This is a genomic window from Paenibacillus sp. UASWS1643 (assembly GCF_008693195.1).
In the GTDB taxonomy this organism is placed as follows: Bacteria; Bacillota; Bacilli; order Paenibacillales; family Paenibacillaceae; genus Paenibacillus; species Paenibacillus amylolyticus_B.
Genome location: NZ_VXKZ01000114.1, coordinates 54,537 through 112,207, shown reverse-complemented (window position 1 = coordinate 112,207; position 57,671 = coordinate 54,537). Strand labels below are relative to the sequence as shown.

Annotated in this window: 65 protein-coding genes (1 of these 65 only partly in view); 57 read left to right on the top strand and 8 right to left on the bottom strand. The window is 39.7% G+C overall.

Going from position 1 to position 57,671, the window contains the following annotated elements:
• Positions 1–75 precede the first annotated feature (75 nt).
• From FE296_RS22700 to FE296_RS22645, 12 genes are all read left to right on the top strand, one after another.
• Entirely contained in the window at positions 76–621 is a 546-nt protein-coding gene (locus tag FE296_RS22700) for a tyrosine-type recombinase/integrase (RefSeq protein ID WP_223869003.1), read from the top strand.
• 202 nt (positions 622–823) lie between these two features.
• A complete protein-coding gene (gene yqeK, locus FE296_RS22695) occupies positions 824–1,441 on the top strand; it encodes a bis(5'-nucleosyl)-tetraphosphatase (symmetrical) YqeK (RefSeq protein WP_150366432.1) in 618 nt (205 codons plus the stop codon).
• A 216-nt stretch (positions 1,442–1,657) separates the two neighbouring features.
• Positions 1,658–2,236 carry a histidine phosphatase family protein gene (locus FE296_RS22690; protein WP_150366658.1) on the top strand — a complete coding sequence of 193 codons (579 nt, stop codon included), beginning with the start codon at positions 1,658–1,660 and terminating at the stop codon, positions 2,234–2,236.
• Positions 2,237–2,491: 255 nt separating this feature from the next.
• Positions 2,492–2,734, top strand: a complete 243-nt coding sequence (locus tag FE296_RS22685; protein WP_150366657.1) for a hypothetical protein — start codon at positions 2,492–2,494, stop codon at positions 2,732–2,734.
• Positions 2,735–3,112, top strand: a complete 378-nt coding sequence (locus FE296_RS22680) for a retropepsin-like aspartic protease (RefSeq protein ID WP_124113507.1) — start codon at positions 2,735–2,737, stop codon at positions 3,110–3,112.
• Between the two features lie 190 nt (positions 3,113–3,302).
• Positions 3,303–4,427, top strand: coding sequence for a GntR family transcriptional regulator (locus FE296_RS22675; protein ID WP_150366431.1), 1,125 nt, complete (start codon positions 3,303–3,305; stop codon positions 4,425–4,427).
• A 372-nt stretch (positions 4,428–4,799) separates the two neighbouring features.
• A complete protein-coding gene (locus FE296_RS22670; protein WP_150366430.1) occupies positions 4,800–6,101 on the top strand; it encodes an ABC transporter substrate-binding protein in 1,302 nt (433 codons plus the stop codon).
• 70 nt (positions 6,102–6,171) lie between these two features.
• Positions 6,172–7,107, top strand: coding sequence for a carbohydrate ABC transporter permease (locus FE296_RS22665; protein ID WP_150366429.1), 936 nt, complete (start codon positions 6,172–6,174; stop codon positions 7,105–7,107).
• A gap of 14 nt (positions 7,108–7,121) precedes the next feature.
• Entirely contained in the window at positions 7,122–7,958 is an 837-nt protein-coding gene (locus FE296_RS22660) for a carbohydrate ABC transporter permease (protein WP_091015157.1), read from the top strand.
• A 704-nt stretch (positions 7,959–8,662) separates the two neighbouring features.
• Positions 8,663–8,908: a DUF3024 domain-containing protein gene (locus tag FE296_RS22655; RefSeq protein WP_486187798.1), complete on the top strand. Its 246-nt coding sequence runs from the start codon at positions 8,663–8,665 to the stop codon at positions 8,906–8,908.
• 48 nt (positions 8,909–8,956) lie between these two features.
• On the top strand, positions 8,957–9,601 hold the full coding sequence (locus tag FE296_RS22650; protein ID WP_150366427.1) for a DUF3885 domain-containing protein: 645 nt from the start codon (positions 8,957–8,959) through the stop codon (positions 9,599–9,601).
• Between the two features lie 161 nt (positions 9,602–9,762).
• Complete coding sequence (locus FE296_RS22645; protein WP_150366426.1) at positions 9,763–10,242, top strand: hypothetical protein; 480 nt, start codon at positions 9,763–9,765, stop codon at positions 10,240–10,242.
• A gap of 53 nt (positions 10,243–10,295) precedes the next feature.
• Here the strand turns inward: FE296_RS22645 and FE296_RS22640 are convergent, their stop codons facing one another.
• Positions 10,296–10,898 (bottom strand): hypothetical protein, encoded by a 603-nt coding sequence (locus FE296_RS22640; RefSeq protein ID WP_150366425.1) that lies wholly within the window; start codon positions 10,896–10,898, stop codon positions 10,296–10,298.
• A 141-nt stretch (positions 10,899–11,039) separates the two neighbouring features.
• Between FE296_RS22640 and FE296_RS33530 the strand changes: the two genes are divergently transcribed.
• The 21 genes from FE296_RS33530 (at position 11,040) to FE296_RS22540 (ending at position 26,582) form a co-directional block, all read left to right on the top strand.
• Positions 11,040–11,765 carry a hypothetical protein gene (locus FE296_RS33530; RefSeq protein ID WP_223869002.1) on the top strand — a complete coding sequence of 242 codons (726 nt, stop codon included), beginning with the start codon at positions 11,040–11,042 and terminating at the stop codon, positions 11,763–11,765.
• Positions 11,766–11,820: 55 nt separating this feature from the next.
• The gene (locus tag FE296_RS22630; protein WP_150366424.1) at positions 11,821–12,543 is read left to right on the top strand and encodes a HEAT repeat domain-containing protein; all 723 of its coding nucleotides are present in this window, start codon (positions 11,821–11,823) and stop codon (positions 12,541–12,543) included.
• A 23-nt stretch (positions 12,544–12,566) separates the two neighbouring features.
• Entirely contained in the window at positions 12,567–13,163 is a 597-nt protein-coding gene (locus FE296_RS22625; protein WP_150366423.1) for a chloramphenicol phosphotransferase CPT family protein, read from the top strand.
• 94 nt (positions 13,164–13,257) lie between these two features.
• Complete coding sequence (locus FE296_RS22620; protein WP_150366422.1) at positions 13,258–13,473, top strand: hypothetical protein; 216 nt, start codon at positions 13,258–13,260, stop codon at positions 13,471–13,473.
• A 120-nt stretch (positions 13,474–13,593) separates the two neighbouring features.
• Positions 13,594–13,872 (top strand): hypothetical protein, encoded by a 279-nt coding sequence (locus FE296_RS22615; RefSeq protein ID WP_150366421.1) that lies wholly within the window; start codon positions 13,594–13,596, stop codon positions 13,870–13,872.
• 137 nt (positions 13,873–14,009) lie between these two features.
• Positions 14,010–15,050, top strand: a complete 1,041-nt coding sequence (locus FE296_RS22610; protein WP_150366420.1) for an ABC transporter substrate-binding protein — start codon at positions 14,010–14,012, stop codon at positions 15,048–15,050.
• A gap of 1 nt (position 15,051) precedes the next feature.
• The gene (locus FE296_RS22605; protein WP_150366419.1) at positions 15,052–15,828 is read left to right on the top strand and encodes a (2Fe-2S)-binding protein; all 777 of its coding nucleotides are present in this window, start codon (positions 15,052–15,054) and stop codon (positions 15,826–15,828) included.
• Positions 15,829–15,872: 44 nt separating this feature from the next.
• On the top strand, positions 15,873–17,594 hold the full coding sequence (locus FE296_RS22600) for an AraC family transcriptional regulator (RefSeq protein ID WP_150366418.1): 1,722 nt from the start codon (positions 15,873–15,875) through the stop codon (positions 17,592–17,594).
• 327 nt (positions 17,595–17,921) lie between these two features.
• Complete coding sequence (locus tag FE296_RS22595; protein ID WP_150366417.1) at positions 17,922–18,527, top strand: oxidoreductase; 606 nt, start codon at positions 17,922–17,924, stop codon at positions 18,525–18,527.
• Positions 18,528–18,748: 221 nt separating this feature from the next.
• Complete coding sequence (locus FE296_RS22590; RefSeq protein ID WP_150366416.1) at positions 18,749–19,165, top strand: hypothetical protein; 417 nt, start codon at positions 18,749–18,751, stop codon at positions 19,163–19,165.
• Positions 19,166–19,202: 37 nt separating this feature from the next.
• Positions 19,203–19,889: a hypothetical protein gene (locus FE296_RS22585; protein WP_150366415.1), complete on the top strand. Its 687-nt coding sequence runs from the start codon at positions 19,203–19,205 to the stop codon at positions 19,887–19,889.
• Positions 19,890–20,001: 112 nt separating this feature from the next.
• Positions 20,002–20,310 (top strand): hypothetical protein, encoded by a 309-nt coding sequence (locus tag FE296_RS22580; protein WP_150366414.1) that lies wholly within the window; start codon positions 20,002–20,004, stop codon positions 20,308–20,310.
• A 26-nt stretch (positions 20,311–20,336) separates the two neighbouring features.
• Positions 20,337–20,726: a hypothetical protein gene (locus FE296_RS22575; protein ID WP_150366413.1), complete on the top strand. Its 390-nt coding sequence runs from the start codon at positions 20,337–20,339 to the stop codon at positions 20,724–20,726.
• Positions 20,727–20,816: 90 nt separating this feature from the next.
• Complete coding sequence (locus FE296_RS34090) at positions 20,817–21,026, top strand: DUF6557 family protein (RefSeq protein ID WP_411860601.1); 210 nt, start codon at positions 20,817–20,819, stop codon at positions 21,024–21,026.
• Positions 21,027–21,096: 70 nt separating this feature from the next.
• Complete coding sequence (locus FE296_RS33525) at positions 21,097–21,336, top strand: hypothetical protein (protein WP_223869001.1); 240 nt, start codon at positions 21,097–21,099, stop codon at positions 21,334–21,336.
• 138 nt (positions 21,337–21,474) lie between these two features.
• Positions 21,475–21,597 carry a hypothetical protein gene (locus FE296_RS33835; protein WP_263364259.1) on the top strand — a complete coding sequence of 41 codons (123 nt, stop codon included), beginning with the start codon at positions 21,475–21,477 and terminating at the stop codon, positions 21,595–21,597.
• A 423-nt stretch (positions 21,598–22,020) separates the two neighbouring features.
• The gene (locus FE296_RS22565) at positions 22,021–22,413 is read left to right on the top strand and encodes a hypothetical protein (RefSeq protein WP_150366412.1); all 393 of its coding nucleotides are present in this window, start codon (positions 22,021–22,023) and stop codon (positions 22,411–22,413) included.
• Positions 22,414–22,624: 211 nt separating this feature from the next.
• Positions 22,625–23,056, top strand: a complete 432-nt coding sequence (locus FE296_RS22560; protein ID WP_223869000.1) for a DUF4279 domain-containing protein — start codon at positions 22,625–22,627, stop codon at positions 23,054–23,056.
• A gap of 169 nt (positions 23,057–23,225) precedes the next feature.
• Positions 23,226–23,456: a hypothetical protein gene (locus tag FE296_RS22555; protein WP_105597799.1), complete on the top strand. Its 231-nt coding sequence runs from the start codon at positions 23,226–23,228 to the stop codon at positions 23,454–23,456.
• Between the two features lie 88 nt (positions 23,457–23,544).
• Complete coding sequence (locus FE296_RS22550) at positions 23,545–23,988, top strand: DEAD/DEAH box helicase family protein (RefSeq protein ID WP_150366410.1); 444 nt, start codon at positions 23,545–23,547, stop codon at positions 23,986–23,988.
• Between the two features lie 791 nt (positions 23,989–24,779).
• On the top strand, positions 24,780–26,582 hold the full coding sequence (locus FE296_RS22540) for a serine hydrolase domain-containing protein (protein ID WP_150366409.1): 1,803 nt from the start codon (positions 24,780–24,782) through the stop codon (positions 26,580–26,582).
• A 193-nt stretch (positions 26,583–26,775) separates the two neighbouring features.
• Here FE296_RS22540 and FE296_RS22535 read toward each other — a convergent pair whose 3' ends face one another.
• Positions 26,776–27,156: a hypothetical protein gene (locus tag FE296_RS22535; RefSeq protein WP_150366408.1), complete on the bottom strand. Its 381-nt coding sequence runs from the start codon at positions 27,154–27,156 to the stop codon at positions 26,776–26,778.
• Between the two features lie 408 nt (positions 27,157–27,564).
• Here FE296_RS22535 and FE296_RS22530 point away from each other — a divergent pair, with 408 nt between their 5' ends.
• The 16 genes from FE296_RS22530 to FE296_RS22465 all read left to right on the top strand — a co-directional run bounded on the left by FE296_RS22530 (position 27,565) and on the right by FE296_RS22465 (position 41,631).
• Complete coding sequence (locus FE296_RS22530; RefSeq protein WP_150366407.1) at positions 27,565–28,191, top strand: hypothetical protein; 627 nt, start codon at positions 27,565–27,567, stop codon at positions 28,189–28,191.
• Positions 28,192–28,349: 158 nt separating this feature from the next.
• Positions 28,350–29,246: a DUF5677 domain-containing protein gene (locus FE296_RS22525; protein ID WP_150366406.1), complete on the top strand. Its 897-nt coding sequence runs from the start codon at positions 28,350–28,352 to the stop codon at positions 29,244–29,246.
• A 131-nt stretch (positions 29,247–29,377) separates the two neighbouring features.
• The gene (locus tag FE296_RS32930) at positions 29,378–29,548 is read left to right on the top strand and encodes a hypothetical protein (protein ID WP_190945460.1); all 171 of its coding nucleotides are present in this window, start codon (positions 29,378–29,380) and stop codon (positions 29,546–29,548) included.
• A 324-nt stretch (positions 29,549–29,872) separates the two neighbouring features.
• The gene (locus tag FE296_RS22520) at positions 29,873–30,577 is read left to right on the top strand and encodes a hypothetical protein (RefSeq protein WP_150366405.1); all 705 of its coding nucleotides are present in this window, start codon (positions 29,873–29,875) and stop codon (positions 30,575–30,577) included.
• A 264-nt stretch (positions 30,578–30,841) separates the two neighbouring features.
• A complete protein-coding gene (locus tag FE296_RS22515; RefSeq protein WP_150366404.1) occupies positions 30,842–31,516 on the top strand; it encodes a hypothetical protein in 675 nt (224 codons plus the stop codon).
• Positions 31,517–31,729: 213 nt separating this feature from the next.
• Entirely contained in the window at positions 31,730–32,749 is a 1,020-nt protein-coding gene (locus FE296_RS33520) for a toll/interleukin-1 receptor domain-containing protein (RefSeq protein WP_223868999.1), read from the top strand.
• Positions 32,750–32,930: 181 nt separating this feature from the next.
• On the top strand, positions 32,931–33,152 hold the full coding sequence (locus FE296_RS22505) for a contact-dependent growth inhibition system immunity protein (RefSeq protein WP_190945458.1): 222 nt from the start codon (positions 32,931–32,933) through the stop codon (positions 33,150–33,152).
• Between the two features lie 90 nt (positions 33,153–33,242).
• The gene (locus FE296_RS22500; protein ID WP_190945456.1) at positions 33,243–35,036 is read left to right on the top strand and encodes an AAA family ATPase; all 1,794 of its coding nucleotides are present in this window, start codon (positions 33,243–33,245) and stop codon (positions 35,034–35,036) included.
• Between the two features lie 61 nt (positions 35,037–35,097).
• Positions 35,098–35,364: a hypothetical protein gene (locus tag FE296_RS22495; protein ID WP_150366401.1), complete on the top strand. Its 267-nt coding sequence runs from the start codon at positions 35,098–35,100 to the stop codon at positions 35,362–35,364.
• 26 nt (positions 35,365–35,390) lie between these two features.
• Entirely contained in the window at positions 35,391–35,555 is a 165-nt protein-coding gene (locus tag FE296_RS32925; protein ID WP_190945454.1) for a hypothetical protein, read from the top strand.
• A gap of 168 nt (positions 35,556–35,723) precedes the next feature.
• On the top strand, positions 35,724–36,038 hold the full coding sequence (locus FE296_RS22490; protein WP_190945452.1) for a hypothetical protein: 315 nt from the start codon (positions 35,724–35,726) through the stop codon (positions 36,036–36,038).
• 227 nt (positions 36,039–36,265) lie between these two features.
• Entirely contained in the window at positions 36,266–38,065 is a 1,800-nt protein-coding gene (locus tag FE296_RS22485) for an ATP-dependent nuclease (protein WP_150366399.1), read from the top strand.
• 186 nt (positions 38,066–38,251) lie between these two features.
• Complete coding sequence (locus FE296_RS22480) at positions 38,252–39,778, top strand: hypothetical protein (protein ID WP_190945450.1); 1,527 nt, start codon at positions 38,252–38,254, stop codon at positions 39,776–39,778.
• Between the two features lie 541 nt (positions 39,779–40,319).
• Positions 40,320–40,505, top strand: coding sequence for a hypothetical protein (locus FE296_RS22475; RefSeq protein WP_036610538.1), 186 nt, complete (start codon positions 40,320–40,322; stop codon positions 40,503–40,505).
• Between the two features lie 31 nt (positions 40,506–40,536).
• On the top strand, positions 40,537–40,839 hold the full coding sequence (locus FE296_RS22470; protein WP_150366397.1) for a hypothetical protein: 303 nt from the start codon (positions 40,537–40,539) through the stop codon (positions 40,837–40,839).
• A 183-nt stretch (positions 40,840–41,022) separates the two neighbouring features.
• Positions 41,023–41,631: a hypothetical protein gene (locus FE296_RS22465; RefSeq protein WP_150366396.1), complete on the top strand. Its 609-nt coding sequence runs from the start codon at positions 41,023–41,025 to the stop codon at positions 41,629–41,631.
• Positions 41,632–41,736: 105 nt separating this feature from the next.
• Here FE296_RS22465 and FE296_RS22460 read toward each other — a convergent pair whose 3' ends face one another.
• The 3 genes from FE296_RS22460 to FE296_RS22450 form a co-directional block, all read right to left on the bottom strand.
• Positions 41,737–43,413, bottom strand: a complete 1,677-nt coding sequence (locus tag FE296_RS22460) for a type 2 periplasmic-binding domain-containing protein (RefSeq protein ID WP_150366395.1) — start codon at positions 43,411–43,413, stop codon at positions 41,737–41,739.
• Positions 43,414–43,770: 357 nt separating this feature from the next.
• Positions 43,771–45,381 carry a response regulator transcription factor gene (locus FE296_RS22455; protein ID WP_150366394.1) on the bottom strand — a complete coding sequence of 537 codons (1,611 nt, stop codon included), beginning with the start codon at positions 45,379–45,381 and terminating at the stop codon, positions 43,771–43,773.
• A gap of 207 nt (positions 45,382–45,588) precedes the next feature.
• The gene (locus FE296_RS22450; protein ID WP_150366393.1) at positions 45,589–47,403 is read right to left on the bottom strand and encodes a sensor histidine kinase; all 1,815 of its coding nucleotides are present in this window, start codon (positions 47,401–47,403) and stop codon (positions 45,589–45,591) included.
• Positions 47,404–47,677: 274 nt separating this feature from the next.
• On the opposite strand from FE296_RS22450, the gene FE296_RS22445 reads away from it, so the two are divergent.
• The 3 genes from FE296_RS22445 (at position 47,678) to FE296_RS22435 (ending at position 51,204) form a co-directional block, all read left to right on the top strand.
• On the top strand, positions 47,678–48,535 hold the full coding sequence (locus FE296_RS22445; protein ID WP_179086446.1) for an ABC transporter permease: 858 nt from the start codon (positions 47,678–47,680) through the stop codon (positions 48,533–48,535).
• Positions 48,536–48,551: 16 nt separating this feature from the next.
• The gene (locus FE296_RS22440; RefSeq protein WP_091015104.1) at positions 48,552–49,424 is read left to right on the top strand and encodes a carbohydrate ABC transporter permease; all 873 of its coding nucleotides are present in this window, start codon (positions 48,552–48,554) and stop codon (positions 49,422–49,424) included.
• A 655-nt stretch (positions 49,425–50,079) separates the two neighbouring features.
• A complete protein-coding gene (locus FE296_RS22435) occupies positions 50,080–51,204 on the top strand; it encodes a hypothetical protein (RefSeq protein ID WP_150366392.1) in 1,125 nt (374 codons plus the stop codon).
• A 193-nt stretch (positions 51,205–51,397) separates the two neighbouring features.
• Here the strand turns inward: FE296_RS22435 and FE296_RS22430 are convergent, their stop codons facing one another.
• Together FE296_RS22430 and FE296_RS22425 are read right to left on the bottom strand one after the other, a co-directional pair.
• Positions 51,398–51,826 carry a hypothetical protein gene (locus tag FE296_RS22430; protein WP_150366391.1) on the bottom strand — a complete coding sequence of 143 codons (429 nt, stop codon included), beginning with the start codon at positions 51,824–51,826 and terminating at the stop codon, positions 51,398–51,400.
• A 115-nt stretch (positions 51,827–51,941) separates the two neighbouring features.
• Positions 51,942–53,279, bottom strand: coding sequence for a SpoIID/LytB domain-containing protein (locus FE296_RS22425; RefSeq protein ID WP_150366390.1), 1,338 nt, complete (start codon positions 53,277–53,279; stop codon positions 51,942–51,944).
• Positions 53,280–54,085: 806 nt separating this feature from the next.
• Between FE296_RS22425 and FE296_RS22415 the strand changes: the two genes are divergently transcribed.
• Positions 54,086–54,727, top strand: coding sequence for a FusB/FusC family EF-G-binding protein (locus tag FE296_RS22415; protein WP_150366389.1), 642 nt, complete (start codon positions 54,086–54,088; stop codon positions 54,725–54,727).
• 128 nt (positions 54,728–54,855) lie between these two features.
• On the opposite strand, the gene FE296_RS22410 is transcribed toward FE296_RS22415, so the two are convergent.
• On the bottom strand, positions 54,856–55,443 hold the full coding sequence (locus tag FE296_RS22410) for an NAD(P)H oxidoreductase (RefSeq protein WP_150366655.1): 588 nt from the start codon (positions 55,441–55,443) through the stop codon (positions 54,856–54,858).
• A 245-nt stretch (positions 55,444–55,688) separates the two neighbouring features.
• Here FE296_RS22410 and FE296_RS22405 point away from each other — a divergent pair, with 245 nt between their 5' ends.
• The 4 genes from FE296_RS22405 to FE296_RS22390 all read left to right on the top strand — a co-directional run.
• Positions 55,689–56,087: a winged helix-turn-helix transcriptional regulator gene (locus FE296_RS22405; RefSeq protein ID WP_150366388.1), complete on the top strand. Its 399-nt coding sequence runs from the start codon at positions 55,689–55,691 to the stop codon at positions 56,085–56,087.
• Positions 56,084–56,578 (top strand): NUDIX hydrolase, encoded by a 495-nt coding sequence (locus tag FE296_RS22400; RefSeq protein WP_150366387.1) that lies wholly within the window; start codon positions 56,084–56,086, stop codon positions 56,576–56,578. The genes FE296_RS22405 and FE296_RS22400 overlap by 4 nt, the downstream gene beginning before the upstream one ends.
• A gap of 3 nt (positions 56,579–56,581) precedes the next feature.
• Positions 56,582–57,028, top strand: a complete 447-nt coding sequence (locus FE296_RS22395) for a hypothetical protein (RefSeq protein WP_190945448.1) — start codon at positions 56,582–56,584, stop codon at positions 57,026–57,028.
• Between the two features lie 95 nt (positions 57,029–57,123).
• On the top strand, positions 57,124–57,671 hold the 5' portion of the coding sequence (locus FE296_RS22390) for a DUF4085 family protein (protein WP_223868998.1). Its footprint extends 316 nt past the window's final position; only the first 548 of its 864 coding nucleotides appear in the window; the start codon lies at positions 57,124–57,126; the stop codon falls past the right edge of the window.

The window sequence follows — 57,671 nt, the reverse complement described above, 5'->3', positions numbered from 1 at the left end:
CTTCCTTTTTGTTTTTGCGAATTTGGTTCAACAACATAACCTTTCCAAATGAAGGAGAGTTTCCTATGAATAAATATGCTACTACTGAACAGGCGATTACCAGAACTAAAGGTTCCGTTGAGTTACTACACCTCCATATCCCACACTCAATTGCTCAAATCGGTAACCAACCCTAAACATAAGGCCATTTTGTTTCTAACCTATTCTTCTGGACTTCGTGTAAGTGAAGTTGTTCGTCTACAGTGCAGCGATCTGGATATTGAAAGGCAAACACTCATCGTGAGACAGGGGAAGGGGCAAAAGGATCGGAGAACGATTCTATCGAGTCTAGCGTGGGATATGGTGCAGAAATACATCACTGAATATAGGCCAAGTCGTTGGCTCTTTCCAGGGCAAACTTCTGATCGGCATCTTACGAGCGGAGTGTGCAGAAGGTTTTCAGAAGAAGCTAGACAACGGGCAGGCATTGTGAAAAAGGTGAGTATTCATGTATTGAGACACTCTTTTGCTACTCATTTGTTGGAAAACGGAACAGACCTGTGCTATATTCAGGAGCTCCTTGGTCATACGAGTGCACGAACAACTCAGCGATATACGCATGTTAGTACGAAAAATATTTAGCGTATTCAGAGCCCGCTGGATCGTTTGGATCTTGGAGATTGAGTACGCCCATAAATCTACCTTTTTCACCAAATTCTTCTTCGCAAATACTACAGCATCGGTTATCATATACGTAGTTCACATATCAGAGAGGATCTGTGGTATTTACGAAGTGCATAAATAAGATGTTAGCAGAAATTAACGCAAAGGGGAACCCAAAAACATGAACACCATACTTGAACAGTTTGTGCCAAACTTTAAATTAACGAATGACCTAAAGTATGATATCCAGAAGTTTTTCACAATACATAATGACAAAGAAACATTGGAACATACATTGAGAGTCGCAGCTGAAGCAAGACGAGTTGCTCAATTATATAATGCAGATCCATTGAAAGCGGAGCAAGTAGGACTTCTTCATGATATAAGTAATGTCATTCCAGTGAAAGAAATGTTACATGTTTCAGAAGTGCTTTCAATAGAAATCTTGCCGGAAGAGAGAACTTATGCCCGAATCGTACATCAAAAGCTATCAAAAGCGATGGCTATTGAAATATTTAAAATTGATGATCAAGAAATGTTAAGTGCAATAGAGTGTCATACAACTATGAAGCCGCATTCCTCTTTATTGGATAAAGTCTTATTTATTTCTGATAAGATCTCATGGGAACTTCCAGGAGACCATCAATATTTGAAGGACATACGAACAAAAGTGGATGAACACAAAATAACAGAAGGAATACTAATCTATTTAAATAACATATGGGAACAAAGAGACAAATTGAAATTAGTCCATCCGTGGTTAATCAAAGCAAGAGAAGAACTTTTGAAGCAATTCTAAGATGACATTAACATCTGCTAATATCTCCACGCTTCGGGCCTGACGGCCCTCGGTCCGCTTGAAGCGATCGGCAGGGAAGCAGAATCAGCGGACACATCCGCACCGACTAACCGCATCGCGGCCGCTCCAGTTGGTCGCTTAAGTCGGTGGGACGTCGTGGATACAGGAACGTTATATGAAATCAGCGTAAATGCTTTAGAAAGGCAAAGTTTATATATGACAACAACCATTGGATTAATAAGGCATGGAATAACTGAATGGAACTCTCTCGGTAAGGCACAAGGTATTTCAAATATTCCATTAAATGAGGAAGGATTGGCACAGGCTATAGCAACTGCTAAAAGAGTTTATAGTGAACAATGGGATTTTATTTACTCGAGTGACTTAATAAGGGCTTTGCAAACAGCTGAAGTTATTAGTAATGCATTAGGAATAAATTCGGTAACTACTGATTACCGGTTAAGAGAAATTAACTGTGGTCAAATTGAAGGCACCACCGAAGAAGAGCGAATTATGAAATGGGGAACTGATTGGCGTTTGAAAAGTTTGGGAATGAAGCCTTTTGAGGAAGTTGCAAAACGTGGTATAGACTTTATTCGAGAAGTCAGTATTAAGTATCCGAATAAACGAATTCTAATAATTAGCCATGGAGCATTAATTGGACTGACACTACAACACTTATTTCCGAAGATCTTTACTAAAACAAATATAAAAAATACATCAATTACGATTATTAAACTGAATGAAAGAGAATGGGAATGCGTTCTATTCAATTGTACAAAGCATCTCGAATAAAAGAAAGATATTGTTAAGTATCTTTAAGAAGACGTTAATATCATATAACAACGCATTCACGAATCGTCCCGCAAGAGGGATTTCGGTGGAGTAGATTCAGCGGACAACCCTGCACTACCTAACCGCATCGCGGCCGCCCCTTCGGGGCTTAAGGTAGTGAGGGCTCGTGAATGTAACAACGTTAGGTGAAATTCCAGTGAGAGTTATAGGCTATGAGATGGTATAATATAACCATCAAACAGAGGAGGGAAAATGATGAAATGGCAAGATGTTCAACAAATTTTTCCGAATCAATTCGTCAAATTCGAAGTTCTTCATTCTGAAGAAACCGACAATCAAGAGATCATTGATGATGTGGCTGTGATTGGCCCGATCAGTGATGAAGAAGCGACTCGTGAATTATTGAACAGTAGAGACAAGACTTTGGTTTATCATACTTCCAAAGATCAAATCGTTGTGAAAGTACGGAAAAATCTAGGATTAAAGAGAAATCTTTAAATGAATATTGAATATAGAGATGGACTGTTATTTACGGAAATAACAGTCCATTTTAATAAGCAAAAGAAAGTGATATCGAACATTGTGATCGATACAGGAGCCAGTCACAGCTTGATTTCACAGGATGAAGTAGATGAGATTGGGATACAAGTGAGTATGGACGATGAAATCATAACCAGCTACGGGATTGGAGGTAAAGAGCATTCCTTCAGTAAGCGAATCGAGGAAATACAGGTAGGGGATTTTATTTTAAAGGATGTATACATAGATTTTACTTCATTTAAATATCACAACATTAACGGACTTTTGGGACTCGATATACTGACGGAAGGAGAATTTGCTATTGATCTAAAGGAATTTAAATTACTTCGTTCATGAGAGATAAAAGACGTATTGAATCTGAATCTATAAGAACGTTTACACTAGAAAGGAAGCCTGTACAATCATCAAGCCTCTAGGAGACACTCGACCTTCTTCACGGAACACCACAATCCCATCCGGTAACTTTGCGAATTACTTCTTGTGTAATATACTTAGTATATTAATATTATGATGTCAGGGTGGTTTTGTGGAATTGCATTTATACGAGCAGATATATAGCTATATTGTACAAGAGATTAAAGAAGGTCGTTTAAAAGAAGGTGACCGAGTCTCTTCTGAAAAAGAGTTGGCTGAAAAATTTGGCGTCAGTCGTATTACATCTAAAAAGGCTCTGGAGAAATTGGCAGATTCTGGGGTTATTAAACGAATACAAGGAAAAGGTTCATATGTAGCCGATGGTATCATTGGAGGACAAGAACCGAAGCATTATTCAGAGGTAAGAACAACTTTGGTTCCTGAGGACGATAAGCGGTTGATCGGATTTATTATACCGAATTTTTCTGACGAGTTTGGCCTGCAACTTCTTAGATCGATGGAAAAGCGGAGTGCTGAGCATAATTATCAACTCATTATCAAGCGAACTTGCGGGGATCGGGATGAGGAAAAACGTGCGATTGACTTATTTATTGGTTTAGGCATCAAAGGATTAATCGTGACCCCCATTCATGGTCAACACTATAATTCTGAACTGCTTCGACTTGTATTAGATCGGTTTCCAATTGTTTTGGCTGATAGATATCTAAAAGGAATTCCGGTTTGTTCGGTATATACAGACAATAAGAAAGCAGCCATGGATCTTACGCGTCATCTGATTAGCAAAGGTCATAAAAAAATTGCCTTTTTATCTCCGCCGGAAGAGAACACTTCAACATTGGAGGAAAGGCTGCTCGGATATACGTTTGCCTTCACCCAGGAAGGAATGAATTTGAACAAAAACTATGTATTGACGAACTTGAAGGGCACCCTTCCCAAGAACATAAATGGAACAGCGATTGAAAGTGATAAAGAAACAGTAAAGCACTTTTTGAAACAACACCCTGATGTAAAGGCGTTTGTCGCATCGGAATTTCTAATAGCTACCATGCTGGCTCAAGTCATCCACTCGATGGGGAAATCTCTGGAGGAATTCGAGATCGTTTGTTTCGACTCCCTGAACGATCACCTGGGTCAACCCATCTTCACTCATATTAAGCAGGATGAGAAGCAGATGGGTGAATTGGCAGTGGATATGTTAATCTCTCAATTGCATGGAACAGCAGTTCCCGAGCTGAACATTATTAAACATCGTATGGTCGTGAAAAATAACGGGTAGGGTCTATACAAGTGCAGCTAAACAAAAGCAAGGATATTGTTCAAAGTGTCGAGAAGTCCCGAGGGGCTTTTCGGCACTTTTTTTGATATCAGACATATGAAACGTCGATTTCTATATCTAAATTAAAGCCATACATCATGAATAGGGATGTCGTAATATTGCAATTGACATGTTTTATGATGTCATATTAATATACTCAGTATAACTAGTGGGCTCCTATAACAAATTCACGGTGTTCATCATTTTCTGATTTTAATAGTTCATATCACCAAAGTTGTTAGCGCTTACATAAGTTGTGGATGATCAGAAAATGAAGTGGATTCTATAGGAATTCAAGTTAAACGAATTCATTTAACTTAAGGGGGACTTTGAATGAGGAGATCCAAAAGATTCGCATTTCCAATTCTTGTTTGCTTTCTGGTTATGTTACTGCTTGTAACGGCTTGTTCAACGAAGGGAGGCTCTAGCGACCAGGCCGGAGAGGGGATTACAACGGTTACGATGTGGCATGGTCTTACCTCCATTGATTTAGATAATATGAATAAAGTCGTGAAGGCATTTGAAGAGAAAAACCCTACAATCAAAATGAATTTGGTTTATACAGAATCCAACGAGGGATCCGACCAGAAGCTGCTGACTGCAGTCGCAGGCGGCAATCCTCCTGACGTTGCACTTTTCGATCGGTTTAAGGTCGGTACTTGGGCTGCGCAAGGTTCTCTGACTGACTTATCCTCGATGGCAGCAGAATCCGGAATACGTAAGGAAATGTATTATCCATTTGCATGGGAGGAGTCCAGTTATCAAGGAAAGCTTTATGCAATACCGATGGATACGGACTCTCGCCTGCTATTTTACAATAAGGATCATTTCACAGAAGTAGGGTTGGATCCCAACAAACCACCACAAACGATCGCCGAGCTTGAGGCGGCCGCCGATAAGTTAACCATCAAGGAAGGTAAACGGTTCAAACGGATTGGGTTCATCCCATGGTATTCGCAAGGCTGGCTGTATACTTGGGGATGGGCATTTGGGGGAGAATTCCAGGATGCTGCCACCGGCAAAATTACCGCAAATGATCCTAAAGTCGTTGAAGCGCTGCAATGGATGACAGACTTCGGCCAAAAATACAATGTCGAGGATATCGCCGGATTCACAAGCGCAGCTGGCTCGGAGGAAATGGATCCGTTTATTTCCGGTCAAGTCAGCATGAAGATAAGTGGAAACTTCACGGTGAAGGGTATCGAAAAATTTAAGCCGGATTTAAACTACGGTGTTGCACCCATACCGACCCCAACAGGTACTAATTTTACGACATGGTCGGGAGGCGGTTCCGCTATTATCCCTAAAGGCGCCAAGAACGTCGCTGCTGCTTGGAAATTCCTCGAATTCTTAGGGAAAGAAGAAGGGCAAACGTTATTAAACGCTGACTCTCAAATTTCCGTTATCGATTCGGTTAACGACAAATACGGTTACAAGGACGATCCGATTATGAAGGAATTTATTAATATTTTGCCCAATTCACATAACCGCCCGGTTATTCCTGAAGGACAACTGCTGTGGAATGAGTTAGCTTCCGCTACGGAAAAGGCTACCCGCAGTAACGGTACTCCGAAAGAAAACCTGGATAGAGTAACAGAGACTGTTAATAAGGCTTTAGAAAAATACGACAAATAGGGTGCTCGGTAGGCAGGGAGCGAACTATCTCCTTGCCTATTCATGAATGACAATTGGAAGGAGAATGTACATGGCGAAACTGGCCGATCCAGTTCAAGTAAAAGCAATTCCATCGGCAAGGAAACGAGCACTCCACAGAACTAACGTGATTGGGTGGCTGTTTGCTTCACCTTGGGCTATAGGGCTGCTATGCTTTTATGCAATTCCCATGCTAATGTCCATCTACTTCAGCTTCACTACTTACAGCATTCTACAGCCGGGTGAATTTATCGGAATGAATAATTATAAAGAGCTTTTTCATGATCCTCTGTTTTGGAAATCCATATACAACACGATTTATTTTACGGTATTTTTTGTTCCATTAAGTATATTTTTCGGTGTGGCACTCGCTATGATGTTGAATATGAAGGTCAAGGGTATGGCTGTATTCAGAACGATCTTTTTCTTACCTACTCTCGTGCCACAAGTGGCTCTGGCTGTTCTGTGGATGTGGCTGTTACATCCAAACTTCGGATTGGTGAACGGGATGTTAGCGAATATCGGTATCGATGGGCCCGCTTGGCTTGGTGGTGAGTCGTGGTCCAAGCCCTCTCTCATTCTGATGTCGCTTTGGGGTATTGGGCAAGCTGTCGTTATCTACCTTGCTGGATTAGGAGACATCCCTGAGGAGTACTATGAAGCGGCGCAAATCGATGGAGCTAACTGGTTTCAGAAAACGAGAAAGGTAACCCTGCCTTTGCTCACTCCCGTTATTTTCTACAACCTTGTCATGGGAATGATTGGTGCATTCCAACAGTTTACTCTTCCCTATACGTTGACCAAAGGGCAAGGAACTCCTGCAAATTCCATGACTTTTTACGTCATGTATTTATATGAGAACGGATTCAGGTATTTCAAAATGGGTTATGCCTCCGCAATGGCCTGGATCTTATTTATTATCGTTATGGCATTAACCGGAATTATTTTTATTACGTCTAAACGCTGGGTTCATTATCAAGGGAAATAAGGAGGAAGTAAGGGATGAATCCTACCGCTATCAAAAGAATCAACCGTGCGTTAGCCTATGTATGTCTAATTGTTGCTTCTGCATTTTTCATGATTCCGTTCATTTGGCTGCTTTCGACTTCTCTTAAACCACTCACACAAATCTTTACATTCCCACCAGAGTGGATTCCGCGTCCAATTCTGTGGAGTAATTATTCCCGTGCTGTTGAGTACATCCCTTTCTGGACATATCTGAAAAACACGGCGATTATAACTATCGTTAGTACGCTTGGTGTAATCATATCCTGTCCCTTGGTTGCATATAGTTTTGCCAAGTTAGAGTACCGTGGGAGAGGTTTACTTTTCTTTGTTACCCTTGCTGTTATGATGATCCCCGGACAGGTGACCATGATTCCTCTATTCCTGTTGTTTACTAAATTAGGTTGGGTGGGAACACCTCTTCCACTGATTGTACCCCAATTTTTTGGAGTGCCCATTTACATTTTTCTGTTGCGGCAATTTTTCATGGGACTGCCTGATGCCCTGCGTGAAGCGGCCCGCTTGGACGGCGCTAGTGAGTTCCGCATATATTTACAGATCATGTTTCCACTAGCCAAATCCGCCGTATTAGCCGTGGCATTGTTTCAATTTATGGGGAGCTGGACTGATTTCATGGGCCCCTTGCTATATTTAACCAATGAACCATCTTACACGGTTTCGCTCGGATTGCAGCAATTTCAGAGTCAAAAGGGATCCGAATGGGGTCTATTAATGGCCGTATCCACCTTGATGACATTACCAATTATTGTTTTGTTCTTTTTTCTTCAAAAGACGTTTATTAGCGGCATTACCTTTAGTGGTATAAAAGGTTGAACATCATTTCTATGAATGAAGCACTAGCGATGCGAAACCCCAGGGATGTTAGGACGGAGCATTCCGCGACATGAATCGGCTGTTATGGACCCACAGGTATCACTGGCATTATCGATCAGATCGCTCAGGCTCTGTTGGCTTGAGAGGCAGCTTTTAGATGAGGAGAATCCAGCTCGTGGTCTGTTCCCTAAGTCGTAAATGATTAGCATAGCCCCATTGTTAAAATTGTAAAATCGAAAGAAAACGTTATGCTGCACCTATGGGGTGCAGTAGCGTAACAAAAGCTGCATGGCCGATTGGCTTATGTAGCAGGAGGAAGCGCCACGACGATGAAGTCGCGGCGCTTTTTTGCGGGCATCACGGCGTAGCTATCGTGATGCACCAAGTGTTGCCATCATGCAAATGTGCTCGTGATGGCAGCATGAGCACCGCGCTAATGCACGCGGTGCAACCCCATGAGGTGCTGCCCATTGGGCGCAGCACCTCATCCTGACGCGGCTTGCCATTGCATAAGCCGCGCTCCGTTTCACCTTTTACAACACTAAAAGCATCATTTAAATCGGAGAAAACAACATGATATAATCAAAGCAAAACGGATCAAGGCAGGAGAGTTAGAGAGCATGGATGATTTTACGAAGAAACGAATTCAAAAGATTATGGAGCATTACACCGAGAAGGCTGTACCCGAGCATGTGTAAAGTCAGATAAAGATTAGTTATAAAATCAGAGGACAACATGTGACGTTGATTGAGGAAAGACAAACCTTTCAAAGTGATCAATGGGTACAGATGCCGGTAGCACAGTTCAGATTGGATGAGAAGGCATGGACAGTGTATTGGCAAGACAGTAAAGGCAAATGGCATTTCATCGATGATATCGAACCGAACGAAGATTTTGAAACTCAACTCAAGATCGTTGACGAAGGTCATAACGGAATGTTCTGGAGTTAATTTTTCATATGTCAAATCGGCAACTATTGAAGAGATGGAGGCCACAGAATGGATCTGAAGACGTACCTGGCAGAGCATTTTCCAAACCTGACCTTAGAACCGCCTCATTTTTATAATTGGGATGTTGCAATACGATTCGAGCTTGGCAATCCTCTGATGTTTGGAATGAATACGGAGCATTACATGGAAGAAGTTTATCATCGATCAATTGAATTATTTAAGGCTCTTCATGATCAAGAAGATGAAGTCCTATTCATAACTCAAGCTTATTTTGCAGATAAGCCTAAACACAAAGTGAAGAAATTGAACCTGTACAGGAAATATATCAAGAAGAAAGGGCCGATTAGAGTCTTGAGCCTTGAGATAATTCCAGGTTTGGATTGTGAATCGGATGACATCTCAGACCCAAGAAACAACATGTATAGGTACTGGACTAAATGTAGAGTTGAGGACTTGAAATATAATCAGTTAATCAAAGCTATATGTAATCATGATGTTGGAATTAAGCCAAAGATTTATCATAGGGTGTATTTCATTAATATAAGTAAGAAAACGATATTTCATATCTATGATGATAGAGGTTGCGATGTTATTTCAGCATCAAGGGAAGCGCTAGTGGATATCTATACAGAATATAACGATTGGATTCTAGATTATGATCGAGACAGAATTAACAATGTATTTCTAGGATAATGCGGGAAAACCTGAAATTCAATCGATTATAATCCCGAATGGAATGGATGATCGATGATCCAAGACAGTATTCGGATGTTGATCGAGCAGGGATAACGTAGTGTTTGAAACACTGGTTTGAAAAGAACTTAAAGAGTGTCCAGATGTAAGGAGTAAGGATTATGTATAAAAAAGAGAAGAAGTCTATCATTGTTTTGATTGTACTTGCTGTAGTTGTATTAGGAGTTATATGGTACCTAAAAGTAGGCTATCTATTAAAGAAACCGGAGATGCCCGAAGCAAATATTGCAATTCAGACCCAAATGGTCAATGGTGGTGCGATCAGTTTACGAAATGCTGATTACACGGAAAATCAAATCAAGATTGGATATGAAGTGAAAGGATTCAGTTTGGAGGAATATAATATTGCTTGTGAGCTTTATCATGACGGACATTTGATTTCAACTTCTGGCTCAACAGGTGGAGGTTTAATAGAACTGAATGAAAAGCATCATTACTTCATTGGTCATGAGAATATAACTGAAATGAATCTTCCTGAATCTATACATCTAAATGTGAAGATTAAAGTGATACCCAATGATTTTAGACAAAAATCGATAACTTCATCATTTGGCGTTAGTCTGGATAAAGAAGTGAAATAGATTAAAAGAGGGCAGCTATGTCTGCAAAGGGATGATTGTTGCATGATGAAACCTCAATTCAAAGTGTACTTCTTCATCACAGAGTCCCGGAAAGTTTCGTATTCTGATAATGCTTGTGCGGTGGAGGAATGAGGTACACTATATTGAGTTATCCCTTCAAGGCTGAATTTACCTAAGTTATCGTTGATTAATCCATAGTCGCCATAGGAGTTTCTCAGCAGAAAGAGCACACTTGTATCACCCTTCTGCAGTTCTACATAGTCATTAGCTGTATATTTGACGTCTCCTTCCAGGCTAACGGGTTCGATGATTGTCAATTCGTTCTGATCCGAAGGGAAATCGTCGGGTTTCTTCAATATCTTTTCAATCTTGATGTTTGTGTTGGTGTGAAAGGATTGCATGGTCCCATCATCAAATGCAGTAATAACATGCTCTCGATCTCTGAAATCTTCTGTTGCATAACCAATAACGATCAGTTCAGCAAACGCATCCAGCTTATCTATTTCATGAAATGTTAAGGAGTTGGCTGAAAGGTTGACGACTTTATGAATGGGCACGTCCGATTTCGATTGACCATTTACGTAAGCGATTGCACCAGCAGAGATAGCCAATACGAATAAAGAGACTAGTACATACTTCTTTTTGAAAAAAGACATGACCTCATCCTCTCTGTTAGATTTAGTATATTGAAAGTATTTTGCTTCATTTCTACTATACACATATTTGAAAATTATTGTGAATTGGTTGTACCAAACTAAAAGTGGTAAAGCGGTGGAACAAACGAGGAGATGGTACGAATGGATCAACAAGAATATGGCCGCTATTTATTATCGATGGGCGGAGAAGATATTGAGCGAGAAGATGATGAACAGGTTGAGGCAGACCATCTCTACGGATTTTTTCAATGGTTTATGCCATCGGGAGCAGGGATTGAACGTGTGTTTGAGCCGATTCCAGAGGGCCAGTGTTTTCTGGACAGAATACGTCTGATCTATGAGATGTTGAATCCAGAGGAATTCGCTGGCGAATATGTGCCGGGTTATTTCAATGGTGGAAATGAGGATGCTTCCGAGGAAACGCTCCGTGGTCTAGGGGAAGAACTAATTCAAAGATTGAAGAGTCTGTTCTCCATGGTGCCGGAGGATGATGAACTAGCAGACGTAGCTAAGAAAGCATACGGGGCTTTGGCGTGTGTAAAGGAAGTGGTTGCACTACCACCAGGGGAAATTAGCAAGTTAGAACAAGGACTGATTCAAGGCACGGATGAAGAGGATAGCGAGGTCGTTTACGAAGCACTTGGTGACCTACTTCGCTCACGCAAAGATTACAATGAAGCTATCGAAATATTGAGCGAAGCCTACTATTCCATCGCTTGCGATTATTGGGTAGCCTATTACTTGCAATGGCCCCGTTATCAAGGTTTGCAAGAGGCGGAAAACTGCTTATATCCATACTTTGAGCTATACTGCTATGGCTATAATCTTCATTGGACACAAACGAAGCTATACATTGGTAAACGCTAAAACGTTACGATTGTTTGTATGATTGATATGGTATGAATTGTGGAGGGGACAAAATATGTTTGCTGATCTATTTAACAGACGCGGTATTACTTTACCTGCTACAATCGTTGAGGAGTTAGAAGTTCATCTTCAGAAACAGAAGGATTACAAGTTTTTTCTCCGATTAATGCAGCGCGACGAGATCGTTGAATCATTGGATGACATGGCTGGAATAGAGGTGTACCACAATATGATTCCTTTATGGACAGATGATCATTCGAACTACATAGGCTTACATGTGGAAGGTGCATGCCAGTACAGGATAAGTTATATCAGCCATGAGGAGACGGATATAGCTCCAGCTTATAGAAGTGCAGGCTCATTCATACGTGAACTGGAACGAAATCCTCATCAGGATTGGGATGAATTGAAGAAAGACTATCCCAGCGATATTGAACTTAGTAGAGATCAAATGAATGAAGACTTAAGTTGTATTCATGAATTGAACGATGTAATTGAGTCTGATCCACGATTAAATGAGGATGTTCGTTGTCAGTACATTTATTGCATTATGGCATTAACCCCGCAAAGCCATCTGGATTCTCTGATGAAATATATAGATGATGAAGATATGTATGTTCAAGAGAGAGCATGCCAGATTATGGGGTTCCATCGTTACACGCCGGCTAGAGAAAAATTAGTAGAAGTCTCCAAAAAAGGAATGCATAATGGGAAACTAGCGGCCAAACGAGCATTAGCCAAAATGAGAGAACAACGAAAAGAAAATAAGATAAAATAAATCTAATGATAAGGGTGATCGATATGGAAAAAGGACTCATTATATTTTTGAACGGAACATCAAGTTCGGGGAAAACAAGCATCGCGATGGAAATGAAGAATCAGGGAGACATTCCGTTTCATCATCTATCTGTAGATCAATTTCTGCATAATTATGATCAATTCATCGACACTACATATCCAGATATCAAACCAACAAGAGAAGTGGAACACCATGTGATGACAGATATCCTGTTCGACCCCATCAATTCGTTGTACTGTGCAACCATTAAGCTGTTTTCGGAGATGGGTTTGAATGTCATCGTGGATACGGTCATCAGCAATGACAAGTGGTTTAACGGTTTTTATGATTTACTATCGGATTATCCGATTTTGTTTGTAGGTGTGCAGTGCTCGAAAGAGGAACTCACCAGAAGAGAGCAGAGCAGGGGAGATCGCGAGATTGGACTTGCCCATTCCCAGTTCGACTACATCTACTCTTATGATGAATATGATCTGGAAGTGAATACGGAAGAGCTTAGCTCAGCTGCATGTGCGGAAAAGATATTAAGTTATATCAAGTCCGATCAAGAATGCTCGGCATTGAAGAAGTTAAGCAGAAGAGAGGTAAAAACATCGTAAAAGAAATGAATTCAAGGCCAAGGCTGGTAAGCTGGCGTTTTGATGATGAGGTTAGGTCGGATCAGCCGAAGAATGGAATTGGATAGAGATCACAATGGTTTTCACAGATGGTTCCAGACGATGGAGCATCTTATATACACCAGAACGTTTGCTAAATAATTTGTCTCGACTGGATATTGACCCACCAGGACTTCATATGCAGCAACTGATTGTTGTTAGAAGCTATGAAGTGGATGACATTGAGAGAGTGTTGAACGTTTTTGATGAAGAAGATAAATTGATCGAGGCATCAAAGGAATATCCAGAGTAGCTTTGAAATGATGAGTTCTATATAAGATGTGTTAATGCATGTTGGAAGGTTGTCTGATTCTCTATGGAATAGATTCCTCTTTTTAATTTTATAATTTTTGTGGACAAGGAGGGCAACGCAATGAATCCAGAAGACCATATCCAACATATGTTGCAGGTGATCATCGATAAAACACAATCCATCATTAAGGATAGCAGTAAACAATCCTTTGGCTCACTGGAATATTTCCTGGGACATATTTTAGAGTATAGGGATGGACAGCAATACATGTCTAATGAGTGGCATATCCGCACACCGCGCTGGCTGGGGGAGTATGGAAATACACCGGAGGAAGAAGAGCTTCTTTCGGATATCTACCGATTGCAAGCATACATTGCAGAAAAGTTAAAGGGCGGATAAGCGACTCGCGATGTCGCATTAGTACGACTGAAATGTCGCAAAAGTACATGGTAACCCGATGCGGAGATCGTATATACTCTCTTTATGTTTCGATAATGAAAATCATTATCAGTATTATACATAAGGGGGATTTACAAATGAAACAAGGAACAAAGGGGCAAGCAGCCGGAACCAAAGGCTATGCTGCTCACAAATCACGATTACTCATGGGCTTGATGTTGGCCCTGATTCTTGTATTGACAGCTTGCGGTGCTGCAGCAGGTACAGATAGCGGTAAGCAATCTGCAGCAACGCCAGCGGAGACACCTGCGAATGCGGAAACGCAGACGGACGGAGCTTTTCCCGTAACGATCAAGGGTATGAAGGGTGACATCACTCTAAAAGAAAAACCACAGAAAATTGCAGTGCTTGATGTTAAGTTTCTGGATCAGATGTTAGCGGTTGGCGAGAAGCCAGCAGGTAGTGTTATCGCTGGAGGCAACACTGATTTCCCAGAATACTTAGGCGATCAACCGAGTGGCGTACAGGTTCTGGGTACACGGGACGAGCCTAACCTGGAAGCGATTGTTGCACTCGACCCAGATCTGATCATCATGACCGACTTCCAGGAGAAACAGTATGAAAGTGTAAGCAAAATTGCACCTACCCTCGTACTCGATTTCTACGAAGACTGGCGTGATACGTTAGCTACGGTTGCCCAAGTTACAGACAAGCAGGACGAGGCAGAGAAAGTGCGCACAGCGTATGAAGACAAAATTGCCGGGCTGAAGACAAAATTGTCAGAGAAGCTGGGTGATGAAACAGTGGCGATCATTCGTCCACGAAAAGAAGGAATTCGTGTTCACGGTATTGAGCATCGCATTGGCGGTATTATGTACAATGACTTGGGGCTGAAAATGCCTGCTCTGGTACAGGAGATTAATGAAGATGGTTCAGTAGAAATCTCGATGGAAAAAGTGCCTGAGATCGGGGCAGATCGTTATTTTGTCCTGTCAGATGAGCTGTTTGCGGCAGAAGCCGAGGCTATGCTGACTAATCCAGTGTGGAAATCCCTCGATGCTGTAAAAAATAACCTTACGTATGACGTGAACTCAACACTTTGGATCGCTTATTATGGACCGCTTGCGATTAATCTGATTGTAGATCAGGCAGCGGAAGCCCTGCTCGGATCGAATTAATATGAACCCATATCTCTCGACAGACTTATGGAAAGAGACGGTAGAGGATCATTCGATTTTGCTTGGTGAGCCGCCTGATCATAGTGTCCGTACCATTGCTTTGAGTGAGTTGCATGACGAAGAGGCGTGTCGAGAGTATATCCGCTGGTTTCAGAATTATATCGATGCGCCTGACATGAAAGTGGCAGCCTCCATGTTAGCCAAGCGGCTTGGCTATCTATGGACGACTCCGCTCGTGACCGCGATGACGTTTCATCATCAGCATGTAACCTTTCAGCTGGAGAACAGCTTTCTCTATCATCCAAAGCTCGAAGAACATGAGGAGGGTACACGGTTTCCTTTTCTAGCGGTGAATGGAATTCAGGCTGAAGTACTGACTGGAGACAGGAGCGTATGGCGGGAAAAGGCAGTCCAGGAGATGTTTGCGGTACAGCTGACACCTCTGTTAAAGACACTTGCTGCGATTGCACCTCTTTCGATGAGTATTCTCTGGGAGAATATTATGGTGCGAATTGGCCGACTATTCGCTCCTGATGAAGGTGAGACGGAGCAGGAACGTAAGATCATTCGAGAGGACTTCTCTTATCTGACGCAGGTAGCATCCGGACAAGTGTTTGGTGAGAGGAAGAATCCGTTAACCCGCTTCACCGATTGTAAGGACAATGTGCATGTTGCCAAAAGTGAGCGGATCACCTGCTGTTTCTATTACCAGATGTCAGGGGAGTATTGCCTCAAATGTCCGAAAATTGACAATGAGAAAGAATCTCAATTAAAATGACAACAGCAACAATTTACCTATGCGATTGTCAGGAGATGAGAGAAATGCCGCTGCAAGAACAGACAAGTCTATGGAGTGATACGACGATCAAGATGCTTGACGGGTATAGCGGTACTTTGCAGACTGGCAGTGTTCTTTGCGAAACCGAATTAACCTTGAATGTGTTGCTGCTGGCAGTAGGCGGGGAAGGGGAGCTTGCAATGAATGGTGAAGTTTGCCACATTGGAGCTTCTTTTGCTTGTCATGTGGCGAAGGGAACATCCTTTACACTGACGGCCAGATCAGACGAACTTTATTATATCGTGATTATGTATAAGGCTTCTTCCATGGAAGGAGCCTCCCATGCGTTACCCTCGTATCGCAAACACCCGCTGCAAACCTCGTTTATTCAGAACCCTGTGACGCAAGCGGAATGGATTCAGAATGCGGAAAAAATCGTTGCCAAATGGCGTCGCGGTGAAGGGCTGGAGCGTTTTCATGCCAATGCATTGCTCCAGGGGGTGATCTACGAACTGATCATGGAGTATGAACGTGGTCAAGGCGGAGCGGAGTCCGACATGGTGGATGTTGTAGTGTCCTATATATCATCGCATTATCGCCACAATCTGGAACTGAAAGAGCTGGCAGCCCTCGCTGGATGCAGCGTAAGGCAGTTGCAGCGACGATTCAAACAAGAGAAGCAGCTCGGGCCGATGGAGTACGTCATCCAGTTGCGGATGGAGAATGCATCGCGAATGTTGCTCCATACGGATGCTTCCATTGGGGAAATTGCTGACAAAATGGGTTACCGAGACATGTATTATTTCAGCAGGGCGTTTAAGAAATATTATGGCGTTCCTCCGCTGCGTTATCGACTTGCTGCCGCTTCGGAAATAGATGAAAACTATGCTCAAGCCTTACTGCGGAATCGCACAGCTTCTTCGTACGAGTCGGCCCAAGGTCCGGTGATCTGCCATATGCGAGGTGAATATCAAGTTACTGAATCACCACAGCGGATCGCCGTATTGGATGTTCAATATGCCGATCATTTGCTGGCGCTTGAGTTGTCTCCAGCAGGAAGTGTAGGATCTGGTAGTGCGGTGGTCAATTTCCCTCAATATATCCGAGCAGGACTTCAGGGTACCGAATTACTCGGAACGTATGAGTACCCTGATCTGCTTGCGGTAGAACGATTGTCGCCGGATCTGATTATCTGCACCGAGGTGCATGATCAGCATTATGAACGGTTAAGCCAGATCGCTCCAGTGATTATGTTCAAGCGTAATGAGAGCTGGCAGACCATCCTGAGTCTGTTCGGTGAACTGACAGGCAAGCGAGCAGAGGCTAAACGAATACTTGCCGATTATCATCGACGTACTGCTTTGCTGTCCGAAGAACTGGCTGCAGTACTGGCAGGTAAAAGTGTAGCATTGATTCGTCCGCTGGACTCTCTCGTTCGTGTACATTCTGCCGCTCATCGTACAGGCGCTGTGCTGTACCGTGATCTGGGTCTGCCTGTTCCACTATTTGTATCCGATACCGCTGACACAGCCTATCATATCTCTGTTGATAGATTACCAGCTGTCCAAGCCAGCCACTACTTTCTGCTTAGCAATGAACTCATGCAGGAGGGAATATCCACGACAGAGCAACGTATTCGGGGGATGCTTGATAAGGATGAGCGACAGCAAATACATTCGGTAGATGCCGCGACATGGATCGGCTGTTATGGGCCGACAGGTATTAATGGGATTGTGGATCAGATTGAGCAGGCGTTGTTGGGGTGAGGGGAATTGTTGGCGTTAGCCTACTTGCAGCAGAGGTGATACGTTCTATTTTTAAAAAAGTAGATATGTTCCAATGGTATCGGAAGGCCGTCGGATTCCTCATGGGATGAAGAAGGGCCTTTTTGTTTTATTACTTTATTGAAGGTTCCAATACAAACTCGAATCCTGTGCACCCTGCATAGATTTAGCGTATTCAAAGCCCATTGAATCAATTGGATAAGGAGTTGAGTAAACTAATATATCTCTCTTATTAGCCAATTTCCTTTCGCAATTGTAACAATATGGGTTATCATATACGTAGTTTAGGCACTAGGAGGAGGTAATTCAATGAAAAAAAATATAGCAATAATCATACTAATGGTTGGATTGATAATAAGTATGTACTTCAACTATCAATTCAAAGCTTACAAAGAAAATCAAGAAGTTGATTACGCGGTTAAACTTAATCATGGAACTCAAATGGGTATAAAAGAATCCATCTACAATTTAGATAATGTGATAAAAAGCTTAGAGGACGGTTCTTCCAAGGAAACAGTCATACATGCCTTAGGAAATGTGGCGGTATCTTTGAAAGTTGGTGAAGAATCATTCGTCTTTCTGAATTCCGACTTCAAGGAAGATCAATTATCATCAACCAATTTAATCTACAATGTGTTTAGAGATATGTATACGTATATAAGTGTAGAAATCACAGACGACATTTTATCGAATAAGATATCGCTAGAAAAAGAATCGAGAAATCAACTGATTAAGGATATTGGAGTGCTTAAACAAGATTTGGACTATATCGATAGTCAATTTAACGAGGATATTCTGAAAGAACAAAGTCCTAAGTGGATTGAAAATAAGTGGAAAGAGTTAATAGAAGAGATTGTAAATCGAAATACGGATTATAAGTTATATGAAAGAATGAAAACGAAATACAATCTATAAGTGTTTTGTGGAAGGTAATGAGATCTAAATAACAACATATCTACGCTACGTTGCCTCCACTTCTTTGTCTGCCGAGGGTATTCGAAGAAGTGGAGGCAGCAGGTAACCCTGCACTACCTTATTGAATTGCGACAAGTCGCTGCATCTTTAAAGTAGTGAGGGTTTGTAGATATAAGAACACTTTATGAAATTCTCGATAAAACTTTTTTTGGGGAGGACTTATGAAATCATTACCAATTATCAATACGCCTCCATACTTTAAGATTCTAAATTGTAATATCACCGAGGTTCTAGATGGATTACTAATAGAAGATAATTCTATTTTATTTTTAGACATTTACCATGAAGAAGATCTCGATACCTACTTATCTAAAAATAAAGTATTAAAGTTAGATAATGTGATACAAATAATCGATAACTCAAATAAGATGAGTTTTATACCATATATTAAATCCAAGAAAGATTTATTAGATCAATACAGGTATCAAGACTGGGACTTTTCTTGTATTGTCTTTGATAAAAATTTAAAGTGTCTTTTCTACATAAGAGGAATAGAGGACACAGGAGAGAATGGAATTAGAATAAAAGAAATGGAGCCAAACTTATATAATAAATATTTTTTTAATTATCAAGAATAGAAAGTAACTCTTATGTAGATGAGTAAGGAGGGACATTATGAAGCTTTTTCGTGGAAAAGAAGCCTTAATTCAAGGTACTGATCTTATAAAACCTTTAATATATACGCCTCTAGGAACAATTGAACTTTCTCTTGCTGTCTCCAGCGAATGTTATCTTCCTACTCACTGTGCTCAGCTCAAACATGGCGGCACACTATACCAGTATTACTACGACGCGTTTGATTGCGAGTTATTGCTCTGTAATCTGAACCATAATCTTTCTTCACCTCAGGAAGTAGACGAATGCTGGGGGGCCGTATTTAGAATCAAACCCAATGCATATCATCAGATAAGCACGTGTAGCTTTTCTGCTTCTTGGAAAGAGAGATACAGCTGGGACGATTACGGATCTGACACGGGAGAAAATCTTGAAGCTGTCGAATATGAGAATGAACAGTACCGCTTACACATAGGAACCCAAGATGCACCCCTGATAATGGGGAAAAGAAACCAAAGCGATATGATTCCTAAATCTCTAGATTTAGACTCTGATTCTGAGAAGTATAGTTTTGTCTTACATTCTGATCAAGGCATTGAAGTACCTATGATACAGATGGATTCCCGCGAGATATGCCAAGTACATTTTTTGATAGCGTGGAAGAGCAAAATAGAAGATGATATTTCGACTTGGCTAGCTGTAGACCAGCCCACCAAAGAAATCTTAAAGGAAGAAGATATTTGGTAAACGATAAACGAAAATAGTATATAAAGAACAAGAGATACATCCTTGATCAAGTAGTGGGAGAAGTATATATAGGATATTTTTGGTACGTCTAAGGTAGAAGGAGAGAATGGATATGAACAACATAAACTCTCATAATTGCAACCTAAATATAAGGTATGACCTGCCTGATGAAATGTGGGCTAAAGTTTCTAAAGTATATGAGCGGATGCCAGGGTGGATTGGTTATAAAAGTGGAATTCCATATTGGTTTGGAACTGAAGAGGATGATGTCTTCATTGAAGCATCCGTTGAGCCTAGTGGATTATCATTTTATGCACAGATTAATAGCTATGTATGGATGTCTTGGATAGAAACATTTAAGTTGGAAGCGACAAAAGTGTTGGGTTTTGATGTTGGTGAACCTGAAGATGGGTATGTGTGATGAAAGAAGGAGGATAAAAAGAAAAAGTGATAAATTCTATTAGCATTGATGAACGGAATGGGACCACATTTAATGAAGAGATAGTTATGAACCCTACAAGGGCAGACAGTTTACGTTTATTGAGAAAACTCGATGGAGATAAATTTACATTAGTTTTTTTTGAGGTATCTGACACAGGTTCAGCATTAGTTGGAGGCGGACCGGAATATTTTGTAGTGTCTATTACAACTGATGAACATATATATACGCTTATGAACGATAAGCAGGGAAATAGTGAAATTTCTCTAGTTATCGGTGGTCAGTTAGGAAATTATTGCGATAACATTTGTATAGAATTAATACCCATGCTTGAAGTACTACAGTATTTTCATGAAACTGGTAAACTACACGAATCACATCAATGGAAGCAAGAATAATATTGACTTTTAAAGTAACTTGAAGAAAAAAATTAGCTTCATCTAACATTAAAATCAACATATTCGGTTGAAAATGCATTTCTAAGGAGCATATTCACTGGGGAGAGTAGCGGATGCAGAATAATTGCCAGAAAAGTTGGAGACAGCATACTGTATTTTTATGTAGATCATAAAGTAAATGAAAATTTTTCGAGTGAACAAATTGTAACGCTTTGTTTATATGAAATGACTTGGCTTGGTTTTACTGAAGAACAAATCAAGAGCAAGACCGATAACTTGGAGAACGACAAATCATCTTAGCAAGTACTACTCAACACATGAACATTATATGAATCCCAGAAAACTATACATCCATGAAATGAGTGATTTTATGAATATACAAGATTTAAGGGATTGGTCGGATAAGCATAATGCAAGAAATCGGGCAATAGAGGCTTTTTGGCATAACTTAGAAACCTATAGAGTTGAAGATCCTGAGGAGTTTACAGAGTTATTTTGGGATTACGACCAAAAGTATTTGAAAATTTGGATAGAGGATATATCACTCCATATCAAGAGTCTGGAATACCTGGACCCAAGTAATAAAGAGCTTGAATATATTGAAGTTTAGGTCAGAATTGAATATCGAGCAAATCATATAGGCTATTACAGATTAATTTTCGGTATAGACGGCCAGGTTGAAGATGATTATTTTATTTCGGATTGGACTGGATTAAGACTGTATGAAACAAGGAACTTGTTAGAAGATATGATGGAAGAGATCGAAAACGACCTGATCAATGGGGAAATAAAAGAAAAAGAAGCTATGAAATTAATGAAAATCATAGAAGAGAAGAAAGAAAAAATTCGAAACAGCTATGCTGAGTCGTGAGCATAGGAAACGTTATTAATATCATAACGGGAGAGCTTAGCTCAGCCTAAGGCGCAGAAAAATATTAGATCTTTTTAACTTTAGCACCTTGAGCTCGGCAATAGAAAGATATTTTTCAATTATTTAGATTAATTTGGATATTTCCTTGAGGAAGGTACACTGATTCCCTGTGGGATGAAGAAGGGCCTCCCTTGTTTGTTTTGTCATCACAAAAGAAAGGTTCCTCTGATTCACTTCATATTCGCATCCCATACAACCCACCATATAATGAGCGTATTAAAAAAACATTGGACCATATGGACATGTGAGATTAAGTATTCTGATAATTATCCCATTTTAACCAAATTTTCCTTTTTGAATATCACCACATAGGTTATCATATACGTAGTTCAGATATTACGATGAATGTGTAGTTTTTTCGAAGTGAATGAATTAGATGTTGTAAGAAAAACTAGGAAAATATATAACCATGAAAATCAAAGGATGAAAGAAATGAATAAGAAGACATATCTTGTAAATATAGCTTATCTAATTGACTTGACTGACGAAGAATATAAAGAATTTGATGGGGAATTGACTCCTATACTAGAGAATGAAATTACAATAAGGAGAGATTTGAAATTACATTGGGAGAGCAGTTCCTCTGTATTGCTCGATCCAGAAGCAATGAATTGCGGAAGATGCGCAAAATGTAATTCATGGGTAACTGATAGAGACAAACCAAATCATATTGATGAACTAAATAACGGAGCAGTTGTTGAAGGACAATTACTTTGTGATGAGTGTTTGCCAGAGGAGCATAGGTGGGCTTTTTAGATAATGGATAATGTGAGTAATTTGCAGAAATCTACCCATCACATAACAAAAGTTTCGCGCTATGGGCATGCGCCCTTAACCGTAAGAAGAGATACATTAGAAGCATGATCACCAACACAGGTTTCATTCCTAAGATAAGAACTATTTAAGGATGAAGCCAGTCATGAATTTATGAACGTAAGGTGAACTCTATACATCCATTTTTAAAGAGGTGAAACTCCTGAAAGACAAAACCGAAGTGATGGCTTATTTTAGCTTGTTTGGAGATGAATTCGATCCGAATTATGTAAGTTCAATACTTAAAATTGAACCTACGAATACGGCTCACAAAGGCGATATAATTAACAAAAAGCATCGAATCAAAGAAACATCATGGACATTAGGTACGGATTATGAAGAATCATTAGATGTGAATCGCCAATTAATAAAAGTAGTCGAAATGTTGAGAAACAAAGTAAAAGAGATCAATTCGATTCGGATTGAACATCAATTAAGAATAAAATTTTTCATTGTAATAAGAATAGAAGAGGGGAAAACGCCTGCTCTTTATTTCGATTCTGATTTTATTGAATTTGTTAATATGATTCATGCTGAAATTGATGTTGATTTGTATGCAAATCCATATAATGAAGAATTAGAATAAGAAATAAAGTTTGTAAGACATGCTTCCAAGGAATGGACATCAGATAACATTATGTAGGGAATAAACGAACCTTAAGGATCATCAATATCGGATAAATTGTTTATGTTGTGGGACAGGCTTCCTTTTTGCTGTAAATAGTGGTGTTTCCCTTAAAGAAGGATATTACATAATGAGAAAACGGCATTCTATTGATAAAGCGGAGTGGTCTGAAACTAGAGAGAACCACTATCACAAAGACTGCAAGGATATGGCATTTGAATTTGGCGATAGACTCATCGAAGTAGATGGCACGGTTTATTTGAAACGAAAAGAAGTCGAGATTAAGGTGATAAAACCTCTTAAACGAAAAACATTTTGGTATGAAACATGGCTGAAGATCAAAGAAATCTACAATGCATAGTCTAACATGAAATTCAACATGATCACTTAAGAGCCAGTGAAGGTTGATTAATTATTTTGTGAGTCATATCAGGAGGTAATATATTTGAATGACGATAATTTGTCTCGAAGGTGCCAGTTCTGTAGGTAAAAGTACGACTTGTCAGCAATTCGCTACACAATATGATGCATTTGTTATTCGAGAAACAGGGATTCTTTTTGAAACTTCTCCTCATCTTGAAGGTAAGGAACTTATGATGTGGTTGCTGGAGAGACAAATCGACAGATGGCATATAGCATATGAGAAGAATCAACAACATGAGTATGTGATATTGGATGGCGATGTATTTAAGATCTGGTACAGTTGGATATATGGTTATGAGCACCTATCTTTAGATGAAACAGCGAACTTTTTTAGAAAGAAGTTATTCGAGAATGAAATATCATTACCGGATGCTTATGTACTATTCTGGGCGGAAGAAGATGAACTGCGCAAGCGAAAGGAGATGGATCAGACAAGATCCAGAAGAAATTTTGATAACACCTACGCATGATTGAACCTCAAATGAGATACTTCCATTATCTTAATGAACTGGTACCAGGATATGTGGGAATTCATAAAGCTGAGTCTATAGCAGATAATGTACATCATATTGTAAAGCATAGCGAGACATTACCGGACATAAAAAAACGAGAGATCGAGATCTTTGATAGAGTAATTGATTTCTACAAAAGTACTACTCTTTAAACTCCGTATGGTATTTGATATAAGATCCCAAAGCTACTCTAACTGTGTCTTGGTTAAATGACCAAATGCTGCGATCAAAAGAAAAATGAATATGTGAGGTGAGTTATGGGCGTAAGAAAAAAATATAAATAAACGTAAAATCGTTCGATCCAATCGATTATTTTATTGGTATGTTGAACCGGATATTGACGATGAAGGGATAATCAAATTACATATCGTTTCTGAAGATAAGAAGTTAATCATCACTTATGAAGTGGGCCAATACAGTATTAAGAACAAGCCCCCATATATAGTCATCATCGGAGAAGAATTTGAAGGCTGGACAACAGAATATATAGGATACAGAAGAGTACTAACACCGCAATGGAGCGATGAGTTCATCACGCCAAAATTGATAGGTGAAATCATTGATTGGTGCCTCTTGAAAGACAAAGAGATAAACATCGTGAATTGGAAAGGTGAAATTCTCATACCTCTCTCCTGAATGGAGTGTAATTGCATTTGAGAATAATTTAGATTCATGTGGACTCATTTGAAAACGCATACGTGAGAACAAGAATATGTAATTAACATTTTAATATAAAAGGAGAGAAGCTAATGCAGATTAATCGTGGACATCGCACGTTTAACAAAGTAATCGCTTGTGTTCTTTCATACATATTTATCATTATGGCAATAGCAGTACCTGCCCACGCTGATGAGAAACAGGTTGAGACTACACCATCCAGGATTCCTTTATCCAATTTAGAGGAAACGATTGATGCTTATGTAGCCTCGTATGAGAAGTATACCGCTGCCGTTTCGGTTGTGGCTATCAAAGACGGTGAAACCATTGTGAATAAGGCATATGGTTACGCAGATATAGAGAATCAGCGAAAGGCGGATACCTCTACTGTGTTTGAATGGGCTTCAATCTCGAAACTGTTGGTCTATACGAGTGTGATGCAGCTTGTCGAACAAGGAAAGCTTGATTTGGAGACGGATATCCAAGAATATCCGCCAGAGGGATTTTTCAAAAAGCTGAAATACGATGATCCGATTACGCTAATGAACCTGATGCATCACAATGCGGGTTGGGAAGATCAAACAGCGGCCGAGGTGTTTTATTACTCCGTGGATGAAACGTTAGAATTAGGAGAAACGCTGCGTAGAAATGAGCCGAAACAGATCTATAAACCGAATAATATAGTAGGTTATTCGAACTACGGCGTTGGTCTAGCTGGTTACATCGTGGAAGAGATAAGTGGCCAACCTTTTTATGAATATGTCAATCAACATATTTTCGAACCGCTTCATATGAACGACACTTCAATTCATCCAACGGGACAAGATCATCCAGACCTAGTACAAAGAAGAAATGAGATTGAAGGGTATACAAAAGATTTGAAACTGATCCCTCAGAACAGAGGATACGTAACCTTTTATCCTGCCGGGGCAGCGATTGGGACAGCAGAAGATTTAGGCAAATTCCTTGCAGCGTTGATGCCTGTAGATGATAACAATGTATTATTTAAGAACAGGGATACGTTGAACGAAATGTTGTCTACAAGTCTATATTATGACGGGACCTCTACTCCGCGATTTGCGCATGGGTTCGTTGAGATGGAATACTGGGTGCCTACACTGATGCATGAGGGGAATCTGAAAGGGTTTTCCAGCAAACTTGTATTTGATCCCGCATCTAAATTTGGGATGGTGGTCATGACAAATCAGTCTTTCGAAGAAATTTATTATTATGGGCTTATCAAAGAGATTTTTGGCGATAACGTAAATTCTAATATTATTACTTCAGAGGGGGGAGGATATTTTCAATCTGCACGACGGCCTGCCGCTAGATTTACCGATTTATTCAGGCAACTTGATATAACCAAATTTTCAAAAGCTGAGTTAAGTAGTCTGTATAATGTGGTCGAGCATAATGGCGTGGTTGAGAAAATTTCCTTCACTCCTTACATGGATTACTTGCCTGTATCGAAATGGAAGGTGAACTTGATTGTAATATCTTTTATTCCTGTCATACTAGCCATCCTTTTCAGTGTGACAGCTTTGCTCGTCTATTTTATCCGGATGCTACTACTTTACAAACGAAATAAACGAGGAAATCCTCGGATAGATTTTAATAAATATCATCTTGCAATTAATGTTGCAGGTGCGGTACTTCCTTTTAACCTTTTAATCATACACATGAGACTTCCAAATTATCCCGCTCATTCTTCGATACGGATCAATTTAATGTTTAACCTTCTTTATGTGGTTCTAGCAGTAGCGTATCTTGGCTTGCTTATTTACAACCTGTGGAAGAGCAGTTACAGCAATAAGCAAAAGGTGATGTACATCATGTCTGGCATCTCGGCTTTCATCTTGGCTGCTTTTATTGTGGGGTGGCATTTGTATGTCTAGAACGGTAAACGCTGAATATAGATATTCCATGTATTACAAAGGCTCGTGGATGACTTCTATATATCAATAGTACTAAGTGGGGTCAATTAAATGGAGTAAAGGCAGCAGTTCCTTATCGGGGACTGCTGTCTTTGTGTTAGTTCGCCCTTTGGCGACTTGTGTCACTGTATATTGAAGGGGTATCAAGATCATCCTATTTTTTGTCTCTCAAAATAAATAATTTAATAGAACTGTAAATGACCACCAGAATATTCAATAATAATAGACCTATATATCCATCCGTTAACTTTGTTCTTTCAATCCACTTATTCACTAACTCTCCGATGAGAGCTTGATTTTCTAAATATTTATTTATATCATTCTGATGGATTTCATCCATATACATTAGTGGAAACTCCATGCTGTTGGGAGAAGCAGCTAGCGGCGGATAGAACTCTGCCCATTTCTGAGCTGCCCATCGATCATACTTATAATGAAGGTCTGCGCTGGATTCAAGATTGTCCCACCTGATAAAACCCAATATGAGTAGAATACAAAGTGTAATGACGCTAAATATTAACTTCTTGTTATTCAAATAAACCCCATCCTTATGTTTGTATTACTAACAGTACCGTTGCATTAGAACAACTTTATCATTCGTTTTATTCTAACAGCATTTTCCGTTATCTGTAAGTAGATTGTTTCATTCCGTATGAATGGTGCACGATCAATTCAGCGATATACGCATGTTAGTACGAAAAATATTCAGCGTATTCAAAAGCTCATTGGATCGTATGGATATGGGAAATTGAAAGGACTAACAAATCTCCCTTTTTCGCCAATTTTTTCTTCGCAAATAACACGGCATAGGTTATCATATACGTAGTTCATATCTCTGGCAGGATGTGAGGTGTTTACGAAGTACATAGATTAGATGTTATAGGAAATATCCGCACCTAAAAAATCATATTTATAATAAAAGCGAGATTATGGAGGAGAAAGTATGAAACATGCATTTAGTTTTCCTGGATACATAAGAGAAGCACTTAAAAATTATGTTAACGATGCGATTTCAAAGACATTACCTGAGCAAAATAACCAAGAATCACATTACACCTCGACATTACTAGGCAATCTACGAGGTACTGTAATAAATGATGATAACTATAAAATAGAGTTTTTTGGGGCCAATATAGATGACAGAGGGAAAAATTCTGCTGAGTCTAAGTATGGGGCTGACTTATCAATCGTTGCTGAAATAGTAGATAAAGAGAATCCAGCAAAAAGTATAAAGAAAGCAATTCTTATTCAAGCAAAATTGATGAAAGAATCAGACAGTAAGTTAGAATCAAAAGGATTGAAAGAACAAATTGAAAAAATGAAAAAAATAACGCCGAATCCTAAAGTAATGAAAATAGCACCTGATAAATACGATAGAAGTAAGAGAACAGTAAGTGTATGTAGTGGGAATAAGATATTAAACGATGAAAAGTACAAAGAGTATGATTTAGCAGATTATTTTGTAAAACGTGTGATTACAACATTTGATGGAGATACAAGACCAAATTTTGTTAAAAGAGCATTAAGAAGTGATCTGGAAATATTACAACTTTCAGTTGTTAAGAAGTAAGTATTTCTATGTTTTAATTTAGTTGATTAAATAGATTAGCATTATCGAAGAAGTCGGATACATCCTATAACATAATATTCACGCTGCCGACATACGCCCTTGGTCCGACATACGTCGGACACCAAGCATACGCTGGGTCGTGAATACAGGAACGTTAGATGAAATCATTTGCAAAAACATTAACGAAAGTGAGAGCAAAGATGACGAAAAAGAATGTTGATTATACTAATGCAATGAGCTTAATAGAATTATCAGATGAGGTTTACGAATTATTTAATAGTCGAATGTCCTTGATGAACCTGAAAACGAATAAATATAGTAGTATCATTATTTCTTTGATGTACATTATGGAAAATACCAGCCAAGCTATTAGATATTTAATTAAGAATAGTTTTGTAATTCCTGCTGTTACATTGGCGAGAGTAAGATTGGAACAAGCTATTGTCTTTTCGTATCTTATTCATGCAGAAGAATCAAATGGATTTCAGCCATTCATTGCTCACATTCCAATTAGTGAATATTTAAAATCTTCTTTAGCAATAACTGAGCAGAAGTTAGCAAAAAATCTTACAGAACTAGATTTAGAAACTTTAAAGCTAGCAGCTAAATCAATGCAAGCAAGATTTTCCTCTGAGTCTGAAGGGGAGAGATTTGACAAGAAATGGACAAAACTTGATTTATTATCAATGGCAAAGGCAAGAGACCACATGACAATGGATTTAGATGAAGTGCTAAGTTATAGACTAGAAATAGATTATAAATCGCTTTATAAAGAAGCTAGTTCACTTATACATTTCGACGGTAATTCCATCTTGACTTATACAAATTATTACGTTTCTCGTAACGAAGAACATTTAATAATTGGATCGAAATCAACATGGGCACCGATGGCTGCTGCATTTAACGTCCATTACGATATTATTAATATCTCTGAAACAGCGAAGATTCTAGACATTAATCTTAATGAAGAATTACATGAGGTCTACATTAAGTATAAGTTACAAATAGAAAAGATTTATTTGGGTGAATCAGAGAAGGCAGATGACGTCACCTAACACAAAATCCACGCATCTGGCATTCGCCCGTGGCTCGGCACGAAGTTAGAAGTAGGGTCAGAGGGGCATTTCAGTAGCAGAGAAGCGGAATCAGCCAATGCTTGACTAAAGACAATAGTTCCGGATGAAATATGGAAAGAAAATATCGTCCCTTACAAGAATATTCGGATCCAGCAATAAGAGCTAATGGCGTTCTTGGACTAGCCTATATAGCTAGAACCAAAGAAAATCTGGAAAAACACAAGGTGAAACCAATAATATTAAAAGAGCTTAACAAAATCATCAAAATGAAGGGCGAGTAAAAGACGCAATTGATGATGTAAATCTATATATGAAATGGGAAATTGGAATATCAAAGAAATAATACTGAAGTAAAGACTCATTTTGATAGTATATCGAAGAAGGGCTGACATCATCTAACATCATATCCACGCATCGGAGCCTGACGGCTCCTCGGTCCGCCCGAAGGAGATTGTCAGGAGAGTGGAATCAGGCGGACACATCCCCACCGACTTAAGGCTGCTGGCGCAGCCTTAAGTCGGTGGGACGTCGTGGATACAGGAACGTTATCCGAAATACTCGATAAATCTAAAATAGACAAGATAAAGCATAAAGGAGGTTTTTTAATGAAAGAAGTAATTATAAGGCATGGTGGGGATTACTTGCCAATTGACGATATTGACTTTTCAATAATAGCAAATGATCTTAGGTCTCTCCCATTCTATAGAGATGATTTATTTCTTGGAATGCAGGCAATGAATATTGGTATTATTGACCCTAACATTACTCAATTCGAGTCTGACTTATTAAAAACGTATTTTGAGAAAGAGAGAACACCATCTTATGAAGCAATGACTGTAGGAGCATTCTCTCAAATGTGGATTTTCGCATTATATGAAGTTCTACGTATGTGGCGGGAACGAAAGTATGATTTTTCTAAACTTTTCAAAAACGGTGGGTTAGATTTAAAACTAAAATCACTTGCTGATAATGAAGATGATATGAATATAACATCACATGCTCGAAGGAGACAATTGGAGAAATATCGAGATGAACAGTCTTTTAGGGATGAAGTTGAATATTGCTGGGTTCAATTAGAACCAGTATATCGGTTGGTTGAATTATATAGAATGAATATGGCAAAACACGCGGCACCGGGCAAGAGCAATGCTATTCCAATGGCCCCCGGCTATGGGCGAATTAATATGCTTTGTGGCGCATTAGATTATGAGTTGCTTTTAGATAGAGATAGTTATGAATTGCTCAATAGAAGAGATGTTGCAGATAATTTGAGAGAAGCTCTGTTAGTTATTAGAGCTAATAAGAAATAAAGTTCTGTAGATTAATCGAGAAGTCGAATACTTCGGATAACAAAATATTCACGCTGCGGGCCGTTTGGCCCTAGATCATCCAGAAGTTAATACAAAGAAGTGAGTCAGGCTGACAACCCTGCAAGGCTAAGTCTTCGACCCGGCACTTACGTGGTGCCTTAAGCCTTTCGGGTTCGTGAATACAGGAACGTTATATGTAACTTCCTTGAAAACATTAGAAAACTATTCTGAGCAAACTATATTTTGTGAAAGAAGGCATATAAGGTGAACGAAATACAAGTTATGAGGGAAGAAAGGCAGACAAAAGAATTATTATTAAATCAAGAAATATTCCAAAAAGATTTTAAAGTTAATTTTCATAAAAACGTTATGAATGCTGTTATTCTAACTTTTTTTGTGGGAGGTTTTTTTGCCTGGTGTAGTGCAGGCACTGAAAGCAACATTTATTTGTATTTAAAGAAATGGGATTTAAACGTGAACGAATCAAATAGTTTGTTTTTGATTTTACCCATTCCTATTTTAACTTTTTTGTTACTTGCTCTTCCTGTAGCCATAAAGAATAGTATGAAAAAATTCAATGTGGAAAAATTATTATTTCCCACAGAACAAAATAAGATATTCATGAAATTTATAAGCTCAAAACTATCAGATTCAGACAATAAGCAATTGAAAAATATGAAAGACGTCTTCGAATATATGAGTAACAAAGACGTAGAGGATATTACATTTAAAGAAGACGAATTTGAAGACTACATACGTTCATATATCAGTGAATTGGAAATAAATATGTCTATGTTGTTTGAACAAAGATATTCAAAATTAGTCCTATTAAATCAATGTATTGATGAAACCTTAATAAGGACTAAAAGAAGACCAGAGACGGAGTATACCTTTATTGTTAAAGATAATCATTTGATGCTTTGGAGATACGAATTTTAATTCAAAGCCCCTTTTATAATTAGCATTTATATTTAGGGGGAATAGATGTTTTCTGATAATTCAATGAAGCAGGAAGCAACATATAACATAATATTCACGCTGCGGACATTCGTCCTTGGTCCGGCATTTGCCGGACATCCGACATGCGTCGGGTCGTGAATACAGGAACGTTATCAGAAAGTGCTGAAATCTTTTTTAAGGAGACATAGAAACATGAACATCAAAGAATTTAAGGCTAACGCACTTGCCTTAAAGCAGCAACTTAAAGAGATAACTGAAAATGACTTTTTAACTGATTTTAGATTTCTTGAGGAAATACCAACTTTTCCTGGACAGTATTGGGAGTTTAAATTAAGTTTGCTTGATTCAGATTGCGAAAAAGAGATATCAAAGAGTATTGGATTTCTTGTAAGTAGTGGAAATTTAAAAAATCCTAATCTATCGATCAATGATTTTTTTAGCAACAATGATTTTGTAGAAGAGGAAATTTACACACTAGATGAGAATCACGTATTTGATTGCTTAATTCCCTTGCTACGGAAATACGATGAATATGAAAACTTAGGATATAGTGTAACGATTCATCTGTATTCTTTTATCATTGGTGGAGACGAGTGGCTTAGACAATTATGTGAAGAGTTTGTTTTAATAATTCATTTGGATGAAGAGAATTATGATACATTATCCATTGGCACCATGCAAAGTCAAAGATATAAGATCAAAACTGTAGATGCGAATCGAACTAATTTTTTTATTGTGCCATTTGATAAGTGTCGTTATTTTAATAATTATTCTAAAGTCGAGGAGTACTATGATATGAAATATTACGAGTATGAAGTGGCATTTTCCTTTGCAGGTGAAGATCGAGAATTAGTTGACGAAATTGCCGATCAATTGAGAAAAGCAAATATTAGGGTTTTTTATGATATGTATGAAACTGTTTCATTATGGGGAAAGGACTTATATACTCATTTAGATGAAATATATAGAAAAAAATCGAAATATTGCGTGATGTTTTTGTCAAACAACTATAAAGAAAAAGTATGGACAAACCATGAAAGAGAAAGTGCTCAGGCGAGAGCATTTACTGAAAGAGAAGAATATATTTTACCAATTCGACTAGATGATACCGAAATACCTGGAATCAGACCAACTACCGGATATATTGACGGTACTCTATTCACAGCATCTGAAATAGCAGGATTTATTAGAAGCAAAGTTAAAGGTATGTGAAAGAGATTCAAAGAAGTCATCAACTTCTGATAACATAATATTCACCCTTCGGGGCATTCGCCCCTCGGTCCGCCCGGATCGAGCTAAACGCGATCCGGGCGGACACATCCGTACCAACTAACCGCATCGCGGCCAGCTGCTGAGGCAGCCTTAAGGGACGTCGTGGATACAGTAACGTTATATGAAATACCTGAAAATATTTATTCAAGAGGGTGAAATCATGCGTCAAGTAGATCTAACCAAAACCCTTGAAGAGCTTGAAGGTGAGTATTGGGGCGAACCGAATTTTGCTTCTTCACTAGTGATTCAAGTACATAAATTAAGAAAAAAACCTCTTTGCGAATTAAACAATGAAGATTTATGTATGTTAAAGAGCATTGGGATAGACTGGTTCCTCCGGTAGAACAATTGGAAATTTCTATCTGATCGATGTTTGTTTGGGTGGTGTAGGTTGCACCACCCTTTAGAGCCATCGATGGGAGGGGGTGAAGTAATGAGCGCTACAGTAATTAATAAGGACAGTAAGCTGAAGAGTTTACCGAAGTTTAGTGCTGGTGAGTCTGATTTTCAATCAATTATGTTGGGAGACTTTACCTACGTTGATAAGACTCATTTCATAAAAAAGTGGTGGGATAGCGGAGTTAAGATTAATTTGATAGTTAGGCCGCGTAGGTTTTCGAAGACCACTATTATGAGTATGGTTAAGTCTTACTTTCAAAGCAAGGATTTGAAGTTTCTTTTTGGTGATACATATATTTACAAGAACGCTTCACCGGGACTAGTGGGTGCGCATGGGCACGTTATTCCAATATTGTTGACATTTAAAGATGTAAATGGTAAGAAGCCGAATAAGTTGTATAAGAGTTTGTATAACCAGCTTAAGATTATACGGATGGATCCTAACTATAGGGAAATGTTTACTAAGTATGTTAAGGAGTATGATGTGGTAATTAAAGAGCAGGGCGAGACTTTAGACGACTGCGAACATTTGTTGGATATTATCACATTTTTCTTCCGTTATATTTATACGGTTACCGGTAAGAAACTTATTATTCTGGTTGATGAGTATGATAAGTTTCTCGCAGATGCCGCATCAGTAACTGAGAAAGAGGATGGGGACCCGAAGTATTTCGGTGATGTGTTGGATATGTATAGAAGCTTTCTCGTGAATATGTTGAAGGATACAGATTTTGTTGAGCGTGCTATATTGACGGGCGTACTACCTCTCGCTGCAAATAGCGTATTAAGTGCTTTCAATAACGCTGTTAAAGATACCTTCTTGCAAAGCACTTATGATGATATCTTCGGATTCACCTATGAAGAAATTGCAGCTATCTTCTCTTTCGATAAGAATGAGAATTGGAAAGAAGCTATCGCACGTTATGACAGCTACAGTTCAGGCAATCATAACGTGTATAACACTTGGAGTATTATAAACATGATTAAAACGGATTCGGGAGACTTTTTACAAACTGAGCAAAGTACTTGGGTTAATTCTGGTAATACTGATTGGATCAAGTATAGTAACAATCTCACGTCTGAGGAGTTATCTACAGTGCACGAGTTGATAACTGGTGGTGAGCATGTGGTTAGACTGAATCATGATTTCAGTTATCAGGATCGTAAAGACTCGTTAGATAACTTTTTGACCTATGCGTTTTATGCTGGTTATTTAACCTTTACTGTTCAGGGTAAAGGAATGATTGGTCTGGCTATTCCTAATGATGAGGTAAGGGAAGCTTGGATTAGTAATCTGGATAAATTAATTGTCGTCCCAAATAATGCTGTTAGGTGGGACCGTGTTCTTAGAAGTCTAGAGGAGGACTCTCGAAGCGAAGAAATGTTGGAGAACATACTCACCGAGCTTTTAGAAAAGTGTGTTAGCACTTGGGATGTGGAAGAGCGGGATAGGGAGAACAGTTATCACATGTATATCCTCGGGTTGTTGGGATCATTGGTAGGAAGTCATGATGTTAAATCTAACCGTGAAGGAGGTAAGGGTAGATTTGATATTGCTGTAATGCCACTTAACAATAACGGCAGGCAAAGAAATTATGTGTTTGAGATAAAACGTTCAAACAGTGAAAAAGCTTTGCAGAGAGATGTCGATGGGGCAGTACAGCAAGTTATTGATAATAGATATCGACAGTTCTTTGAGAATAGGAATCCGATGGTTATTATTGGATTAGCTGCCTATAAAAAGACGATTAAGGTTAAGATCAAAGTAGTACCTTATAAGGATCCTAGGAAGCAGAGTGTTAGATTAACGTTAGTACCATTAGATTAAAGGAGAGTTTAACATGACTAATGATATGAAAGCATTTTAGGCAGGAACAGGAAAAGCTACTTTGAACAACATTGTGCGTAATAAAGGAGTTAGCCTTGAAAGTACTAAGTATAAATTCTTATGCTATGTGGGTGAGGTATTTGAGTTTATAGAAAAATTAAAATTCATAGATAATGACCACCTAGTTATTTATTTAGATAGTAGATTTAAAGATCTTAATCCGAGTACAGCTGATGATTTTTATTACAGTATCATAGAAGAGTATACTATTGATCGGGCAACAAATGAGTCTAACTTTTCTTTTACCTCTAGTCCTGGAAGAGATTAATACAGAACTCATTAAGATCAGGAGATTTGTATACAGGCGATTTATTTTGTTCGGTATTCAAGGTGGGGAAAGAATATTGGAAAGAACATAAAGAATTAAAAAACGAAGTGGATGAAGTGATTAGAACATATGAAGAAGCAAGAGAGACAATAGAAGAGCACATAAATAAATACAGAAAAGATCAATTGTAAGTAGATTCAAGAAGCTCGGTACTCCACATAACATCATATTCAAGTTTCGGCTCCAATGGAGCCTTGGTCTGCGGGAAGGATTTCGAAGAGGGATTTCAGCAGACAACCCCTTCGGGGTTCATGAATACAGGAACGTTATAGGAAATTCCGAAAATCTAGTAGCTACACATGAATAAAAAAACTAAGGAGCTGAAACAAATAATGACACAAGCATATAATAAAAAATTCATGGACGTATTAACTGATGAAAAAATATTCCCAAATGGCGAATATAGACTTAAAGAAATAAAACTCAAAGTCAAAGAAAATGTTTCTTTAAACGAAGAAGATGAGGAAAATGTAAGGACACCTGAAAGATCAAAAGTGATGAAATGGATTAACACTATCATGGCTATATTGATTAATGGAAAGATCGGTAATAGACGAATCGAAAGAATTGGAAAAGAATTGTATGAAATCAAAGACAGTAAAGAGAAATTTTAAAGAATAATTTAACCATAAAGCTTAGAAACCAAGATATTGACTGAAGTTAAAGTGACGCTACGAAGAACGGAACTTCATATAACATAATATTCAAGAAGCGTCTCCTTCGGAGCCTTGGTCTGCGGGAAGGATTTCGGAGAGGGATTACAGCAGACAACCCCTCCGGGGTTCATGAATACAGAAACGTTAGACGAAATTATCTTTCTGACAAAAAGGAGCGAAGTAATATGAGCTATATTCGCATAGAAGATATAATGATTAAAAATTATAGATCTTTTGGAGAAAGAACTGTAGTTCGCTTTCCACGAGAGGATTATAAAAAACCAGTAGCTGTAGTGGGTTATAACAATGCGGGAAAAACAAATTTTTTAAATTCGATTTTGTATGGGATAACAGAAAAGTATGTTAATAAAGAAACCTTTACAATTAATGATTTTCACAATCGTAACTATGATAATGTTCCTTACATAGCAACAAAAATGAATAGTAGTAGCGAATATAAAACAGATCGCAAGATAGCAAGCCTTACCGGCTATCATTATTTAGATATTGAACTTGATGGGTATGAAATAGAGAGTGCGAGAATTAACTCTTATGATGATGCAAAGCGGGAGAAAAAATCGTATACCTCATTTGGAGGGGTTAAATATTTTAAAATATTCTACATAAATTTTCATGAAATAAAAAAAGAAATATCAACAAAGAAAACAAGTTGGGGAAACTTATCTTCATTTTTAGCTAAGCACATTAAAAGCATAGTTCATAAAGATGGTATTATGTCAGATAAAAAAGATCAATTTAAAGAAGAGGTAAAGATCTCTACAGATAAAGTAATCGCTGACTCTAGTTTGAATGAGTTTTTGAATAGGATACAAATAAATTATTCAAATAATTTAAGACAAACTCAGTGTCATATTGAATTTGGATTGCCTGAATATGAGGATATATTTTTAGAAATGATGTTTAAAGTCGGTCTTAATGGTGATATGAAAAATCTTGTGCCGATTAGCCACTTTGGAGATGGCTATATCTCTATGTTTGTCATGGCTATTATTCAAGCGATTGCAGAAAGTAATGAGACTGATAAGTGCCTCTTCTTATTTGAAGAACCGGAAAGCTTTTTACATGAGAATCATCAAGAATATTTTTATAAAACTGTTCTCTGTGGTTTAGCTGAGAAAGGCCATCAAGTAATTTATACTACTCATTCTGATAAAATGCTGGATATCTTTGATACTAGAGGATTAATTAGATTTGAATTTGATGAAGATAGTAAGCAAACAGTACTTAAATATAACAAACATAATAGCGAGTTTTTAAAAGTCGAAGGGGACGAAGAAATTTTTGATGAGCTGCATTCTGAAGAAGAATTTCTTTCTGAAATTGATGATTACAATAATTATATCAAACTGATTGAGCCGAACTTAAATAAGATATTATTTAGCAAAAAAGTTTTACTTGTAGAAGGCCCAAATGATCTAATGACTTATAAAGAGATTATTAGAAGAAAAATATTTGAACTCACTGGAGATTATAAATACTCAGAAACTTATTTGAATTTCAATAATATTGCTATAATTCCTCATCACGGAAAGATAACTGCATTAATTTTAATTAAATTGTGCAAACACTTAGGAATAGATTATTTTGTTATCAATGACTTTGATTTTGAAGAAAATTTTATAGAAAAACTCTCTTTTGAAACAATTGAAGAACTGAAAAAGAATGATATTTACAATGCTGAATTAGAAAATATCTGCGTTTTAAACTCAAAAGGTGAACCATTAAGTCAAAAAACTAAAAGGGGGATGGTAACTACAAATTGGAATCTTATTAAAGAAGCCTCTTTTGAGAAAATACATTTTAACATTCCTAAACTTGAGTCTGTTCTAGGCTACGATTCAAATGATAAAAATAGCGCAAAGATATGGAGAGTAATTAAAGAAACCACTGAGTTTAGAGAGTCTATTTTTCCTAAGTCCCTCGAAAAATTCCTTGAAATAAATAATATTCAAGCACAAAGATAACTTCGTCTAATATAATATTCACGCTGCGAGCATACGCCCTGGGTCCAGCATTCGCCGGACACTCGACATGCGTCAAGTCGTGAATACAGGAACGTTATCCGAAACACCAGAAGATTTTTGAAATCTGAAGAAGATTAAATTAAAAAAGTAAGAAGCCTATCAAGATAAAAATTGCTTCAAATTATAATGTTTAAAGAAAGAGAGTCATTTGAGCGCCAGCATCCTAAAAGACGAGGAGAATATTTTCATATGTATGAATACAAAATTTCGATTGTTGGACGAGCACGGACTGGGAAGTCGATTTTACTTACAAGGTTTGCGAAAAAACCAGAAGAATTAATTGGCTTAAGCAGCGTTGGAGCCGATGGAACAAAAGTTCCAGTGAAGTTGATTTTGACTGAAAAAGAAACAGAATTAAGGATTAAAATTACATTTAAAGATGAACAAAAAACTCCTACAATGTATGAAATGAATATTTTACCTCAACTTCATGATCTATTAAAAAAGAAAAATGATATAAAAGATCAAATTAAGTACATTGAAATAGAAATAGAGGCTGCTGATTGGGTGAAAGATATTCTGATTAAGAATAATCTTTTTAAGCTTTTAGTTACTGATACTGAAGGGATCTCAGGAGATGTTGAAATACTAAACGAAGAAAGTTGGAAAGCGAACTTATTTATGCTTGTGATGAATTCATCTAACAAAGTTGAATTCGCAAAATCAATTTTTGAAATGAGAAAATTACTTATTGGAGAAAATATCATCTATTGTGTCTCTAAACCTGATGACACATTCTCATTGATTGAATCTGATATGAAAAATGACATTAATGATCTGCAAAATGACGCTCAAAAAATCTTATCTGATTTTCAAGATGAGTTAAGAAGTCTTTCGAAAGAAAGATCATTATTAACACTAAAACAAGTTCAAAGAAAAGATGAGTTCAAAAAGTTAGCCATTCCAAATATAAAACCAATTAAAAAGCAATATGAAAAAGGACGCGAATATATTGATAATCAATTAAAAGAATTTCTTGCATTTTATATTTTAAATGAAGAAAATCCTATCAAGTTAGAAAAAGGGAACTTAGAGGAGAAACAAGCAATTTTATATCTTGAAAAAATAAAATTGATTTCTCGGAACAAAATACAAAATGTGAATTTTAGAGATATAAATAAAAATTATAGAAAAGATACATTCCTGGATCATCTTTATATGCAAAAGCGTCTCAAATCTCATGATAATGGTTATCTGACGTCTAAACACTGGGAATTTTATTTTTCTTTAAAGCAATTCCTTTACGATGAGCTTGAGAAAGTAGTATACAATGAGGATTTTCCCCTTACAGAAGATGAGCAAGCTTACTTGCTACAAACGTATTTCTCGGCTGTAGTCTTAAATACAAAATGGATTGATCGTTTAGTTACTACTATTGATAGTAGAGAAGAGACGACACAAGCTGCAATCATTTCTATTTTGAATTCTAAAAAAATAGTAAATGCATTAGAAAAAGGTGTCTCACCAGATGAAGTTTTAGAGAAAGAATTAGGATGGTCTAAGAATCGTTTAGCTGTTGAGAATGTAGTAAACACTCCAATGCATTATGCTCGAGAAATTGAATCTTCAGATAAAATAGAAGAGTTTTTCGAGAAGGTCTTAAAGAAAATAATGCTTTATTTTATTGATACATCCTCGAATAATATATTGTAAATGTAAAGATAAATTCGTGATGTAAAAGAATAAAGTGAAATAGGTGCATCGGATAACATAATATTCACGCTGCGGGCATACGCCCTGGGTCCGGCGTCGCTGTACACTCGACATACGTCGAGTCGTGAATACGGGAACGTTATACAAAACCCCTAAACCAAACCAAACCAAACCAAACCAAACAAAAAAAACATATTTGAAAGTTGAGGATGAGATTAATGGAGAATCGAGTAGGAGCTTTTTAAAGCCTTGGTTGGAGGGGGGAGAAGTTTCTTAACAGACCAGTGAATTTGCCGTGACTGTGAGGTTAGAATAGGAAGCTGAGAGTTGGTCTTATTATTGACACCGAAAGTTTATATCGGTGTTTTTTTATTTTTAATTCGATTGCCGCATTAAAGCAATCATGATTTATCTTAAAATTTGGATTAGATAAAAATATTAGTATTAAACATCGGGTATAGATATTCGCATTAAAATTGACTGCTCATGTCTAGCATTAACAAGACATGACGCAGTTTAGACCCATCAGAGAGGTGCATGTATGAGCCGGTTGCTTGACTTATTGGAAGAGGAACGGCGCAAGCTTAATCAGCTTGGTGAGGCATCCTTGAAGCAAGCGATTCCGTTGTGGGAGAACCCTGAGGTTCAGGAACAGAGCCGAAGGGTGGACGAACTGGTGGCACGAGTTAGTGAAATGAGGGCGAAGCATAGTCGAGTGGTACGGTGATGAGTACGGTACATATAGGGGAGGAGAAGCAATGAATTTTCCACTGTGGATGCAACGAGCGATTCAAGCAAGGCTGGATGAGGTGACTGCCCGGATTGAACATTATCCTGAACTGAGTCGAGTACGTAGGGGAACAGACGAAGCATTTGAAGTTTTGTTCGCAGGTAAAGATGTCGAGCAAACACCTGAATATACCGAGTGGGAGAATCGTTATATTGTCAGCAAAAGCCTAGAAAATGAGAGGTTGTATATGCAGGGACTACGAGATGGCATTCAGCTCACAGTATCCTTGCTGGGTCAGTCGATGCCAGAGGAGACCGATACTGAGGCTTGATCGACTAATGCGAACCCATAAGTCAGGGGAAGCTGCCTAGATCTTAACTTAAAAACTGGAGCGGAAGCGTGAATCTAGCGCTTCCGCTCCAGTTTTAATGCTCTACTTTTCCAAATTCTAAATTAAGGGAAGGAGGGCTTTGAGTATGTGTTAAGCTTAAAGAAACAAGGGTAGAAGCGAGGTATGGTTATTATGAAAAAAAGAGCTAAATACTTAATCGTGCTTTTTATGTTTATTGCGATTGTGTTTATTCTGCTTTTTTTGAATACCAATAAAAACGAAGCCAATGAGCCAGTGGTTAATGAGAATATCATTCAAGTCAAAAACTTTGATCTGGATGCCAAATCAACGAATTTAAAGACAATGACAGAAGGATCGATATTCGTTGAGGGTGAGCAGGATCATATTGATCATATCAAAATAGTAGCGCATGTAGAGATTGACCCCGCTGACTGGGGTGGTGTTGCATTTTATATCCCTGATCAATGGAGTGTCTCAAGCATCACCAGCAGTTATCCTGAACATCAATCGAAGTTAAAGCCTGCTGAGTATGTGTCCACCTGGATGAATTCTTCTGATGAATCTTCATGGCGAACGATGATTGAGATTGGGAGAGAACGAAATTATATAGCAAATGGCGGAGGTACTGGAACGATTGTGATCGAATTAAGTCCCGATAAAAAGGGAATGTTCACCTCTGAGTCATTGAAAATTGGTATTGAGGTCGGATCAGAAGAGAAAGATGGAAAAAGAGTTATGGGCACAGATTCTGTTGAAGTTCCTGTATTTTAAAGTGCTGGGTTAACCAGATATAGAAAAACAAGCCGAAGCGATGGCAATGCACGCTTCGGCTTGTTTTCTATTCTTTTATTTTGATCCGTGTTACTTCTTTAATTCTTACTTCGCACTTACCGACTTAAACCAATCATTCACTTCTTGCGTGATCTGATCTCCGCCATTGGATTTCCAGTTGGAGACGAATTGGTCAAAGGCATCAATTGGCAGATTGCCGTAGATGATTTTGTTGAACGTTTCCATCTCGGACTGACGGAGCAGGTTCCATTTGGATACCATGGTTGGTGTTGCAGCGCCAGTGAAATAGTTTTGTTTACGGATGTCGATCTGGGACATCACGACTTTACCAGCATACCAGTTTTCCGGTTTACGGAATTCGGCCATTTGTTTCTCGTACGGTGTTTCAGGCTTCTCGCCGTTGGCCAGCTTCACGAGTGTTTTCATGTACAGATCCGGGATACGTGCTGGGCCGGTCAGGAAAGGGAATTCGTTGGAGAAGTCTTTGATCTTCTCTTTGTCACTGGTCGGTTGTCCGTCAATGATATCCCAATCGTAACCTTTGGCGAAGCCGTATTCATACTCACTGCCCGCTTTCGGGTTAGCCAGGTTATCCAGCAAGTAGTTGTAATACAGGAAGATGGCTTCTGGATGCTTCGCATCTTTGTTGATCATGATACTTGCGTTAACACCAGAGTTCTGCCACTTCGTACCGATCTTGCCGTCTGGGCCAGCTGGAACAGGGTAAGCTTTATACTTTGATCCAGGTACGTTCTTCAGCAGGTCAGGTGCAGGCCAGTCCGGTACCCAGTTTGCGCCAGGCAGAATGCCCGCTTTGCCAGCTGTCCAGCTTTCAGCGGATTTACCTTCGTCCCACAGAGCGGAGTCAGCGTGGATATAGCCTTTATCCATCCATTCAGCCAGCTTGGCAAGAGCTTGTTTGGCACCCGGGTTAACGGAGCCGTACTCGAGATTGCCATTTGCGTCTTTGTTCCATTGCTCCTCGATTGTACCGTATGCACCGAACAACCAGTCGAGCTGACCCATCCAGGTGTTGGTGTTATTTTTCAGTGAGATTGCCAGCGGGAATACTTTGTCTGGAGACAGACCGTCCGGGTTCTCGTTTTTGAATTTGTCCATGATGTTCTCAAGGTCTGCGATAGTTTTTGGAGCTTCCAGGTTCAGCTTCTCCATCCAGTCCTCGCGGAGCCAGAGCAGCGTATCGTCGTTATCGGTGTACTCCATGATCGGCATGTTGTACTTTTTGCCATCCTTGGTGAACGGATACCACAGTTCAGGATGTGCTGCTGCGTGATCTTTCAGGGTCTGACTCGCGTACTTTTCGAACAACTCATCGATGGCGATGAATTGACCGGAGTCAATCAGCTGATTGGTCAGTACCGCATTGGTGGGTACGGTGACGAAATCTGGCAGCTTCTCGCCAGAGGCGATAGCCAATTGCAGCTTTTGTCTGTATTGATCGTCATTGGCCGGATACCAGGTATCTTTATGTTTCATACCCAGCGTTTCGAGCATCCAGCGATCGTGCACGTTATTTTCTTTGGTATCTCCTTGCACGTATTTCTTCGGCATCAATACCGAACTGAACTCGATCGGTGGGTCATATTTTCCTTTGGCAAAAGCAGCTTCTGCTTCAGCTGAGCCGACAGTTCCCGGCGTATTAGTACCATTGTCACTGGCTGTCTCGCCACTGCCGCACGCAGTGATCGTGATGAGCGCGATAACCATGAGCAGTGACCACCATGTTTTGAATTTGATCATTGTTCAATCCCCCTACGGTGTATGATCTTTATAAATGCGTGTTCAAAAAGGCCGGTTTTCAGTACCGAGAAGATGGGATGAAGCTAGAAATGGAGTAGCGGAGCGTAGATAGAGCTACGTGAGCAACTACAATGTTTCCAAAGGAAACATACTTCGTAAGCCTCCCGCTTATTTCGGTTGAATCCCATATTCGATGCTTATGATGCCGCTAGGCATCCTTCGTAATCAAAAGCGGACTTTTTGAACAACCTCTACAATGTAACTGTACCAATTTGGGCGGGAGGGCATCTATATGAGTTTGTTAGTTTCCATAGGACTCTATTAGTGAATGTTCCAAAAGAACGGTTTTCAGTCATGTTATTTATGCTGGTCTCTATATTCTTGCGGCGTAACGCCGAATTGACGCTTGAACACTTTGATAAAATAAGCCGGGTCCATATAGCCAATCTCCATACTGATTTCATATACTTTTTTGGTGGTTGTCACCAACTTGTGACAGGCCCGATCCATACGCAGGCGCGAGATGTAATCACTGATGCCTTCGCCCGTTTCGATCTTATAGATTTTGGAGAGATGGGTCGGGTGCAGATTGACATGGTCAGCCAATACACGCAAAGAGACATCCAGATGCAGGTTCTTATCTGTAAAATCCTGAATCTTCTTCACATAATCCGAACGAATATCCTTGATCTCATTGGATGTGCCTTCCTTGAGTTTACCGAGCACGCTGAGCGACCATTTCCGCAGTTTGCTGATGGTAGCGAAGACTTCGCCACTTTGTAAATCCTCGACATCATTTCCCATTAAAGTGGTCAGGGTCAGCTTGTTTCGGTGAGCAATATTAGTGAATGAAGCTGTAATAAGAAAACCTGCCTCCATGCAATGTTCCCAGGATTCCGACCATTTCTCATCCAACTCGGCGCAGACTGCGAGGATTTTCTCTTCGGCGGCATCCCACTGTCCACTTTCCAACAGGCTAATGAAGGTGGGCGGGGTGTACAACACGTCGAGTGGACCTTGCGCTGCAGGCGTCTCGACATCGCTCACACGCATGACAAATTCGCGTTCGTCGCCAACGATCTGCCGGAAATAGGCCGAAGCCTGACGGAAGCGATCGTAAATCTGTTCCGGGAAGGTGAACCACTCGGTGATAACGATGGAGAGGGAGCCTTTCAGAAATTGTTTTACTTTGGATTGAAGCTGAATGGACAGCTTCTCCAGCATGGTTTCTTTGCCAATATCGCCTTTCCGATCTTTAAATTGAAGTAAAAACACCAGATATCCGTGCTCCTCCTTCACGCCCCACACTTCCATAAACTCACCCATAATCTCTTCCGCCATGTTGATGATCGCATATTCGATCAAGGTCTGATCATTGCTGTCATAGTGTCCGAATTCTTCTTCCAACCGTACCAACATTAATGCGGCATCCCCGGTATGAAAGGGCAGAGCGTAATTGGCGAGCTTCCGATCCCATTCCGCAGCGGCGATTCGCTGTCCCTGCAAAGCTCCTAGGAGTAGTCGACCCCGCAAATGGGGGAGATTCTCTCGCAACGTAAACTGCGTTCGTGTCAGTGAACTGACAATTTCCCATTCGTTGTTCAATTGATCGATGGCCTTCTGAACAGCACCCATTAATTCATCGTCAGTCGGGGGCTTGAGCAGATAGTCTACGGCTTCGAACTGGATGGCTTTTTTTGCGTAATCAAATTCGGAATACCCGGATAACAGGATGCATTTTATTTTTTTGTCCCGGATGCGGATGCGTTCGATTAGTTCAATGCCTGTCATTTCGGGCATCTGGATGTCCGAGATCACGATATCGATGGGGTGGGTGTCGATCATTTGTAGTGCTTCGTGTGCCGAGTATGCTTTATGCACCTGTTCGATCCCCAGCGTATGCCAGGGCTTGGTCATGGACAGGTTATCGACCCAGTGTGCTTCATCGTCTACGATCATCATTTGCATTATAATGTCTCCCTTGGTGGTTGAACTAAGGCATATTTATACTTGCCACTTCGATGACAGAACAACCTTCCGATCGCTGTTCAAGCCCCATTTTCTGACTTAATTGATATAAGGTTAAAATGGTGCTTGAAAGGCGAACGCTTTGCTTCTTCAGGTTTTTTCTGTCCTCTGCGTTCACGTGTAAATGGTTCGTTCAAAATCAAATAGTCAACGTATATTATCGGTATTACCTTTATCGGAATCGTTGTCCTCTTTTGATATCTCCCAGATGATTTCGGTTCGGAATCCGCCAAGCGGGGATGGGCCGAATAGGAGGTAGGAATGGCTTCCGAATGTGTGCATGATTCGTTGGTTCGTATTCCAAAGGCCGCAGCCCATTTCTTCTTGCAGTGGTTCCTGCATCTTCAAGTTCAGCGCTTCGTACTGTTCCGAGCTTAGGCCGGGGCCATCGTCGTCGATGTATATTCTGCCAAAACCGTTCTTGCGCTCCCCGGTAATTCGGATTTCCCCTGAAGAATAGGACTTCGCCACGCCGTGTATGACAGAATTCTCGACCATCGGCTGAAGCATTAATCGCGGCACCGACTTGGCAAGCATGTCCTCAGGTATATCAATGTGATATTCAATCCGACCATTGCGCAGCTTTTGAATGTCCAGATAGTTGATCAGCAGCTTGATCTCTTCCTGAAGCGAAGATGTCTCTTTTTCCATACGGGTGGTATAGCGATAATAGGCACTAAGGTTATGCGCCATGGAGACCACGGCTTGCTCGTCCTTCATCTGGGCCATGTTGATGATGTAGCCAAGACAATTATATAGGAAATGCGGATTGATCTGCGCCTGTAATTGCTTCAGCGTAGCTTCCCTGGCTCTAATCTTCTCATGGAACACATTCTCGATCAGATCCTGAATCTGATGGGACATATCGTTGAATCGGCAGAACAGGAATGAGAATTCATTCTGGTTTTTGCTATGCAGTCGAACAGAATAATCACCCTGCTCAACGCGGCGTAAGCCTTTGATCAGCTGTTTGATTGGATACTGGACATTCCGGTACAGCAGGATGGAAGCCGAGATGCCCACAACGAGTAGCAAAATCATACTGGTGTAGAACAGATTCTGACTGAGCGAGATGGGTTTCAAAATCTGATACAGCGGGATGACGTCAACCAGATGCCAATCCAGATAGGTGGACTTTACGGAGCTAACCAGATATTTCTTTCCGTTTAGTTCGACCACGTCCTGTGTGGTATCCTCTGGCGAGTGCGTATCCAGATACTGAGTAAGTGCTGCGGATAACTGCTTGTCCGCGCTGCGATTCAGAATGGGTGCATTTCCTTTGTGATATAAGAAAGGATCACCTTGTCCACCTGCTTTATACGTATCCAGCATATTCTGAATATTCTCATAGCTGAAGCTGGCTTCAATCACCAGATTGCTTCCAGTGAGCATTCCAGGTTGGGCAAGGGAGTCCGTAAAGAACCAGTAGAAGGATTTCATCTCATCCTGTGATTCCGCACTTTGGTCCCCATAGGTCCATTGTCCGCTCATATTTTTTTTCAAATACGCCTCATCATATCCTGTAGTTCGGTTGTAGTTGGCGATGACATCCTCATTCTGCTGTGAATACACCGCATATCGGGTAGGCCATATATCGGTAACGCTCGTCTGAAGCGTCATCTTCTCCTGAATCACATAACGGGTCTGCATCCGGTCATATCGATCATCCCACATGTTCAGGCCGTTGAAGGCTCTGACATTCGGATCACGGGAGAGAATCAGGCTGAAATCCATCATCTGATTGATACGGGAGTCGATCTGACTGGACAAGAACGTGAGCTGTTTCGTGTTGGAGATCTGCAATTCTTTGCTGACGACATCATAGGTGACGTTATTCGAGTAGGTGTACATGATCAGAATGGGGATGAATAAGACCACAATTAACAAGTTTATTTTGGCAAACAGACTGAATCGGGATCTGGTTTTATTTTGAAAAGGCATGAAGCGCTTCCATATATACATAAAAAGTCTCCTTCTAATTCGTGTGTAAACAACTTCTTCTAGGATGGCCCTAACAAAACACTATCAAGCCTAACAATGTTATATAGCAGACCTCTGTATAGCTTGATACTATTTATATCAGAGAACCCCATCACACACAAAAACTTTTTTTGGGAACAGGAGCAGTGCTATGGAGGCTAAATTGGAGGGTAAGCGGGTCCCGCAGGCAAACGTTGGGAACAAGCTGGAAAAAAAGAGAAAAAAACGCTATAAACAGCCATGGATTCTGCACTTCATGGTGTTGCCGGCGGCCATTATGGTCTTTATATTTTCATACATTCCGATGTCCGGGATTTTGATGGCATTTCAGGATTATAAACCTGCACTGGGATTTTTCAATTCCGAATGGGTAGGGCTAAAGCACTTCAGGTACATGTGGGAAAATGATTACTTCCTGCAAATTACGTGGAACACGCTATTTTTTGCTTGTACGAAAATCGTCATGAATCTGATCATTCCGTTTGTCTTTGCCTTATTGCTTAACGAGGTACGGAAGATGGCGCTGAAAAGAACGATTCAAACGCTCGTGTATCTACCACACTTTCTATCTTGGGTAACGTTATCCGGTATCCTGATCGACATTCTGGCCCAGACGGGTATTGTCAATCAGTTCCTGGTATCCGTATTCGGCATCAAGCCGATCTTCTTCCTGGGGGATGGCAGCTGGTTCCGATTCACGATTATTGCGAGTGATGTCTGGAAAGAGTTTGGTTTCAACACCATCATCTTCCTTGCGGCATTGTCCGGCATTAACCCAGCACTTTATGAAGCAGCTGAAGTGGATGGAGCGGGACGCTGGAAGCAAACGATGTATATTACCATCCCGGCACTTATTCCGATTGGGATCGTCATTGCAACCTTGGCACTGGGGAATGTGCTTAACGCCAACTTTGACCAGATCTTTAACTTATATAGCCCGTTGATTTACCAACAAGGCGATATTATCGATACGTTTGTGTATAGAGAAGGTCTGCTTAGTGGGCAGTTCAGTTTCGCTACCGCTGTGAATCTGTTCAAATCGGTCATCAGCCTGATCCTGATTGTGATCTCGTACCGACTGGCTTACCGATTCGCCGGATACCGAATTTTCTAGAGAGGAGGACGAACGAATGTATCATAAAACGATGCCTTACCGCATATTTAGCATATTCAACAATGTGTTACTGACCTTGCTTTCACTGCTCTGCTTGCTGCCTTTGTATCACTTGCTCATGGTATCTCTTAGCGCATCTGCACCTGCGAACGCTGGTCTCGTCACGTTCTGGCCGATTGGATTTACATTGGAGGCGTATGCAAAAACATTTGCCAATACCAACTTCCTCTCCTCCTTGTGGGTATCCGTGGAGCGGACGGTACTGGGTACAGGACTTGCGTTAATCGTCAATACGATTGCAGCCTATGCACTCTCCAAAGAGACGCGGGTGTTCCGCGCTCGTAACATCTATCTGTGGTATTTTGTCATCACGATGCTGTTCAGCGGTGGCCTCATTCCGGGGTATATCCTGATCCTGAAGCTGGGTCTAATGAATACATTGCTGGCCTTGATCCTGCCGGGATTGGTTGCGGTGTTCAACATCATACTGTTGCTGAATTTCTTCCGTACCGTTCCGAAGGATCTGGAGGAAGCTGCATTTATCGATGGGGCAGGACATTTCCAGACGTTTATCAAAATCTATCTGCCGGTCTCCGTACCTGTTATTGCAACGGTTTCGCTCTTCATGATGGTTGGGCATTGGAACGCATACTTTGATGGGATTATCTACATCCGTGATGCGGAAAAGCTGCCACTTGCGACTTTCATGCAGACGATCATCGTGCAGGCAGACATGTCGAAGCTTGATCCAGAAGCGGTGAAGAACCTGTCCCAACGGACGATTCGGGCTTCGCAGATCTTTATCAGTGCACTTCCGATCTTGTTAGTGTATCCGTTCCTGCAACGTTATTTTGTAACGGGGATTGTGGTTGGTGCTGTTAAGGAGTAGTTGAATGTAGGGTTAGAATAGGGTTTGGAAAAGGAGTCACTGAACTGGGGAAGGCCAGGGAGGTGGCTTCTTTTTGTGTAAATATTTTCAATCCTATTAATTTGTTGTAATATAGTACCAATCTATGATGGAAGTGAGGTTAATCGTGTTGCTACCTCCATATGTTATAGACCTCTAGGTACGTTACTACTCATACCTTATTTTAGGTAAATCTAAAGTACGTGCCGGGGATCTTATTGTTCAAAGATAACTACGAAATGCAAGTATGGGAAATGCAACAGCTAAACAAGGACCTGGATCCATGGAAGAGAATAAAAAGAGATTTCGACCCCAGAATCAAGAAATTAAATGAGTATCGAAATCACAGAAAAACCAAGTATTATTATCATAACGAGGTTAAGTATATTCGAAGACTCACTCAAAGAAGTTTTCGATCACAATTCAAAATGAACATGGTTCATGAAGAATTTTATCGTCCAGTACCTCATGATTATCGTACGTATGGGTGGTTGTCTTACTAAGTTATCTTACTTAAGTGGAAAGAGAGAAGAAATTCTCTCTTTTTCTTTTGAATGAGACTTGATAAGAGACGAGCACAGGCAATTACAGGTGATCTAGAAAGACATAGACAGTTGACACGGAGGAGTTAAAAATTATGATAGACAAAGAATATTATGCAAAGCTTAGTCAAAATGCCCAAGAGAATTATACATTTTACAAGGAAGAGGCTGAAGCATCGCTACATCGAATAGAATATACGACCAGCAAGCGTTATGACATTTCTCCATATTGGTTTGCGCGCCAAGGTGAAATTCCTGGAGATATTTCAGATGAAGAGACGGATACATATTATGGGTTTGATAAGCATGACAGCATTAGGATCTCGGCTTGTGATGATTTAATTGACGGGTATGCTTATACTGCATATGAAGAAAATAAAAAAACTACCAGAACGTATGTCAATGGAATGCTGGATTCTATCAAAGAGTACTTGTTGCAAGATGGATTAATTGACCGATCTGTGGAATATTTCCCTCGATTCGATAAATTAGAGGTTGAAATGTATATCTATGAGGGGAATATTCTGGTTCAAATATATCAACCTCAATATGAAAATAATGCCTATTTTGATCATCTTCTTAGAACCTATTTTGAATATGATGAGCAAGGGATTCTCTTGCGAGTGTTAGATGGGACCAAAGGTGTGGTTTATGTAAGAATGTCCTCTGAGGAAGCCTTAATAATTAGAGAAGCGGTAAAAGAGGAACTCATTCGAGCCTTAAAAGGAATCATTGGTGATCTCTGCGAAAATCAATCAGGCAAAGAGTATTGTTTCATGTCGATCTACTTGCATGATGAAGTGCATACGGTATACTCACCTATTTTCCATCCTGGCTTGCAAGAAGTAAGAGAAGAGCAAATTGAAATAAAACATAATGATGAGGAAGAATATTATTACACGATCTGGAATTCAGGAGATCATCCGATGAACGATCAACAAGAACTCACGGATCAACGTTTAATTCAGAAACTTCGAACTCTTATTATGTATTGGCGTAGCAACGGAGATTGGTGGGAGGAAGGCAAGAGCTTGTGGAAAGAAGTTGCGTATACCCTTAATGAAAAGACAAATTGGTCCGATTACTCCATAATGACGGAAAACTTTGTTGTGTTCGTCGAATGGGAAGCGATGGATGTTATGAATGGAGATTTGCAAGAAAGCATCCCTCCAGCTAAGTTAGAAGTCTTACAATCTGAAGGCTTAGCGCCGATTATTTAAACTCCATCCAATTCACAAGTAGAAAGTTGAGAGAAAGAATATCATTACTAAACATGAATCTGAGCAAAAAAAGAGAAGCTGCTTAACAAGATTAAATCGTTAAGAGACACCTGAATAATTAACAATGGACGAACACCTAAAGTGGACATCCATTGTTAATTATATCTTCGTTAACTAATGATCTAGATCAGACTTACTCATTCGTAATATTTATCGTTTCATCAGTGATCGTTTTTCCATCACTCCCCAAGGCTTGAACTACTAAACGATTGTGTAATGACTTACCCGCAATATTCCACGTTATATTCCAACCATCGCTCCCACTGGTATCGTACCCAATTAGTTCTCTTTCTCCCCAAGTCTCTGTCCCAGTTGGAACGGACCAGAAAAGAAGTGTTTCCGTGTTTGTCGTCTCTACAGTGACTGTTAACTCAAAACTATTTGCAGGGACTACGACCCAACCTTCTTTTTCAGGAAAGTTAGTCTTAATACTCGTGATCATAGGTGCAGACTCTTTTCTTTGAACATTTTCAGTCTCATGATTTTTCCCGGAGTCTTCTGAAGTACATGCAGTGAGAAGAAGAAGGAAAAAAAGAAGCAGGTAGAATGCTTTTTTTGTCATTATCATCACCTCCTTCTAAAATTTTCTAAGAATAAACTATATTATAGAAAAAAATGAATTAAAATTCCAAAAAAACGCCAAACTTTACGTTTGACGTCTAATCTGAAGTATAAGATTAATAGTTCCCAGTTTGAATGTATCCACTACTTTTATCAGAAAAACTGTAATAATAGCTTAATATAGTGTAGTAGTTATACTCTGGGTAATTTTGTGCAATATATTGTGTACCCCATTGACTTAACACTCCACCCCAAGCTGTTCCAATATCCCCTTCTGATCCTGCTCTATACTGAGCGTCAAAAACTTTGCCATCAGAATTGACCATGAAGATTCCTGATACAGCATTAACGGCATTGTTTGTAGTTGTTTGACCAGAATTTGGAACGTAGTGTTGGTAATTTTGCCAGCGGTCTGTCAAGTGTGCCCCATAATCTGTTGCAGGTTTTCTTGGATAAGTGGCGTTATACCAGGCATATGTCTTAATTGTTACTGCTCCAGCTTTCAATGACTCTGATTTCCATGATCCGTACCACTCGTTTGGCAATACATTCTTTGCGTAAGTGTCAAATCCTATATTAGTGATTGTTCCCGAACCAGTAATATACAATTTGAATGATGATGGCGTACTCGTAGCACTTAAAGGTTGGATATCACCCGAATTACTTTGAGCGTTACCTCCGTTCTTAGCTTTTTCCAAATTCAATTGTTCTCGTGGTTTCTTAATTGTAGTTGTTTTAGGGAAATCCTGATTAAGATCTATAGTATTTTCTTCTACTGTTTGGTTTAAATGTGCATGTTGCGCATCTTCTTTAATAGTAGTTTGCTCGATAGATTTATTCTCAAAGTTTACAATATGCCCCTGTTCTCGTTCTTTAACTACGTTATTGGCTTGTTGCTCAGCTGCTGAATTAAAGGCATAACCAAGAGCTACAAGTTCGTCAATATTATAAACATTTTCATGACCAATAATATATTCTTGTCCGTTTAGATTCCCTGTTGCAATTAACTCATATTTAACACCATTGTAGAAGAATTCGCTTTCTTTATTGACTGTATAATTAAATCCTACATAGTAATATCCGATATCCGTGTATGCTGAGCTGATGTCAGCAAAATAGGGCTCTACTTCTAGTATATTACTGGAAGGGAGTTTTTTTGCCTCGAATACATTGATAGATTCTACAGATAAAATACCTGTTTTATTTTTTTCTTGTTCTTTACTTGGAAATCCTTGATAAAATTGTTGTCGATCAGGCGAATAAGAGTGAACAAACGTATCCCAGTCTTTGTTATTGATTGCGTCGACATAATCAGAGACAACGGTAGGCAATATACTGTCAGATGCGCTTATGGTCTTAACCGAGTCAGTTGCAAAGGCGTTACTTGCAAGTGGAATTGTTAGAATCGATACCATGCAACATGAGACAAATACGGATTTGAACATTTTTAACATGAATGTTATTCCTCCTAGTTTTTCAGAATGGATAAACTATGATACAGCGTTGAATGAACTTTCATTAATCACCACCTATGAATTCAAGCTACTCCCGAATATGAATCTCTATAAATCTCAGCTCTTCAAAGGATGTAATTAGCGGAAGTATCATTGAATAAATTTCTACTATTTTCCTTATATTGAATCTTGATACAATAACTATTTTTACCTATTAAACTCTAAATTGTCAATGATGTCTTTGTGAGATTTTAGAAGTGTATACTATATATTTTTTCACTGACTAACAATTTTATATTAACGGAAAGAGAAAAAGCATCAATAACATAGTTATTGATACGGGAGAAAGTCATACCTTAATTTCAAAGGGTGAAGTAGATGATATTGGCATTCAAGTTGACATAAAGAATGAGATCATAATATTAACGGTGTATTAGGACTAGATATACTTAAAGAGGGCAATTTTCAATTTAGATCTAGAGAACTTTAGACTTTATCATTTATAAATGTAGAACAAAGCTATTTTTTAATTGAAAACTGAAACGATGCCCGTTGCCCATACACTCCCAATCCTGATATAATTTCGATATATCTACTGCATTGGGGGTTATGACGTGGCAATATGGATGATGCCGGATTGCTCGTTCGCTAGAAAGCCTTACGCAAAGCCTGAATAGGGGCGGACTTTGTGTAGGGCGCGACAAAAATGAGATCGTTTGCCCTGGAATCAACATCAACATCATGGTTCAACCCGCAGGCTTTGCACCTTACTTTATTTTCCTAATAAAAATAAGGGGCTGAAAGCCATGCAAACACCATTTATTCACAATCATCAATTCAATTACATTCAAAAACAAGCTGATTTCCTGCTCAAAACGCTGCGCTCGGTCGTGGACCCCAAAGTATTGGATACGGTCCGTTATACCGTCAGCACGAATGCCGTTGGCATCTTCAATGATCTGACGCCGGAACAAAAGCAACTGCTGGAGCAGTTATCCACGTATGAGAAGACACATGAGTTGCAGACCTATCTGAACCAGCTGGAAGCATATCTGATTCCATTTCCGCAAGTATCCGCGAAGCAAATTCAGAAGCTGTTTCCCAAGGTAAAGAAGCTCAAAGTGCCGGATCTGGAATCCATCGATTACGCACGTACAACTTATCTGAGATGGACCGACATTGCTACCGATCGCTTGTTCATCGTGTATCCGCACGAAGGCAGATTCCTCGGAATTGAGGGACGGCTTACAGCCACCAACAAGAAAGGGTATTGCATGTTCTGTCATCGCCATCAGGAGCTCGGATTCTTCAACGTGAAGACCAAGAGCCACACGCCGGATAACATTTCTTCTGTTGCCCAGTACGTATGCATCGATAACACAGCTTGTAACCATAGCATCACCGATACTAGTATGTTGGAGAAGTTCCTTCTCTCGACCGTAAAATAATGCAAGACACACAGACAGGGTCGCTCTTCGGAGCGACCTTTTTGCCGTGTCCAAGCAAAGTGATTCGCTATTGAACGTACCACAAAACTTCAGAATTCATATTCCGGTCATACCTTTTTCTCATACGATCATGGAGTCGGAATATCGTTGGCATAATTCAGTCCCAGGTTATGCGCATGGTTCAGCAATGCCTCATAATGCTCAGGCTTGGATTCCAACGTTTCATACAAAAACTCAACCCTTGATTGAGATACGCCGCAGTAATCGGCAATACCCACATTGAGCAGATTGGCAATTGATTCACCATAGTTGCGCTTATGCATCTGTTCTTCCGTCACACCCGAAAGAGAGATCCACAATATCTGCTGATGAGGAAGTTTGTTCTTGCCATATGCAAACCCGTTGTTCATGACACGATCCACATAACCTTTCAACATGGCTGGCAGATGCCACCACCAGAGAGGAAACACAAAAGCCACAGCATCGTGCTTCTTCAAACGCTCCATCTCCGTTTCAACCTCTGGTGAGAACACCTGATTTTCTTGAGTATAGTCGGGTTCATCCTTTTCACGAAGAATCGGGTCGAATCCAATTCCATGCAAATCCAATATTTCATAACCGTGACCAGCCTCGGTAAGCCCTTTTGCAAAACGTTCAGCTACCTGGAAGGTCAACGAATCTTTACGCGGGTGGGATACTACAACGAGTACGTTCATCTTATCTTTCACTACCTTTCTGGATTGCGGTCTTGTAGCCATAAATCAATGGCTGATGCTATTATAAACAGGTATGAAAACATCTGGAAGTACGCACTTTGATGTTCTATAGGAAGAATAAAGTACCATAGGAACATTGAAGTACCCTACATGGATGCCTCGAAATGAGCTTAATAATAGAAAAAAGAACAGCAAAAAGATTATATTTTCATCTGGGATACAACTGGATATGGAGGGGTTCAATAATGACGGAACATGGAGAAACAAGTGCTCCAAAGAAATATAGAGTAGGCGTGGAAGCGGCTTTGGAAGTGATGGGTGGGAAGTGGAAGCCTTTGATTATCTATCACTTGATGACTGGACGGAAACGCACGTCAGAGCTTCGACGATTGATACCCGACATTACGCAGAAGATGCTGACAACACAGCTCAGAGGTCTGGAAAAGGACGAGATTGTGCAGCGCAAGGTATATTCGGAGGTTCCTCCCAAAGTGGAGTATGAGTTAACGGATTACGGCTGGGGACTCAAGCCTGCCCTGGACCATTTGTGTTATTGGGGAGAAGATCATCTGGACAAAATTCACGGGGATAAGTTTAAAGTTCTGGAGGACTTCGATTCTGAAGAGAAGGGGGCGAGCAATTGAATGGTGCAGAGCACGTGAAACAGGCAGTCCCCATTCGTTGTGAAGGCGTGGCTGTAGTTCTGTTGAAGAAGAGCCACGATCAATACCGCGTACTGATGCTAAAGCGGGCTGGTCGGATGTTGCATAATGAGTGGTGTTATGTTGGCGGCGGGATAGAGAAGGGCGAGAAGGCATGGGAAGCTGCACTGAGAGAAGTTCACGAGGAAACAGGCATTACGAAAGTCCTGTTGTATTCTGCCAATCAATTTGAACAATATTATTCACCCAAGGAGGAGTATATCTATACCGCTCCCGTATTCGTAGGATATGTGGATGAAAGCCAGCCTGTCCGATTAAATCATGAACATACCGAGTACCAATGGATGACGTTTGACGAAGCCAAAGACAATGCGGCATTGCCCGGAATAGATGACATTTTGGATTTTGTTGAAAAGCATTTTGCCAAGAAAGCCCCTTCGAAGTGGCTTCGGATTTATGGAGAGAATGATTAGGAGGTGGAACTCATCGCATACAAGACGATTTATCCAAGAGCATGGTTGAGCCTACTATGTATGTTGGTCATTGAAGCAATACTTCTCAGGGATGGTATTTACGATAAAAATGGGATTCTGAAGTACTCCCTGATCGCTATATTGACCTATATTCTGGGTTATATCGTTTTCCTGATTTGGCGGTTATTTTTCACTAAACCCAGTATTACGCTGGAAAGCGATCATGTGATTTCTACGAGAAATCATAGATATGATGCATCTCAGATTGAGTGTATTTATATGAATTACAGACGGATTGGCATCAAACTCTATGGTAAACGTTTAGTGCCGATGGATCTATGTTTTTATTTTCAACGAGGTCAGGAGACTACAGGCGTAGAAGCGGTACATGAATGGGCAGCGCGAAACGACAAAGAAATAAAGCACAGATTTTTTCAAACCTTGGCTTAGACCCGTGCGTCTGTTGAGTATAAGGAATCGTTAAGGCTGAAGGTTCTATGCTTCAATAGCAAAGTAGTTTCGATAAATCAGCAGGAGAGATGCCCATGAGATATCTAACAAAAGAATGGTATGAGCTGTGTCAGCAGACACATTTTCATTTTGGTATAAGAGTACATAGCGGAGCGTACGAGTTCGATGAGAATCTATTTTTAAGGCTGTATAAAAGAAAGGAAAGAGCGCATGTGAAGCAGGAGCGAGAGTTATATAACTTGGACCCACGTTACATGCTGGAGCATGATGGACAGGTGCTCACTCGCGTAGATAAAGCTTTCAGTGGGGAAGAGATAACGGAAGAGGATCAGATGGTATTTCGTATGCCGCCGGAACAAAGAGCGCATATCGAGAAACTTATTGCAGAATATGATGTACGCCCTCCGTTTGATGAGAAGAAATGCAAGGAAGAGTACAAAGAATCAATGGAATGGAATTTTCGATATAAGGCAGAGAATTTGCCACAGGAAATCGTTGAACAAATTGCGGATATCCGTGTGTTTACGTTGGGCTATTGCACGAGAGAAGTTATGCTTCAGTTGAAGAAACAGAGTGCAGAAAATAGGAGAGAGATGGAGCGCGTATCGAATGAATACCGGGA

Coding starts and splice junctions, on each gene's coding strand:
- FE296_RS22485 (WP_150366399.1), top strand. CDS start 36,266: ATGAGCTATATTCGCATAGAAGATATAATGATTAAAAATTATAGATCT.
- FE296_RS22435 (WP_150366392.1), top strand. CDS start 50,080: ATGATAGACAAAGAATATTATGCAAAGCTTAGTCAAAATGCCCAAGAG.
- FE296_RS22470 (WP_150366397.1), top strand. CDS start 40,537: ATGAATTTTCCACTGTGGATGCAACGAGCGATTCAAGCAAGGCTGGAT.
- FE296_RS33835 (WP_263364259.1), top strand. CDS start 21,475: ATGATGGAAGAGATCGAAAACGACCTGATCAATGGGGAAATAAAAGAA.
- FE296_RS22595 (WP_150366417.1), top strand. CDS start 17,922: ATGAAAAAAAATATAGCAATAATCATACTAATGGTTGGATTGATAATA.
- FE296_RS22585 (WP_150366415.1), top strand. CDS start 19,203: ATGAAGCTTTTTCGTGGAAAAGAAGCCTTAATTCAAGGTACTGATCTT.
- FE296_RS22700 (WP_223869003.1), top strand. CDS start 76: ATGCTACTACTGAACAGGCGATTACCAGAACTAAAGGTTCCGTTGAGT.
- FE296_RS22525 (WP_150366406.1), top strand. CDS start 28,350: ATGAAATCATTTGCAAAAACATTAACGAAAGTGAGAGCAAAGATGACG.
- FE296_RS22540 (WP_150366409.1), top strand. CDS start 24,780: ATGCAGATTAATCGTGGACATCGCACGTTTAACAAAGTAATCGCTTGT.
- FE296_RS22455 (WP_150366394.1), bottom strand. CDS start 45,381: ATGCAAATGATGATCGTAGACGATGAAGCACACTGGGTCGATAACCTG.
- FE296_RS22615 (WP_150366421.1), top strand. CDS start 13,594: ATGAATCCAGAAGACCATATCCAACATATGTTGCAGGTGATCATCGAT.
- FE296_RS22450 (WP_150366393.1), bottom strand. CDS start 47,403: ATGTATATATGGAAGCGCTTCATGCCTTTTCAAAATAAAACCAGATCC.
- FE296_RS22460 (WP_150366395.1), bottom strand. CDS start 43,413: ATGATCAAATTCAAAACATGGTGGTCACTGCTCATGGTTATCGCGCTC.
- FE296_RS22590 (WP_150366416.1), top strand. CDS start 18,749: ATGAAATCATTACCAATTATCAATACGCCTCCATACTTTAAGATTCTA.
- FE296_RS22680 (WP_124113507.1), top strand. CDS start 2,735: ATGAATATTGAATATAGAGATGGACTGTTATTTACGGAAATAACAGTC.
- FE296_RS22650 (WP_150366427.1), top strand. CDS start 8,957: ATGGATCTGAAGACGTACCTGGCAGAGCATTTTCCAAACCTGACCTTA.
- FE296_RS22620 (WP_150366422.1), top strand. CDS start 13,258: ATGGTTTTCACAGATGGTTCCAGACGATGGAGCATCTTATATACACCA.
- FE296_RS22690 (WP_150366658.1), top strand. CDS start 1,658: ATGACAACAACCATTGGATTAATAAGGCATGGAATAACTGAATGGAAC.
- FE296_RS22475 (WP_036610538.1), top strand. CDS start 40,320: ATGAGCCGGTTGCTTGACTTATTGGAAGAGGAACGGCGCAAGCTTAAT.
- FE296_RS22640 (WP_150366425.1), bottom strand. CDS start 10,898: ATGTCTTTTTTCAAAAAGAAGTATGTACTAGTCTCTTTATTCGTATTG.
- FE296_RS22685 (WP_150366657.1), top strand. CDS start 2,492: ATGAAATGGCAAGATGTTCAACAAATTTTTCCGAATCAATTCGTCAAA.
- FE296_RS22440 (WP_091015104.1), top strand. CDS start 48,552: ATGTATCATAAAACGATGCCTTACCGCATATTTAGCATATTCAACAAT.
- FE296_RS22430 (WP_150366391.1), bottom strand. CDS start 51,826: ATGACAAAAAAAGCATTCTACCTGCTTCTTTTTTTCCTTCTTCTTCTC.
- FE296_RS22520 (WP_150366405.1), top strand. CDS start 29,873: ATGAAAGAAGTAATTATAAGGCATGGTGGGGATTACTTGCCAATTGAC.
- FE296_RS32930 (WP_190945460.1), top strand. CDS start 29,378: ATGGAAAGAAAATATCGTCCCTTACAAGAATATTCGGATCCAGCAATA.
- yqeK (WP_150366432.1), top strand. CDS start 824: ATGAACACCATACTTGAACAGTTTGTGCCAAACTTTAAATTAACGAAT.
- FE296_RS22630 (WP_150366424.1), top strand. CDS start 11,821: ATGTTTGCTGATCTATTTAACAGACGCGGTATTACTTTACCTGCTACA.
- FE296_RS33520 (WP_223868999.1), top strand. CDS start 31,730: ATGAACATCAAAGAATTTAAGGCTAACGCACTTGCCTTAAAGCAGCAA.
- FE296_RS22445 (WP_179086446.1), top strand. CDS start 47,678: ATGGTGTTGCCGGCGGCCATTATGGTCTTTATATTTTCATACATTCCG.
- FE296_RS22415 (WP_150366389.1), top strand. CDS start 54,086: ATGCAAACACCATTTATTCACAATCATCAATTCAATTACATTCAAAAA.
- FE296_RS22600 (WP_150366418.1), top strand. CDS start 15,873: ATGCCGCTGCAAGAACAGACAAGTCTATGGAGTGATACGACGATCAAG.
- FE296_RS22405 (WP_150366388.1), top strand. CDS start 55,689: ATGACGGAACATGGAGAAACAAGTGCTCCAAAGAAATATAGAGTAGGC.
- FE296_RS22505 (WP_190945458.1), top strand. CDS start 32,931: ATGAAATACCTGAAAATATTTATTCAAGAGGGTGAAATCATGCGTCAA.
- FE296_RS22645 (WP_150366426.1), top strand. CDS start 9,763: ATGTATAAAAAAGAGAAGAAGTCTATCATTGTTTTGATTGTACTTGCT.
- FE296_RS22610 (WP_150366420.1), top strand. CDS start 14,010: ATGAAACAAGGAACAAAGGGGCAAGCAGCCGGAACCAAAGGCTATGCT.
- FE296_RS22410 (WP_150366655.1), bottom strand. CDS start 55,443: ATGAACGTACTCGTTGTAGTATCCCACCCGCGTAAAGATTCGTTGACC.
- FE296_RS22555 (WP_105597799.1), top strand. CDS start 23,226: ATGAGAAAACGGCATTCTATTGATAAAGCGGAGTGGTCTGAAACTAGA.
- FE296_RS22480 (WP_190945450.1), top strand. CDS start 38,252: ATGTTTAAAGAAAGAGAGTCATTTGAGCGCCAGCATCCTAAAAGACGA.
- FE296_RS22670 (WP_150366430.1), top strand. CDS start 4,800: ATGAGGAGATCCAAAAGATTCGCATTTCCAATTCTTGTTTGCTTTCTG.
- FE296_RS22660 (WP_091015157.1), top strand. CDS start 7,122: ATGAATCCTACCGCTATCAAAAGAATCAACCGTGCGTTAGCCTATGTA.
- FE296_RS22465 (WP_150366396.1), top strand. CDS start 41,023: ATGGTTATTATGAAAAAAAGAGCTAAATACTTAATCGTGCTTTTTATG.
- FE296_RS22500 (WP_190945456.1), top strand. CDS start 33,243: ATGAGCGCTACAGTAATTAATAAGGACAGTAAGCTGAAGAGTTTACCG.
- FE296_RS22665 (WP_150366429.1), top strand. CDS start 6,172: ATGGCGAAACTGGCCGATCCAGTTCAAGTAAAAGCAATTCCATCGGCA.
- FE296_RS22580 (WP_150366414.1), top strand. CDS start 20,002: ATGAACAACATAAACTCTCATAATTGCAACCTAAATATAAGGTATGAC.
- FE296_RS22490 (WP_190945452.1), top strand. CDS start 35,724: ATGAATAAAAAAACTAAGGAGCTGAAACAAATAATGACACAAGCATAT.
- FE296_RS33525 (WP_223869001.1), top strand. CDS start 21,097: ATGAATATACAAGATTTAAGGGATTGGTCGGATAAGCATAATGCAAGA.
- FE296_RS22625 (WP_150366423.1), top strand. CDS start 12,567: ATGGAAAAAGGACTCATTATATTTTTGAACGGAACATCAAGTTCGGGG.
- FE296_RS22550 (WP_150366410.1), top strand. CDS start 23,545: ATGACGATAATTTGTCTCGAAGGTGCCAGTTCTGTAGGTAAAAGTACG.
- FE296_RS22530 (WP_150366407.1), top strand. CDS start 27,565: ATGAAACATGCATTTAGTTTTCCTGGATACATAAGAGAAGCACTTAAA.
- FE296_RS22425 (WP_150366390.1), bottom strand. CDS start 53,279: ATGTTAAAAATGTTCAAATCCGTATTTGTCTCATGTTGCATGGTATCG.
- FE296_RS22605 (WP_150366419.1), top strand. CDS start 15,052: ATGAACCCATATCTCTCGACAGACTTATGGAAAGAGACGGTAGAGGAT.
- FE296_RS33530 (WP_223869002.1), top strand. CDS start 11,040: ATGGATCAACAAGAATATGGCCGCTATTTATTATCGATGGGCGGAGAA.